Here is a 42,445-nt window from a genome sequence, read left to right as displayed (position 1 = left end):
TCTTCATCATGAATATTAACTTTAAACAATAGATCAGAAAAAACTTCCTTTAAATCTTGCGTGATAAAACTGTCTTTTTGCGGCTCAAGTGTATTGACATCAATCTGTTCAACAATATGAGCCGGTAAATAATACGTCACGAAATCCTTTGTCACATCTTTATGGCGAAACGTTTCTTTAAAGAGTTTATCGTGTGGATTTTGAACGTGAATGTTTGCCACCTACTTTCGCTATCGTTTACTTCTAACTCCTTGTCATTTCTTCTTAATGTCCTTCATACTGTCAACAGCGATAGGGTTGTTGTCTAATTAGATACCTACAGCATATAGCGATTTGATCGTCCCAACAAGTCGTGCACCGCATCATTAAAAATGACGAAATTGCCCTATAGACTATTCTCATCCTATTTTTTAAAAATTTGACGCTGCTTTCTCCCTTTTCCATCCATATTTATCAAGGAGATTTTTTATACATGATGAAGGCGAATGAAAAGAAATCAAACAAAAAACAGGCCAATGGCCTGTTTAAATAAAAGGATTAATCGAGCTCAATTCGGTAGCCCGTATCTTCGGCAAGGTCTTCTTTTGTTTTTGGTACAGTGAGGGTTAGGACACCGTTATTAAAGGTGCCAGTAATCTTTGATTCATCCACGTCCCCAACAAAAAATTGACGTTTAAACGAACCAGTAGAACGTTCTCTGCGGACAAAGTTTTCCTCTTCGACATTCACTTCTTGTTCTCGTGTCGCTTCAATCGTTAGATAATGGTCTTTATACTCTACAACCACATCTTCTTTATTGAAGCCTGGAAGTTCGGCATCAATTTCATAATGATCCTTTTTGTCTTTCACATCAACTTTAGGTGAATCATGTTTACCGAATGAGAAAAGTTCATGATCACGATCAAATAGTCGCGGCATGAAGTCGAAGATATCATCTTTTTTAGGGAATAAGCTGCCCACTGTCATCGCCTCCTTATTAAACTCATCCCTTGCCACTATTATTATTCCACGTGTACATGAGATGAAACATTTGAAAGTTGAACAATTTGTGATATTTTTTGTGACACTTAAAAATATAGAGTTTCTTTAAGATATTTCGCAAAACGAATCAATCACGTTAATTTTTAAGCAACCTATGTTATAATAGCGCTTGCACAAACTAACTATTTTAGGAGATTATTTATGGATCGTTTAACGAATACAGCAATTATTTCACCGAAGAAACAGCTCTTTATGATCACTTGGCCCATTCTTATTGAAAGTTTCCTCCAAGTGATGATGCGCTTTTCTGATACGTTTATGTTAAGTTTTATTTCTGATGATGCTGTGGCAAGTATTGGCGTTGTCAATCAAATTATGATGTTTACTTTTGTCTTATTTAATTTTACCGCGATGGGTTCAGGTGTTGTTGTGTCTCAATTTGTTGGGGCCAATAACCCCGAAGGGGTTAGAAAGACGATTGCGCATGCGATTACCGTCAATCTTACTTTTGGCGTAACGATTAGCGTCCTCGTTATTTTACTTAAAGATTGGTTTTTAACCTTCTTTGATTTAGCACCTGATCTATTTGAATATGCGAATACATATATCACGATTGTTGGTCTCTTTCTCTTTGCGCAAGCGATGATTTTAACGATGTCAGCGATCCTACAGGCAATGGGACATACAAAAGATGTGATGTTTGTCGTCATGGGGATGAACATCCTGAATGTGTTCGGTAACTATGTCTTTATTTTTGGTGCCTTAGGCTTTCCACAACTAGGTGTCCAAGGAGTTGCTCTTGCAACGTCTTCGATGCGCTTTATTGCGATGATTGTTTTATTCTTATTACTTGTTAGACGTATGCCGATTAAATTACCATTTAAAGCATTCCTTAACTTAGAAAAAGACTATATGGCAAAAATCCTTCAAATTGGGGTGCCAGCTGCTGGTGAACAACTGAGCTATAATACGTCACAAATTGTGATTACGATGTTTATTACTTCTCTCGGTGCAACAGCTCTGGCGACCCGGGTCTATGCGCAAAACCTCATGTCCTTTATGGTCCTATTCCCTATGGCGATTTCAAAAGGTATGCAAATCTTTATTGGTCAACTTGTTGGCGCGGGTAAAGATGAAGAAGCCTATCACAATATGTTTATTGGCGTACGATACGGCTTAACCATCGCTGTTACGATTGGGGGTTTTCTCGCTCTCTTCGGTGAACAAATCATGGGGATTTTCACAAATGATGCTGATGTCGTTACCTTGGGTGCCACTATTCTATTTATTGGCTTATTAGTTGAGCCAGGTCGAACATCGAATATCATCATTATTAGTGCCCTTCGTGCATCTGGTGATGCGAAATTTCCAGTGTTCATGGGTATCCTCTTTATGTGGGGTGTGTCTGTTCCAATGTCATACTTCCTCGGTATTCATTTAGGTTTTGGTCTTGTCGGCATTTGGATTGCAATGTTAATGGATGAGTGGATTCGTGCCGGAATCATGTGGTGGCGCTGGCGCAGTAAACGCTGGATGGGACGCGCCGTTGTTGAGCGTGGACCAGACATTATAGAAGAACTAGAAGGATAATGCATTTGATTATATGCTTTACAGCCAAATCATCACTTGTTGATTGCTTATAAAACTATCAAACATTCGGTGCTTCATTAAAAAAAGTGAGTTTTTCCAAAGCCATTATTATTAACAGACGTTTTTGCGTCTGTTTTTTTTATCATTTTAGAGCGAGAAGACACCTTCCTCAAACATTCGTGAGAATGTTAGGTGGGTGGAGTTCAATAAGTATGTTAAAATTAAAAGATAAAACATGGAATGGAGTAATGGAAATGAAGGATAAATATAATCTTACAGCTAAAGAAAATATTTTTTTAGCCAAGAAAACATTAGTTGAAAACATCTATTACACCGCTAAAATTGAAGGTGTAAACGTCACTTTCCCTCAAACTAAAACAATCGTCGAAGGTATGTCTGTCAGTAATGTCGACGTAGATGATATTCAAAAAGTATTGAATCTTAGAAATGCTTGGCGCTATACTTTAAACAATATCGAGAAACCCTTTGATTTATCATTCGCAAAAAAAATAAACGAATTCGTCGCCTATAACGAAAGCATCGAATGGGGCGTATTGCGAAGTGGTAATGTTGGTATTTCAGGAGTGGATTATCAACCATCTATCCCCGTAGAGGCAGATATTTTAACAGACATAAAACAACTATTCAGTATCGCTTGTCCAACTGAAAGAGCGCTAACCTATATGTTGTGGGCTATGCGAAAACAATTATTTTGGGATGGTAATAAGCGAACAAGTATTATCTCGGCAAACAAAATCATGATTGAGCATGGCGTAGGCATCATGACTATTGAAGAAAAACATCTTGAAGAATTTAATGAGAAGCTATCGCAATTTTATGAAACAAATGATCATACACACATGCTTCAGTTCCTTTATGACAAATGTATTTTTGGGATCGACTATGCTTAAGTAACGCGTACGCACTGTCCTTTTATCATTAATAAACAAAAATAGCCCTTTAAACATCAGCTTTATGCTGCTTCATGTTATAAGGGCTATTGTCATTTCTACTTACTTTAATTTCTTAATTTCACGTCTAGACGCGCATGATTTTTTCCTTAATAAACACCACGAATATGTTGATGGATGTTTTGTTGATAGAAATCACGCAAGCGATTCAGTTCCTCATCCGTAAACGGTTTGACTTCAGTTGCACCAAGGTTATCAACCACTTGTTTTGTGTTTTTAAAGCCAGGAATAACAGTAGAAACACCTGGTTGTTGCATCACCCATTTTAATGCTGCTTGCGCCATATCGCCGCGCGCTTCCTTAATCCATGATAAATCATGGGCAAGTTCTACGCCTTTTTCAAATGGTAAACCACCAAAGGTTTCACCTACGTTAAACGCCTCTCCGTCTTTATTAAAGTTGCGATGGTCATCTTGTTCAAATTGGTGATTTTTCGTGAACTTCCCTGTGAGTAATCCACTCGCAAGTGGCACGCGGGCAATGATACCGACATTTTTCTCAGCTGCTTTTGGGAAGAGTTCATCTAACGGTTTTTGACGCATCATATTAAAAATAACTTGGAGCGTGCTGACATTGTCTTGTTCGAGGCAGAATAAGCCTTCTTCCACCGTTTCAACACTGACACCGTAATGTTTAATCTTGCCTTCTTTTTTCAACTCATCTAACACTTGGAAAACAGCACCTTCTTTTAAGATTTCAAACGGTGGGCAGTGAATTTGATAGAGATCCAGTGACTCACGACCGAGACGCGTGAGTGTATCTTCTAGATAACTTCTGACTTGATCCATTTCATACGTTTTAGGATCATGAATATCCCCTTTACGACAGAACTTCGACGCGATTTTAATCTCGTTCTCTTTCCCTTTGGTTGCTGTCTTTAAGAGCTCCTCACTATGACCGTCACCATAAACATCCGCGGTATCAAAGAAGTTAACCCCTTCGTCCATTGCTTTATGTAGAGCGCGCAATGATTCCTCGTCATTGGTCTTTCCCCATGAACCCCCAATGGCCCAGGTGCCAAAACTTAATTCACTTACCTGATAACCGGTTTTACCTAATGTGTTGTATTTCATTGATTGTGCCTCCTTTAATGTGTGCGCTTACACACTATTCTAACTTAATTTGACGACTGACGAAAGGGAAAGAGCTTAAGACATTTCTCTAATAGTTAAAGATTCACCTACAATGAAAAACAACTACCCTATACGAGAGTAGTTGTTTTTCTGCCTTACAGCACTATAATGAATTATTTACATTCACTTAGGTGCTTTGGCGTTTTTATTTTTTGCTACGAGCTTTCGGTTTCTTCGGTCCAAAGTGTACCATACCAAAAATTAAGAAGAAAGCCGTAATAATACTCGAGATAATTAAGAACGTGACCGGTCCAAATTGATAAATGAGTGGCAGTGACGCTGCCGTCACAAGACCGCCACCGACAAATGGTTCGAAGAGAATCTGTTTATAACCGAACGCTTCAAGGGCTGGTGTTTGATGATCTGGATCAGCAATCTTCATAAGAAGAAGACCAGTTGCTGTCATCCCAGTTGCTTGACCAAAGTCACCGAGACCGCGTTCAAACCAGTATTCTGGTATCATCCGTGGTCCAAGCTTTAAAAAGGCAAACACGTTCCATACCATCGCAACAAATGCCAGTAATAAGAATGGCACAATATTTTCACCAATCACATCGAGTGACAACGTCGCAAGCGCTGAAACGAGTAAGACATCTAAAGCAAAGCCTGAAATTTTACTGATTAAATCTTGATCGATATACATATGAATATCACGTTTATCAAAGAAGAGTTGAACAAGCATACCGCCAATCATCGCGAGCGGGAAGAGTGGCACATACGGGAAGAGATAAACATCGGTCCAAGCGCCCCACGTCAGAGCTTCTAGCTGAATGAGAGCTTGTTGGATAATGTAACCTAACACGATGGAGATCGCAATAAGCGATAAGTGGAAAGCAAGTGGTTCAATGGCTTTTACTTGTTTCACTTCTGTGTCTGTATCATAACCGTGACGCTCGGCAATTTGTTCACGCTCTTCATCAGTAAAGTGACTGCGTCCACCCACGTGCTGAGCAATCCCCTTTTTAAAGCCAAGGTTAATAATGAAGATCCCAACAATAACCCCAACTAAAATACCAACGGTCGCAAGACCGAGTGCTAAGTCAGCCCCTTCAGAGAATCCAAGGGTATCAAAGGTATCTTTCAGACCTGCGGCGGTACCGTGTCCCCCAACAAAACTAATCTCAATCAAGGCACCTGCCAGTGGATTCATCCCAAAAAACGGGGTAAGAACGAGTAAGGTGAGTAATAAACCAATCACATATTGTCCCCATGAAACAGCCTGCCCCATAATGACTTGCGGACCAGCCATTCGCCATATCTTTTTCACACTTGGAACAGCTTGTCCTAAAAATAATGTCGCAAAGACGACATTAATAAACATCCCCGGTAACGTCTTCCAGACGTCCAAAATAAAACTAGGAATTAAACCGTTATAAAACATGGAGGACTCCTCTAAGAATAACGGGGTGATACGTCCAACGACATCTGGACCTAAAATCAAGGCGATAAATCCAGCGATAATCGAACTCGGTAAAAACAAATCACGTAAGGCTTTTGTGTGGAGACGGACGACTTTACCGATAATTAAAAAGACGCCAATCATTAAAAAGCTAAAACCAATCATGTTCGCTGACATAAAATTCCTCCTTCAAATAAAAAAATAGACCTGTTTAAAAAACAGTGACGATTTTATTATACGTGTAGGTGTCTTAATTTTGCAAGCTTGTTAGAAAAAGTAAGATTTTTCTGATTTTACGATGGATTTTTCAGTTTTCTCTGTTGCTTTTTAAAAACACCAACGTTTTTCATACCGTTTTTCAATTTTCACTAGGTATTTTTCAATTTTTAAGGTATACTTTAAAAAGTAAGCGCTTCAATATTTTTGAAAAGGAGTGATCCCCTATCCATACTTTACCCCATTATCTCATCTCTCATAAGACCCTCTACTTGGAACAAAGTTTTGACCTACACGCAGAAACCATCATCGAAGAAACCCACGCCACTCACACATGTCACCAATCAATGACAACAATTTTAGAACAGACCTGTCTTCGTTTTGGTTCAACCGTTTCCGGTCGAAAAAAATCGATGCAGAAAATTTTCAACTTGAATCAAACACCGATTTTCCCCATCTCTCCACACCATGAACTCTACTGTTTTCAAACCCATTCTCCACGCGCAGATCACTGTGTCTTTATTATGACGACCCACCTCACCCATTATACCGCCGAAGCTGACGGCATTAGCTTTCACTTCACGAGCGGAAAAACAAAACACGTTCAGATGACAAAAACTCGGGTGGAAAAGATCATGGCACTTTTAAGTCTTTATCACCTTTATTTTAAGAATGCTCACCCAGTCAAGCAGACGCTTCACGTATAACAAGTTTTTTAAGCATAGCTATAATGAAAAGGAATGTCTAAAAAAGTAGGTGTTTTTATGAAAACGATTGTTAAATTGGTCGCACACTATCCTAAACAAATCTTAGTAGCTCTATTGTTTATGTTGACGGAACTAGCAACTGAACTTATCTTACCGCTCTTTATGGGAAAAATTATTGATTCCGGTATTAGACAAGCTGACTTAGACGGTACCATCTTTTGGGGCAGTCTAATGATTGGCATCAGCTTGTTTGCTTTCTTATCCGGTATCATCAACTCATTTTTCTCCGCTTACGTCTCCCAACAAGTGGGGGCTGATTTACGTGAACAGGTTTACAGGAAGATCCAACAATTTTCATTTAGAAATTTAGATCGCTTTCCTACTTCCACTTTGATCACCCGCCTTACTAATGACGTGAATCAGCTGCAGCGGTTTACTTTTATGTTGATGCGCATCGCTACAAGGGCGCCGCTTCTTATCATAGGTAGTGCGATTATGGCTTTAATTGTTGATGTCCGCTTATCTTTAGTGTTAGTCATCACTCTACCTGTGTTCATCATCTTTATCGTGCTCTTCATTCGATACGGTGCCAAGTTATTCCGCCAGATTCAGCGCAAACTTGACCGGGTCAATCAAGTCATGCGTGAAAACCTTGCTGGGATGAGACTGATCAAAGCTTACGGTCGCCAGAACGAGGAAAGGGCGAGATTTCATGCGCGCTCAAATGATTTAAAAAATCATACCATCTTCACAATACGTCTAATGGACTTATCTGGCCCGGTCGTTACCCTCGTCATGAACGGGGCGATTTTGTTGATTCTCTTTCAAGCAAGAGCGTCTGTACTAACGGACCAACTGGCGGTAGGTGACGTCGTTGCGATTCTTAACTATGCCATCCGTATGATGCAAGCGATTGGGGTGTTGAACTGGATCAGTATGGCCTATACCCGCTCAAAGGCATCAGTCAATCGAATCAATGAGGTGCTTGTAGAACCGATTGACTTAACCTCGGGACCTAACACATTAACACCTGAGTCGACACGTGCCCATATTGACTTTCAATCCGTTCATTTCCGTTATCACGCCTCACGTCCCGATGCACTTAAAGCTATTAACCTTACCATTTCGCGCGGCGAACATGTCGCCCTTATTGGCGCAACCGGCTCAGGTAAAACAACCTTAATGGAACTCATACCGCGCGCTTATGACCCGACATCAGGAGAGGTCTCCCTCTTTTCTCAACCCTTGCCTTCGTTAACACTCGAAAGCATCAGGCAACATATCGGTTATGTTCCGCAGTCCACACAACTTTTTAGCGGGACGGTTTTAGAAAATTTGCGTTTCGGCAAACCCGATGCAACGATAGAGGAAGTGATTGAATCTGCAAAAGATGCCGCTATTCACGAGACCATCATGACACTTCCTGCTCAATATGAAACAACACTCGGTCAACGCGGGGTGAATCTCTCTGGCGGTCAAAAACAACGGCTCGCCATTGCTCGTGCATTACTTAGACGCCCTGAACTATTATTACTTGATGATGCGACGAGCGCCCTAGACCTGGCGACCGAAGGAGATATTTTACGAGCGATTAAACAACGACAAACAACACTGATTATGGTGACGCAAAAAGTATCTACGATGAAACAAATGAACCGGATTGTGTTATTAGAGCGAGGGTGTATCAATGCCAATGGCACGCATCGCCAGTTACTAAAGACATCAGTCTTGTACCGCACAATCGCCGTGTCTCAACATGAGGAGGTGACACATTGAGTCCAAGACACTTACCAAAAGAACGGGTAAAAGTTGACAATCTGTGGCCAACATTAAGACGGATGTGGCACTACTTAGGTACCCGCAAATGGACGCTGATCGTCGTTTTGATCCTTGTCATCACGAGTAGTGCGCTCTCACTGATTGGCCCGTACTTACTTGGCACGATGATTGATGATTTTCTTGACGTGACTACTAAGCGGTCATTCATCTACTCACTCTCATTACTCGCGAGTGTTTATCTGATCAGTATCGTCACCGGTTATGTTCAACAGTTTCTAATGATTACACTCTCACAAGAAACGGTTTTTGAGATGCGCAGAGAGTTATTCACGCATTTACACACGTTACCACTTAAATACTTTGATGAGCATCAAGATGGTGACATCATGAGTCGCTTAACGAATGATATTGAGAACGTCTCACAAACACTCAATACGGCGGTGATTCAAGTGTTTTCTAGCGTACTCACTTTAGCCGGAACGTTGATAGTGATGATCACACTTAGTTTACCCCTGACATTTGTGACACTCTTCATCATCCCCGTTTTATACTTTGGGATGAAGTGGCTCACCAAACGGACACGGGTTTACTTTAAACAACAAGCCAAAGACTTAGGTGATCTTTTCGGTTTTATTGAAGAATCGATTTCTGGCTTAGCGGTGATTAAAATCCTTTCTCAAGAAGCTGCTTTTCAAAAACAATTCATCGAAAAAAATGAACAACTACGAGAATCTGGCTATAAAGCTCAAGTCTATTCTGGCTTTATTCCTAAATTTATGAATATGTTAAACAATATGAGCTTTGCGATTCTTACCTTTGTTGGTGCCTTATTAGCAATCACACAAGCTGTGTCGGTCGGCATGATTGTCACGTTTACTCAGTATGCCAGGCAATTTACTCGTCCGCTGAGTGATTTAGCAAATCAGTTTAACGGCTTACTATCCGCTGTTGCCGGGGCTGAGCGGGTATTCGAGATACTCGATGAACAACCAGACTATACGCACGCACATAACGAATCGTTTGATACTGTTAAAGGCGACGTTAGCTTCCAACACGTATCGTTTAAGTATCACAATGAATGGATCTTAAAAGATGTCTCGCTCCATGCTAAGCCAGGTGAAACCATTGCACTCGTCGGTCCAACGGGCGCGGGTAAAACGACGATTCTGAACTTACTGATGCGCTTTTACTTGCCGGACCAAGGCGACATCTTGTTAGATGGACAAAATATTTTAACGTTATCTGAAGACCAATTAAGACGTCCGCTTGCTTTTGTCTTACAAGACCCGTATCTGTTTGAAGCGTCGATTAAAGATAACTTACTCTTTGGTAAGCCAGAGGCAACAGAAGCTGAATGGCTTGAAGCTGCCAAACTTGCGAATGCGGATAGCTTTATCAGACACTTACCCAATGGTTACGACACCCTCTTACGTGAAGACGGTAAAGGGATCAGTCAAGGCGAGCGACAACTGTTGTCGATTGCCCGAGCTATTCTTCGTGATCCGGCCGTTCTTATTCTTGATGAAGCAACGAGTAGCATTGACACGGTAACAGAAGTCAAGATTCAACAGGCTCTCGCACGGTTAATGGCCGGTCGTACAAGTATTGTCATTGCCCACCGACTCAATACGATTGAGTCAGCTGATTGTATTTATGTCTTAAATAACGGTGAGGTGATTGAGTTTGGTCGTCATCATGACTTACTCAAACGACAAGGCTTCTATTATCAACTCTATCGACATGGCTTTAACGACGCATAACAAGTAACAAACAAGAAGAATAGAAACCGCTGTGACAACAAACCGTTGATCCTTTTATACCGATGAAACAAGCCGTGCTTAAACGAACAGCACGGCTTGTTTCTATTCTTCTAGACACCACTGAATCGCAGGTTCAATCATCTTATTCCAAAAGCGAAAATCATGCCCACCTGCTTCTTCGTAATACGTGACGGAAACGTGGCTATCCTTTAACTCATCGATGAACCGGCGGGTATGATTGATTAACCAGTCTTCCGTTCCACATGCGACAAACAGTGACGGGATGTGTGCGTTGTTTGTTTGAGGCTGTTTTAACAAATGTAAGGGATGATGCTTTGATGCTTTCACCTCACTCAGTTCACCAAAGACTAACCGATAATAGTCACCGTTCGCCATCTGGTGATCGTGTTCATCAAACGTCGCTACCTCATCGGTAATAAGCGCGGCAGAAAAAAGAAACACCTTTTCATACGTACCAGGATCAGTGAGTCCTGTGAGTAATGCGCCAAACCCTCCCATTGAAAAACCACCGATGAACGTATCTTCTTTTCGTTTCGATAAGTGAAAGGTATCTCTCGCGTAGTTTAGTAATTCACTGATATACGTTTGATACTGGCGCCCTGAGGCGGTACCTTCGGTGTAAAAACTATTTTCACCACTCGGAAGGATCACACACACGTTATAGCGACTCGAAAGTTCAACGATGTCACTTTTATATAACCATTCGGTTGATGACCCGAAATACCCATGCAACAACACCAACGTTTTCATCGGTCTGTTAAAATGCGGGTTTTCTTCCCTGTAATAATCCATCACATCATTCGGTAACACCATATGACACATCACCGTTCGCTCGAGGGCACGGGAAAAATAATCAATCTGACACACAGCCATTCTCATTCTCCTCCTATTTTTGATTCGTCCTTTTACTAAGAGATATTGAAAATGTTTTATCTCTTTTAAAATTACTTGCATTATAAAATAATTCCACCACATAAAACACCATTTTCGGCAAGGTCTTTAATTTTTACATCTTTGTCTTTAACCTTTCGGTATGTTTTAATCAAGCCCTTTGGTATGATGCGAGTGATGACGCTTACTAAATTGGTGTATTAACTTAATGGGCGTGACATAAAACAATCCATGACATCAAGGAGGATTTAAATTGATTTCACACACTACCGCAAGACGAGAAGCTAAAGCCATTGTCAGTCAGATGACACTTGAAGAAAAGATCGACCAAATTAATTTCCGCGCACCAGCAATTGAACGGCTAAATATTCCGGACTATAACTATTGGAATGAGGCGCTGCATGGTGTCGCCCGGGCTGGGGTGGCGACTGTGTTTCCTCAAGCGATCGGCTTAGCAGCGATGTTTGATGAAGAGTTGATGACAGAGATTGCTGACACCATCGCGACCGAAGGTCGGGCCAAATATAACCAATATCACGCACAAGGTGATCATGATATTTATAAAGGACTGACTTACTGGTCACCAAATATTAATATCTTCCGTGACCCGCGCTGGGGACGCGGCCAGGAAACATACGGAGAAGATCCGTATCTTACTGCTCGCTTAGGGGCTGCTTTCATTAAAGGCTTACAGGGGGATGGACCTTATTTAAAATTAGCGGCTTGTGCCAAACACTTTGCGGTTCATAGTGGACCAGAAGCCGATCGTCATTCATTTGACGCACTTGTCAGTCAAAAAGACTTGTATGAAACGTACTTACCCGCCTTTGAAACAGCCGTGAAAGAAGCGGATGTTGAAAGTTTTATGGGCGCATACAATGCCGTTAACGGGACCCCTGCCGTTGTCAGTGAGACATTAATCCAAGAGATTCTTCGAAAAGATTGGCAGTTTAAAGGGCATGTGGTGTCCGATTATGCGGCGTTAGAAGATGTGCATCTAAACCATCACTTTACAGAGACCGCCGCTGAAACGATGGCACTCGCGATGAAAGTCGGGTGTAACTTGTGTGCCGGTAACATCTCACATCACTTACATGAGGCCATTAACCAAGGACTGGTGACAGAAGAAGAAATCACGGACGCCGTTGTTGAACTCTACACCACCCGGGTTAGACTCGGCATGTTTGCAAGTGATAACCCGTATGATCAGATTCCTTTTGAAGCAAATGACCGTGATGAACACCACACACTCTCACTCGTTGCAGCACGAAAATCGATCGTCTTACTAAAAAATGATCAGCTTTTACCACTAAACAAACAAGCGTTAAGCTCGGTAGCGGTTGTTGGTCCTAACGCCGATAGCTTAGAAGCGCTAAGAGGAAATTATTTCGGGACCGCGTCACGTTATACGACCTTTTTACGTGGGATTCAAGAAGCGTTTTCACCGACGGGACGCGTCCACTATGCTTTCGGTTGTCACCTGTATAACGATTACGCTGAATCAACCTTGTCTAAGAAACATGAACGCGAATCAGAAGCACTCATTGCCGCTAATCATTCAGATGTCATTATCGCTTGTTTTGGTCTTGATCCAACGATTGAAGGCGAACAAGGTGATGCGGGTAATGTGTATGGTTCAGGGGATAAAGAAACCTTGTTCTTACCGAAGGTCCAAGAACGGTTACTGACAAAACTCTTAAACATAGGCAAGCCCGTGATTGCCGTTATTTCAGCTGGTTCAGCGATCAGTCTAAATGGTTTAGACAAACATCCGAACTTACAAGCGATTCTTCATACATGGTATCCCGGAAGTTTTGGTGGTAAGGCACTGGCTGAAATACTTTTCGGTGACGTGAGTCCGAGTGGCAAACTACCGGTCACTTTTTATCACGATACGACAAACTTACCTGACTTTAGCGACTATTCGATGAAAAAACGGACCTATCGATACTTAGAAGAAGAAGCCCTCTATCCCTTTGGCTTTGGACTTACGTACGGTAACGTCACACTCGACGATTTAACGGTAACGAAAAAACAACTTGATTCGATTGACGTCACGGTCACCGTCACTAATCTCAGTGATACCGCGATTGAAGAAGTGATTCAAGTGTATGCTAAAACGGATTCCGTCTTTGAAGTGCCAGGGACGAAATTAATTGGTTTTAAACGGATGGTGTTAAAAGTTGCCGCAACCGAGCGCCTAATTCTTAATATCCCGATGAAACATTTAACCGTTGTGAATGACGATGGCGAAAGGTTACTCGACGGGACAAAAGCAACGATTTATGTCAACGTTGCCTCACCTTCAGCGCGCTCTGAAGTACTCACCGGTTGCAAGACACTAACCGACACGATTGATATAAATGACAACAACTAACACGAACAAAAAGACAATCACGACACTATGAATGAATTAAAGGAGCGACTATTTATGCCAACATTTAAAAACCCTGTCATCAAAGGCTTTGCGCCGGATCCATCGGTGTGTGCGGTCGGTGATGATTATTACTTAGCCACGTCTACTTTTGCTTATTTTCCAGGCGTCCCGATTTATCATAGTAAAGATTTAGTCAACTGGAAACAAATCGGGAATATCTTAGACCGAGAAGAACAATTACCACTTTCAGGGGCCGAACATTCCGGCGGCATTTTTGCGCCATGTCTGCGTTATCACGACGGGACGTTTTATATGATTACAACAAATGTCACCGAAGGTGGTAACTTTATCGTAACCGCCAAAGACCCAGCCGGTCCATGGTCAAACCCTTACTATATTGATCATGCCCCAGGGATTGACCCGAGTCTTTTCTTTGATGATGACGGTAAGTGTTACTATATTGGCACAAGACCCAACCCTGAAGGTGTCAAGTATAACGGTGACTGGGAAGTCTGGTTACAAGAGCTTGACCTTACTACGATGCAGCTTAGCGGCGTGAGTACGAAGTTGTGGAAAGGAGCGCTACACACAGCTATATGGCCAGAAGCCCCGCATATTTATAAAATCGATGGCTATTATTATTTACTGATTGCTGAAGGTGGCACCGGCTATAATCACGCCTGTACGGTCGCACGCAGCGAGCGTGTGGACGGGCCTTATATCGGTAATAAAAACAACCCGATTCTTACCCACCGTCATCTCGGGAAAGACTTCCCAGTTCATAATGTTGGTCATGGTGATTTTGTTCAAACGCCAGACGGTCAGTGGTACATGACGATGCTTGCGAGTCGATTATTTGATGGCTATAGTAACCTTGGCCGTGAAACGTTCTTAGCTGAAGTCGTATTTGAAGACGGCTGGCCAGTCGTAAACCCTGGCGTCGGTCGCTTGTTAGAAGAACAAACACACAAATTACCGCTTGTACCTGTCGAAGAAACGACCCACTTTACGTTTGAATCATTACGGCCTGAGTTTATGTTTTTACGCAACCCCGTGATGACACACTATGCGTTTAATGTAGGCGACGGGCGGTTACGGTTATATCCAACGACAGAAACAATCAAGGACCTTGCCTCACCCACTTACATCAGTGTGAAGCAACAAGCAATGGATTATCACCTCACAACACGATTAAACCTTGCCTTAACTTCTGGGTCTGAAGCGGGTCTTGCCATCTTACAAAATGAACGCTACTCAATTAGGTTAGTTGTTGTTGTTGAAGACAGTCAGACAACGGTTCAAATGCTGAGCTTGATTGACGGTGAAGAAACAATCTTAAATTCAGTCCCAATTAATGGCGATGACGTCACGCTTGAAATACAAGGCGCGGGTCAACGCGTCAAAGGCCTTTGCCGAATCAATGAGGAGACAATCGTTGTGGCAGAAGATGTAGACAGTCATTACTTAAGCACCGAGGTAGCCGGTGGGTTTGTTGGATGTACGTTAGGTATTTATACGACCTCAACGAATGCACAACCAGGCCATGTTGATGCCCATTACTTATCGATGACCAAGCAGTAATCATTAAACAATGACACACATTTAAAATAGCGTCACATCAAGTAGGTATATTACTTGATGTGACGCTATTCAGCTTAAAAAATTATTAAATTAATCTCTTTAGCTGTTCATAAAAGTTTTCTCTTGTACCAGCTAATATAACAACTATTTTGGATTGGGGGTGTTCAATAATAAGGTAAGCAATTTCATAATTAACACCCTGATATCTCATATCAAAACTATAAACTTTCGACAAATCCCCTCGTTTTTGTTGACCACTATATGGGTTGAATTGAATTTTTTCTAAAGTCAGTTTATACATTTTCTTTAGTGGCTTCTCTTTTAGTTTCTTAAAGTACTTTTCTGAATGTCTAGTGAAAGTTATATCGTACATTAATCATCATCCATTGAAAAAATGTCGTTAAAACTAGCTCCCTGCTTATCACCTCTTCCAATAGCTTCCGCCTCATCAATTAATGTTTCAACCGCCTGATTTATTTGGTTACTTTTGCTTTTAAATGCATAAATAAGATCCGTTCCTTCATAACCTTCTGCAACGAGTTCCTTTAATATTTCTACTGAGTAATTAAATGTTTGATCTTGAACTGGCTTTAAAACTATTTGATTGTCCTCTAATACACATTCAATCTCTTGACCTAGCTGGAGTTTTTCAAAATATTTAAGCGGGATCGTAATCTGTCTTTTGTTGGACACACGAATGATCTTCCGATCTATTTGTTTTTGATTATCTTTTAATTGCCCCATATTACTCACTCCTATCTTTATTTCTTTGTTTCATTATATCAAAGAAACAAAGAAATAGGAAATAATTAAATGGGGCTGTATTCTCTCCAAGGATTAAAGGTACTGAAGTTACTTCTACAGACTTAAATAAGATCCGTTCATTCATCAAACTGATTTTTCCTTTCTGAAGAATGAGAAAAGGACCATTATTACCCTATATTAAACGACGTAAGAGGCGATTATCCAGACTGAAATAGTTGGCTTCTTTTTAGAAGCGGGCGAACATGTGGGATGAAAAATGAGCTCTAACTGAACAATTGCCATTACACAGCGTTAACGTTTGTACTTTCCCACTTATTCATGAGAAAATATATCCTTAACTTTTACGTTTGTTACTTCTTTTCACCGGTTTTTATCACTGTTCTGTTAGGTTTTTTAAACGACAGGGATATGCTAAAGTTTAATACGTAAGCGTTTTCAGGTGATGACTACCCCCTTTAGACTCCCCCTTCACTTTGACTCATCACCTGAAAAAATCTCTTCTTAAGGAGGTGTCGACAGCTTAACGTTATTTACTTGATGTATGATCAATCATACGATTTTTTTGTTTTATATTTTATTGTTTTTTTCTTCTCTTACTACTTTTCAATCATGCACGTAAAAACGAATAGGAGTGTTTACATGAAGAAACGTTTCGTCGGCTTTTTATTCATGCTTTTTTTCAGTTTATTCATTACAACAAACGTCTCAGCAGAAACAACTATTGAACAATACGCCAAAGATATGCAGCCGGGGTGGAACTTAGGGAATACGTATGATGCGGTCGTTGGTGAGGTGACAGATGAAACCGCTTGGGGCAACCCGCGCGTGACAGAACAACTCATTCAAGCTATTTCAGAAGATGGCTACAACAGTATTCGTATTCCGATTACCTTTGATGGTCGAATGAAGGATGGGGTAATTGATAAAGATTATTTAAATCGGATCAAACAAACCGTCGATTGGTCACTTGAATCTGACTTAAAAGTCATGATTAACATTCATCATGATTCTTGGCTTTGGCTGAGTGACGGCATGATGAACAATCATGATGAGACCGTCACACGCTTCCAGTTAATCTGGGAACAGTTAAGTGACACCTTTAAAGATTATCCACAAGACGTGAGCTTTGAGAGTTTAAATGAACCACAGTTCACGGTGGATTATAGTCAATCTGATGCCGATCAAAAACAACAAGCCCAAAACTACTTAGATGAACTGAATACATTATTTATGGAGATTGTTAGAGGAAGTGGTGGCAATAATACAACCCGACCTGTCGTCATCCCCACGATGCACACAAGTTCAGAAGAACCACACGTCTCACGTTTAAAATCATGGATAGAAGAAATGAATGATCCAAATATTATTGCCACTGTTCACTATTATAGCTATTGGCCTTTTAGTGTCAATATTGCCGGAGCAACAACCTTCAATGAAGAAGCGAAACAACATATCCATACCGAACTCGGCCGTGTCTATGATACCTTTACAAAGAGCGGCATTCCTGTCGTTGTCGGTGAATTTGGGTTACTCGGCTTTGATCAACATACTGGTACGATTCAACAAGGTGAAAAACTGAAATTCTTTGAATATGTCATCCACTACATGAGTGAACATGATCTCGCTCATATGTTGTGGGACAATGGTCAACATATCAATCGCCATGATTACACATGGTATGACAATGAATTTGAAGCCATCAATAAAGCCAGCTTTTACACACGTTCAGCTACAGCTGAAGCGGATTACTTGTACTTTAAACAAGACGAAACCGTCACTAAGCGCTCGCTCGGTTTACAGCTAAATGGACGGACGCTCTCTCGTATTCACTATAACGATACCATCGTATCAAATATGGATTATCATCTGACAGATGAAACGATTACATTTACTGACGACTTTTTACAGTCAGTCGTTGACGCGTCCGCTATTGGGACAAAGGGTGTCATTACCCTTAGCTTTGATGACGGGGCTGATTGGACGATTGATTTACGCGTCTATGATACACCAACAGTTGGGACGAATAGTGATGACTACCAGACGTTCACTTTACCTGTTGATTATAACGGGGATCAACTCATGACCCTTGAAACGGTCTATCCTGACGGGTCAGGTGCCGGTCCACAAAACTGGACGACATTTAAAGAATTTAGCTATGTCTTTTCACCAGACTATGACAACAATCAATTGGTCTTTACTTATAATGAGTGGGACGGTCATTCACGGTTATTTGATGACATCGATGACAACCGTCCAGTCACATTGAAGCTTCATTTCTTAAGTGGTGAAGTCATTGAACAAACCATCATTAAAAAAGGTGACACTGTCTCAACCTACACGATTGATGACTATGCGAACACGATGCAACCTGGATGGAACTTAGGAAACACCTATGACGCGGTTGCGGGGGAGGTAACCGATGAAACCGCTTGGGGTAATCCACGTGTCACAGAAGAGCTAATTCAATTTGTCAGTGAAGCTGGCTACAAGAGTATTCGGATTCCCATTACCTTTGACGGTCGTTTAACTGATGACGATATGATTGACCCTGATTATCTCGCTCGGATTACTCAAACCGTAGATTGGGCTTTGATGCGTGATATGAAGGTGATGATGAATATCCATCACGATTCTTGGGTATGGATTGAAAATGAGATGCCACAAGACCCTGAAGCCACGCTCAAACGCTTTGAAACCATTTGGCAACAACTCGCTGAGCATTTTAAAGATTATCCGGTTGATCTTAGCTTTGAGAGCATTAATGAACCGCGCTTTAATCCTGAAGATGACTTAGCCCAAGGCTATCTCAATCAATTAAACGATGCCTTTATGCAGATTGTTAGAGGTAGTGGTGGGAATAACGCTCTTCGTCCGGTCATCATTCCAACGATGCATACCGCGATGGATGCGCACTACTTAAACGCAACCGCTGAATGGATTGACGCGCAACATGATGACTTCATCATGGCAACCGTCCATTACTATGGCTTCTGGCCATTTAGTGTTAATATTGCCGGTTATACTACCTTCGAACAAGACTCGAAACAACATGTCGAAGATTATCTTGGGAAGACACATGACATTTTCAGTGCCATTGATACGCCCGTCGTTGTAGGTGAATTTGGTTTACTAGGATTTGACCAACATACCGGCACCATTCAACAAGGCGAGAAACTGAAGTTCTTTGAATATGTGATCAACTATATGAATGCACATAATTTGGTTCATATGTTGTGGGATAACGGTCAACATATCGACCGAAACAACTACCAATGGTTTGATACTGAATTAAGAGACATGCTAAAAGCAAGTATCGCTGGTCGTTCGGCAACGGCTAATCAAGACTATCTTTATTTTGATTTAAATAAAGACGTGACTGCGCGGACACTAGCATTAGAACTAAATGGGCGAACCCTTCAACGTGTTGTCTACAACGACACGACACTAAATGATGGAGACGCGTTTACGCTTGTGGATTCAACGTTGACCTTTACTCAATCCTTCCTTGACTCGATCGTTGATCGATCAACCATTGGCCATCAAGGCACGTTGACGCTTCAATTTGATGAAGGGGCTGATTGGACGGTGGACCTTTTCGTATCAGGAAAAGTCACCTTGAAAAATCATACTGCTCCTATTAAAGACTTTGCCATTCCAGTCAACTATCAAGGGAATCAATTAATTACCTTAGAAGCTTTCTATAGCGATGGTTCTGGACCAGCTGGTCCACAAAACTGGACAACATTTAAAGAGTTCGGTTATGTCTTTTCACCAGACTATGAAGATGATGTACTCACGCTCATTTATGATGAGTGGAACAACATCAGTCGGCTTTTTAACGAGGTTGAAGCAAATAAAGAAGTGACCCTTCGTCTTCATTTCTTAAACGGCGAGACCATTGATTACTTCGTCACACATGACGGCACAACGGTCACCGGTGAAACAAAAGAAGCATCACCACCGGTCACTGATCCTGATGATCCATCAACTAACCCGGAAGAAGATGAAGAAGACACGAACGATGATCAAACAAATACAGATGATGACTCAGCTACAGTGTTAGATAAACAGATCGAAGCACTTAAATCTAATGGGACATTAACCGTAACTCTGACCGATACTTCATCACTCGTGTTATCCAAAGAACACGTCCAAAAGCTACAAGAAAAAAATGCCGTGATCAAAGTCGTCACAAAAGATGTGACAGTATCGATTCACTCAAAAGACTTATCTGGTGAGAGTGTGATTGCTATCTCAAAAACGACCGCATTTACACCTGTCTATAGCGATCAAGCTGTGAGTCCCATCTATACGTTTAGTGTGACGTCAAGCGGTAAGGAAGTTACGGCATTTGATCACCCTGTGACATTAGCCTTTAATATCGATGAGACAGAGACGGATGCTTTATCGATTTATTATTTTAATGAAGAGACCCAAACCTGGGAAGATGTTGGTGGATCATACCGTGATGGCTACGTTATAACAACCGTTAACCACTTTAGTACATTTGCGGTGTACAATGATGCTACGTTTACGACAGGTGAGGATACATCAGCAGATGACGATGACAAGACGTCAACACACCCTAACGATACAAACGACACGCCAAGTGCAGAAAATGGAGACGCACTGCCACATACGGCCTCTCACATCTTTAACTTATTAGTCATTGGCGGATTACTCATCGTCATGAGTATCGGGTACATGCTTTATAAAAAACGTCAGACTTACCATTGTTAACGCCATAGCTTTAAACCTTTATTCATTTAAAAAAGCGTACGGATCTGTATAAAAACAGATCCGTACGCTTTTATTATTTCCATGCCTCATAGATGAAACATCTTTTTATTTAGAAGGAGATACTTTTACTAATCGATAGGGCTGCTTGCTTTTTTTAGTATTTCTTGTTGCAATGTTTTCGAGAGCGGATTATCACTTGAGCGGTCACGATAAATCACATGTAAAAATTTCACCACATCATCTTCTTGTTCCTTATTAATGGCAGGCTTTAATTTAGCCTATTGAACAATTCTACGCATAGACTGTTTGTTTAAAAAACAAAAACGTCTGGAGTCTCTTTCACAATAGCATAAGCTAATTCAGCTGTTTTTATCCGATACAATGTGCCGAATTTCCTTATGCTTTTATACTCGCGGTGAAGTTCTTTTAAACATTCAGCTTTAGATATTTTTTGACTTGTTTTTGTAACATGCCTGCCTCTTAGTCATATGATAACCTTAACAACGCCAAACGATGTCGTTTCAAAAATTTGATGTCAGGCAGTTTAAGTTTTTAACTTAAATTGTTTCACTTCACAATCTAGCCCATATGCATGCGTTAAGACGATCAAACACATACACACGAAAAAAGAGCACGTTGACTGTTGCTGCACAGTTCCGCGCTCTTTATTTATCGATACATATTTCTTAACATCCACATTGTTGCGTGGCGGTTTAATTAACTCAGTCTCCAACTATCATGATATTACACTTACGATCACGTACTCTATTTTGGTCCCAGTCGATAAAATATATATACCCGACAGAACCGATAAGCAATGTTTTATCTTTTAAGACAAAGTTTTCACTAGAGCCAAATAGCGTCGCTCGAAGATGCGCATCCGCATTTAATATTGTCGCTTCATCCGTCGGATAATCAGGATCATCCAAACCGTGAAGAAAATCAACATGGGCTTGTCCTGGATAGAGATAATCTGACTCTGTTAGTTGTCGCGGAATCAGTTTATTTAATATTCGGTTAAGATCGACTTGAATGTACTCATCACCATTAAAGTCGGTATCATGAACGTATTCTTCAAAAACAACGGAACATGTTGTATGTGGTGAAGAAACCACACAAATACCATGAGTGATTTGACTTTTTTCGACTATTTTTCGAATTTGATTTGTAATGTTGTGATATGTGACACGTGTACCATTTGATGTGAGTATCAGTTGGTCGTAATAAGTTGCCATAGTTTCCCTACTTTCTATCCGTTTTCGTTGCGTCTGTGACGGCTTGTAACATATCTCTTACCATCACACTTGGATTATCAGCTAACACGATACCACTCGTGCATCCCGTACCATCTGCACCTTTTGCGATTGTATGATAGACGTCTTCTGGTGTGGTAATCCCTGCCGCTTGCATAACAAGAATATCTGAAGAAATCGCCCGAATTTCTTCATTCGTTTTCTCGATGTAGCTAGCATCACTGGTTTGTCCGGTTCCAATTAATTCTGTTGGTTCACATAAAATGATATCGGGTGCTAACATGGCGATGGCTTTCGCTTCTTTAACAGAGTCAGCACATACAATCGTTGTTATGCCAACTGCTTTTGCTTTATCGATGGAAGCAACAAGTTGAGAAAGGGTTAACGGATGTTCAGCATGGTTTAGCATCACCGCCGATACCCCTGCTTCTTTTAAACTATCCCCCGTTACAAATCCCATCCCTCGTCCTAAATGAATCCCATCCATATGTTGGGCTGTGATGATAAGATTGTTTGTTTGATCAGCTAAGGCTTTTAAATCAACATACTGCGCAGTAAAATACACATCAAAATCAGCTGCTTCTGCATACCGGTCGGCAGCAATAGCTAATTCATATGCATGTTTGCCGGTTAAATACGACTTTGGGTTGATCATAAAAAATGGTCGACTCTTCGTTGAATGTTTCATAGTATCATCCCTTCAGTTCTATTGGTTGTGTTTCAAATACATGATAATAGTGGGTTAATACCTCTTTAAACCCTCGTTCGAGATTATCTCTTAACGCCATATAATGTGGTGTTTGTGTTTGTGCTTCTTTATGCGCCGCCACTATTAAATCTGTAAAAATATTTATTTTACGCATTCCTTCTCTTGCGCAGCGCTTTAAATTCTCATCCCCTGTCGAACTACCGCCGTGTAACACAAGGGGCACCGACAGTTCCTTATCGATTTCATTTAATCGTTCAAAGTTAATCTCAGGTTTACCTGTATACTCACCGTGGGCCGTTCCAATGGAGATGGCTAATGAGTCGATGCCCGTAGATTGGCTAAAGGCTTTTGCTTCACTTAACGTCGTATACTGTGATTGATCATTATCTTCCCCTTCATATGAAACGGTATTAGAGCCGACATGACCAATTTCCCCTTCGACAACAACCCCGTGTGAATGAGCATATTCAACAATCGACTTCGTTACCTGAACATTGTCTTCAAAAGATAACGATGAGCCATCAATCATAACCGATGTAAAACCTAAGCGAATCGCTTCTTTTATAAAGGTGGGATCCGAGCCGTGATCTAAATGTAAAACGATAGGCACGCTTACTTTTTCTGCATAGTGTTTACCAATCCAGGCCGCTTCTTCTAAACTAAGGTAATCTTGATGCGACTCAGCATACGCTAAAATTAATGGTAAACCTAACGATTCGGCTGTTTCTGTATAAACTTTAGCCGTTAGTGCATCAATAAAGTTTGTCGCTGGAATCGCAAAGTTCTTCTTATCTGCGATATGAAATAATTCTGTTGAACTGACTAGCATACTACTTCCCTCCAATAGTTAAGAAGAACCGACACAAGATGTGTCGATTCAACTGTAAAATTAGCTCAATTGACGTTTAATCTCATCATAAACTTGATCAGCACCAATGCCTGTCAGAAGCGGGACGCCGTTTATTACTTTACTTTTAATTTTGTCTGGAACAACCGTTGTGGTGACAATCGCATCGTAATCATCAATTTTATTCATCTCATCTGCCACTTTTGATTGATACAACGTGACCTCTTTGTCTAACCCATGATCTTTTAACCAATCTTTAATTTTACCTGTCACGACCGTTGACGTTGCGACACCTGTCCCGCACATTATTAGTAATTTTTTCATCATGACGCCTCCTCTTTCACCTGTGAACGATTGGGTCTTACCTTATTGACATAAAACAGTCCAAAAACAGTGATGATACCGATGATGCCAATACCAATCCAACCTAAATGGTCGGATGCGAGCACATACATTAACGTTGTCCATAGACCGCCTTCTGCCATCGCCGTAATACTTGAGTTACCTGCCATATCAAAGTTTGAAGCGATTGCCGCATCTGTAACTAATGGCGCAACCCATGACGTAATATAAAGGATGGATGCCATATAAAACGTGCCACCGACAACAGTACGAATAATATTTCCACCAAAGACCGCTGCCATTAACGCTACCACAAATGGAATCGTCGCCAAATCACCAAATGGGAGCGTACTGTTACCTGGCAAGATGATCGCTAACGCAATCGTAATCGGGACAAGTAAGAGGGAAGAAGATAAGACAGCTGGGTGCCCTACTGATAAAGCTGAGTCCATCCCGATATAAAGCTCTCTTCCTGGGAATCTTTTTCTAACAAATTCTGTTGCGGATTCAGAGATTGGTGTTAACCCTTCCATTAACAGTGACACCATTCTTGGCATCAAAATCATAACAGCGGCTGTTGAAACGCCTAATTCACCCACACCACCAACATCATAACCAGCTAAGACACCGATGACTAAACCGATGATTAAACCCATCACCGTCGTATCACCAAAAATACCAAATTTCTTTTGAATGGATTCTGGGTCTGCTTCTAATTTATTAAAACCAGGAATACGGTCAAACAACCAGTTCATCGGCACCGCAAAGAGAAACCCTGGCGCCGATGTCCCGTGAGGAAACGTAATGTTTGGGAAGCCATAAAACTTATTAATAATCGGACCAATTACATCGCCTAGTAAAATGATCATCATGAAGTAGACCGCGGTTGTAAAGAGACCTAAGGCAAAGTTATCGGTAATGACATACACAAGTGAAGCAACAAAAGCCGCATGCCAGAAATTCCAAATGTCTACGTTTAACGTTTTTGTTAGACCAAACACTAATAGAACAATATTAATGATAATACCAACAGGAATAGATAAACTTCCTAGAATCGTCCCGTAAGAGATCGCTGCAGCTGCTGGCCACCCAACATCAATGGTCGTTAAACTTAGGCCAAAGCGTTCGACCATTGTTTGAGCTGCTGGTCCAAGTGAATTACCTAGCAAGCCAATAACAAGGTTTAGACCGACAAAACCAATCCCTACTTTTAAACCTGATATAAACGCTTTTCCAGGTCTGGCTCCTAGAATCAGACCAAAAGCAAAAATAAGAATAGGTAAGACGACAGTTGCCCCTAAATCAACAAACCACTGTAGTGCATTTAACATAAAAATTCCTCCCTCACTAAATTAGGTTTTCCGTTCGAATAATGGTTAAATAGTCTTCTTTATTCGTGCAAGAAAGTAACGCTTCTAAGACGGTTTGTTTCTGAATCAAATCCATTAATTTTCTTAATATATCCAACTGTTCATGCGCTTCTTTTAGACCGAGCATAAACACAAGACGCACCGGGACGCTCTTCTCGGAACCATCCATCGCTTGAAATGCCACGGGTTCTTTTAGCGACATAAAGCCGATTTGTGATTGTTTTACTTTGTCACTATCGGTATGCGGAATGGCAATACCAATATTATTGACAATCAAACCCGTTGGAAAATCTTGTTCACGATTAATCACACCATCAATAAACTGATCGGTTACTAAGTCTTCGTCTTTAAAACATTGCGCTAAAGCTTTTAAGACCGCTTCTTTTGAAGACATATTTTCTTGTTGTAGGATGATAATTTCCTTATCAAATAACATGTTATTACTCCAATCTATACAGGCGTATTTTCATTTATAAACATCAGCAAGTCACTAGTATCCGTCATCGACACTATGTGTTCGACATAGGATTTTTTCTCAATTAATTGGTACAGCTCAGCAAACACATCTTTAATCTCATTAATATCTTTTTCAGCTACGCCAATAAAAATAATGAGCTGTACTTTGTTTGATCCCCACTGAATCTTATGTGTCAATGAGACAATGGAGATAAACGATTGTCTCATTGTATGACTTGATGCGTGCGGTATCGCGACGCCAGTGTACAAGCTTGTTTCCCCCATTGCTTCTCGTTCGTAAAGCGATTGTCTAAATTCGCCAGTGACTAATCCTCGTTGATACGCTTCTTCTGAGAAAAAGTCGAGGACTTGGTCTTTTGTCTTAAACGCTTTATGAAGAAAAATATTATCTTTTATTAAATACTTTTCAAGCTTTGTTTCTGATTTAGTTTGCTTCGGTTTAAGAATCAACTTACTTTGACTCATCTCATCATATTGTTTTTTAATACACATCATCTCCGACTCTGTGACTAACGGTGAGACATAAATTACTGGTTGCTTTTCATAGGTCAGTGGTACAGACGAAATGATTAAATCTACTTCATCTAGATTATTTTGATAAAAATCTGAGAGTGAGATTGTTTCTATCATATTTGTCGCAGGTAACGCGTGTTTAATTCTGTTGTAAATTAACTCTGAGGTGGCTAAAGCTTTCTCGCACACAATCAAGATTTTGTTCATTGGAATCTTTTTTTCTATGGATACTTGAAAATGAATAGTAAGAAAAGAAATATCATGATCGTTTAATTGAATATCATAAGTTTCTTCTATATCATTCATTAAGTACCACACAATATTAAATAACACACTGTATTGACGCTTAATACTTTCAAGTAACGGATTTGTTAAGGTTATGCCTAATTTTAAGCGGTAAATCATCGTTGTCATATGGGCAATCAACACATGAAACAAATGCGAATCATGTTGTAAGTCTACTTCCAACATATGACTCATTTTTTTAATCAACTGTTTAACAATCTGCACATTTTCTGGATGGGCTTGTTGCATTTCGAGTACGGGTTTAATGTCATGAGCAAATAATAAACTTGATAAATACTCAATATCATGCTTTTCTAACACTAAACCAAGCGTATGATGCATCCATTCCGAAAGTTCTACCGCAATCAAATACGACTCCATATACGTCACATTCTCAATAAAAACTTGTTTTTTCTTTGTCGTGTGACAGCCAATATAAAGGCGTTGAACATAAATCAATAAACTAATATAGAGCGAGTCTTTGTAATAATCACTTAAAGGTCTACCCGCTTTGGCGATCAGATTGCCATAGACTTGATGAACAAATTGAATGACCGTTGGATTAAAAAACTGCTCAGCCAAATCCTCTAAAATAGACATACGTTTCACTACATCTACTAATGGTGCATCATCCAATAGTGAAAAAATATAACGTTTTAAAACATGTTGAATATCTTTCTCTTCTCCTCTATGGCGTGTGCCAAAATGGTCTGAAATTAATTGAACATCTTTGCCAGTCAAAAACGTTTGAATCTCTTCCATATCTTTTCTTAGTGAACTAGCACTGACGACATAGTCTGCTGATAATTGTTCGTAGGTCATCTGTTCATTTTGTAAAAACAATCGTTTGACAATCTCACGCTGTCTTTCTTCAGGTGAAAAAGATAAATGACGGGGGGATAATTGTTCAATGAGCTTCTTCTCAAAAATTTCTTTTGCTTGAGCTGAACCTTTTAAGAGCAAGCCCTTTCTAGGCATCTTTTCGATACAAGTTGTCCCATCCATTGCACCATTTAAAAACGCAACATCATCGTAAATCGTTTTTGTAGAAACGGATAATTGGTTACTAAAAAAATTAGCCGGCCGGTAATCTAATTCTTCTGCTAACAACTTATAAAGATGAAATCTTCGCGCATCTGTTTTATTCATATCCATGTCCCCTTTACCTTTTACACTTTCATTATAGTAAACGCTTTCTTTTTCAACCATGACATCTTTCTTCCACATTAATGTGGAACAGCTTAACTTCTATCTATTTAATCGGCTTATGGAAAAGTTACATCACATTTATACTATTGATACTCGTCATATAACTCAACACACTGTTGATATTATACCGCTATGCAGATAAAGCGGGTACATATTTTTCATTTCTGTATTTTCCCAATAAAAAAACCATAAGAAGTGATGATTCACCTCTTACAGTTAGATTTCTTGAGTATTTAATTGATTAATGTTAGTGATATTTGTATATTTTCAAAGTGCTTATAAGCATATATTTTAGTTCTTTACTACTCACTTTCTATACATTACGGCTTAATATAACTTGCCCCGTGATGTTGTTGATCACTTAAATAGACAACACCTGATGGTACAGTATCAATGCCTTCCACAAGATCGGTTTGACTGATGCCTTTATTCGTTAATGACACCAGACACGCTTTCACTTTCACTTCTTTATTTAACACATGTTTTAGTCGATCGCTCACTTCACTCGTTTTGACTAACCCACTAATAGCCGGTCCATTCACTAACACAATCACTTCTTCATTGGCATAGTCAACCATATTGTTGACATTATTAAGCGCCAATTGCCACTTCTCAGGTTCATCGATATGAAAAATAACCCGTCGCATCGTTCATTCCTCCCTAAATAACACAGGTTGTCTTATTTCTGTGTCTGAGCTTCTTTACTTTCATTGTAACGTGACGATCCATAAAATGCGACTGATACCATTCGTTCTTCTAAAGAAGGTTGTTCATTTGATTATCTATCAGCTATAATTTTAAGAAAGCACTTCCATTTTAAAAGATACGACGTTGATACATGTCAGACAAATAATGTGAAGGAGTTATCACGTGAAGACACGCACACAACCTATCTTACAATTTAAAGAAAAAACAAAGCACGGAAACGAAGCTTTTCCGCTACAATTGTATCAAAATGTTACCCATTACGAAAAAGGACTTATCTTTCATAATCATTGGCATAATGAAGCGGAGTTGTTTTATGTAAAAGAAGGAGACATTGATTTAGTCATAAATGAAGTCTCGTTCGTCGCAAAAGAACAGACGATCGTTTTAATTCCACCCAACATCATTCATGGCGCCTACCTTTCGAGTAATAAAAAATGCCAGTTCTCATCTATTGTGTTTCATCCAGATTTTATCGCAAGTAAGCGCGATGATAAAATTCAAACAACTCAATTAGAACCATTTTTAAATCAGACGTTTATTCCTTCGTATGTCATCAAAAAAGACGATCCCAACAACCAGACTCTCACCCATTTATTACATGCTTTTGAAAGAAGCTATCAAAACAGACGGAACTATGCTGAAACACAAATGAAAGGTTATCTTTTCTTGATGTTATGTCAGATCCTCGAAGGCAGACCATTAGGTGACATAGGAATCGTACCTAATGATGTAAATGAAGAAAGAAAAAAGAATATTCTCACCTTCATTAGTGAGCATTATCAAGATGACATTAGCTTAGAGACAATGGCAAAGGTCTTATCCTTAAGCAAGGAACAATTTTGCCGATTTTTCAAACAATCGTTTCATTCCACACCGATGCAATATGTCACACAATTCCGTTTAAAACGGGCAATGGAACAGCTTAAATACACTGATTCTCCTATTATTGATATTGCTTTAGACGTCGGTTTTGACAGCAGTAATTACTTTTCGATTGTCTTTAAAAAAGTGACCGGCATGACGCCAACACACTATCGTAAAATGACACGATAGTCATACTATTTGACATGATAATAAAGGATATAACACCGTCTACTCTCTATAATTGACGTTAATAACAATAAGAGGAGGCGTCCTATGTCAGTTTTCAAAAAAGGACCAGAATATTTAGAATACCATCATGCCGGTGAAACGTTACGTATTATGAGCTGGGGAGAAAATAGTTTCAGAGTCGCGTCCGTTCCAAATGGCCCGTTAGATTTAAAAAGCAGCGCCCTACTTCCACAAGCATCAACCGCCACCATTGAGATCCAAGAGGATGTCGCTACCATAACTAATGGTAATATTTCTGCGACGATTGACACGAGAGGTTGGAACAGTGCTGCTGTTGTTACTTTCTATAATGATAAGAAAGAGCCAATTTTAAGAGAAATAAACGGTGGAGGCGCGCTTGTTCGTAAAGCCCGTTTCTTTAAAGCGCATATTGGTGGTGATTTCCGCTTAAAAGCCACATTTGAAGCTAATCCAAATGAAAAAATATACGGGATGGGACAGTATCAACAAGACCTACTAGATTTAAAAGGGTGTAATATCGAATTAGCCCACCGCAACTCTCAAGCTTCTATCCCTTTTTATGTCTCTAATCTTGGTTACGGCTTCTTTTGGCATAACCCAGCGATTGGCAGCGTGTCGTTTGGTAACAATACAACGGAATGGCGTGCTGACAGTACAAAGCAATTAGATTATTGGCTGACCGTTGGAGATACCCCAGCAAAGATCGAAGAACAATATAGCGCTGTTACAGGGCGCGCGCCGATGATGCCTGAATATGGATTAGGATTCTGGCAATGTAAATTGCGGTATCATAATCAAGCGCAAGTCCTCGAGATCGCTAGAGAATACCACCGTCGTAACATTCCTGTCGATGTTTTTGTCATCGATTATTACCACTGGCCACGTTGTGGAGATTTCTGCTTCGATGAAGCATCCTTTCCAGATCCTAAAGCGATGGTAGATGAATTACGTTCATACGGGATGGAAGTCATGGTCTCTATTTGGCCACAAATAGATTGGCGTAGTGAAAACTTCCAAGATATGCACCAAAAAGGACTCTTAGTCCAAACAGACCGTGGCCTTAACGTTCAAATGAGTTTTCATGGCAACAATGTGTTTTATGATGCGACGAATCCAGAAGCAAGAAAATATGTGTGGGAAAAATGTCAAGAGCATTACGGCAGACATGGGATTAAATTGTTTTGGTTAGATGAAGCCGAACCTGAATTTTCTACCTATGATTTTGATAATTATCGGTATTATGAAGGAAGCGTGCTGCAACAAGGAAATATCTATCCTAGAGAATACGCCAGAGGTTTTTATGAAGGACAACAAAGTAATGGGCAATCCGACATCGTGAACTTGGTGCGATGTGCATGGGCTGGTAGTCAACAATACGGTACGTTAGTTTGGTCCGGTGATATTCACTCAACCTACCAAGACTTCCGCAACCAAATTGTCGCAGGACTCCATATGGGCTTGTCGGGTATTCCGTGGTGGACGACCGACATTGGTGGTTTCCACGGTGGCAATATTTACGACAAGGATTTTCAAAACTTGCTTATTCGCTGGTTCCAATTCGGGACATTTTGTCCGGTCATGCGGTTACATGGCAGTCGCATGCCACATGAAGAGCTATTTAAAGCCGACGGTGAACCGACAGAATGGACAGGCGCACCGAATGAAGTTTGGAGTTACGGCGAAGAAAATTATCAGATTATGAAAAAATTCATTGCTATACGCGAGGACATGCGTGATTATACAAGACAACTCATGAAAGAAGCCCATAAAGTAGGTGCACCCGTGATACGTCCCATGTTTTATGAGTTTCCTGATGAGAAAGAAGCATGGGATTTAGACACGCAATATATGTACGGTCCGGACATTTTAGTCGCCCCAATAGTAGAAGCGTATGCGACTGAGCGTCACGTATTCTTACCAAAGGGAGCTGTATGGACAGACGCACAAACGGGTCAAGTATTTGAAGGTGGTCAGTGGCAAAAGGTAATCGCAAGTATAGACACGATCCCTATCTTCTTACGAGACGGTAAACAACCTTATCTTATCGGTAAAATTTAATGTGACGACTGTTTAAGCTTTTGCTAATAACTAAGCCAATCACTTAGTCGTCAGCTCAATTTAATATAACCGACTAGAAGAACCTTGCTTGTTCATTTGGCAAGGTTCTTTTCGTTAGTCTTTCTTAATGACGAAATGGACAAGTGAAAGTCCACGACTGTTCACCGAACGGTTTTTAAAGAAGCATGTCATCAAAAATAAGGCTCGGGGCACCGTTTCTCCCATGCCCCGAGCCTTATTAAACGTATCACTTTCCTTTTAGTACACCGATGACTTTTCCGTTAATCTTCACATCCTCACTGTCCATTAAAATGGGTTCATACGCATGATTCTCTGATTGGAGAATCACTTGCGAGCCCATTGGGTTATAACGTTTCATAGTTGCCTCATCATCAATCACCGCAATCACAATGTCACCTGTTTCAGCTGTTTGTTAACGATGAACAATGGCCGTATCGTCTGGGTCAACTTTTTCATTTGATGACAGAGGGAAAAGCATACTGTGTCAAGATACAAGTATGCGTATGATACAATGATGATTAAACAGAAACGATTAGGCGACGTTTACAGCCAGCACTCTATCAGGCTGAAGCGACAATTTAAAACGTCACCGATTAAATACATAGGGGGAAGAAACGATGCATTATGATGTGATTGTGATTGGCGCCGGATCCGTTGGTATGGCGGCAGGATACTATTTAGCTAAAAGTGGAAAGAATGTCTTATTAATCGATGCGTTTGATCCACCGCACCAATCTGGTAGTCATCACGGTGAGACAAGAATTATACGCTATGCTTATGGTGAGGGGGCTGAATATGTGCCCTTAGTGCTTGAAGCAAAGCAACTTTGGGAGGATTTAGCAGAAGCGTCTGATAAGAAGATCTTTATGCAGACAGGGGTATTAAATGTAGGAAAGCCTGATTCTGACTTTATTCGATCGACGATTTCAAGTGCCAATGATTATGCGTTACCACTAGAAGTGATGGAGGCTGAGGCGATTCAACAGCGCTGGCCAGGTCTTACGATTCCCGAGTATTTTACCGGTTGTTTTGAACCAACATCTGGGGTGTTAGCCTGTGAAGAAGCTATTAAAGCTTACCGAGAACTGGCAGAACGACACGGAGCGACTCTTCTTCCGAATAGTAAGGTCAGTGATATAGAAGTAAAAGAACATGAAGTCACGGTTAAAACCGCTGAAGTCACCTGTCAGGCAAATGCCTTAATTGTTTCAGCTGGTGCTTGGTCGAATGAGGTCCTTGAAAGGCTAGATTTAGAGCTTCCTTTGACACCGGTAAGAAAGACGTTTGCCTGGTTTGATGCGGATGAAGAACAATACAACCACCAGCTGTTTCCTGCCTTTTCATTCGATACTGACGCTGGCATGTATTATGGGTTCCCAAGTATCAACCAAGCAGGGTTAAAGTTAGGTAGACATGACGGAGGCGAATCAATAGATCCGAACCAATCAATACAGCCCTTTGGCGAGAAACTAGAAGATCAAACCGACTTAACACAATTTTTACATCAGTATTTCCCAAATGTTCATGAACTCAACTACGGGAAAACGTGTATGTACACGCAAACACCTGATGAAAAATTCATTATTGATCTCCACCCTAGCTATAGCCATGTTGCTATTGCGGCCGGATTCTCTGGACATGGATTTAAATTTAGTAGTGCGGTTGGTAAAGCTTTAAGCGATCTATTAATCTCTGGTAAAGCAAACGTCGATCTGTCCCCGTTTGCGATTAACCGGTTTAACTAATCTTTCACTAAGGATCATGGCCGTTTTAATCGACGTCGCGAAAGAAAGAACAGGCACTTTCTCTCTCAGCGCACTTAAACTCATTCCTGAATGCATTGTCTTTAAATTTAGCAGAGCAATTGAAAATGCACCCACGGCTAACGCTTCTTGTGAAACAAATGGTTCGCGTAAAATACATTCTGTTTTTAGTGTTTTAAATGCTGCTTCTGCGACGACATTACGATGAGGTGTGCTTTTTGCTGAGAGAGAACGTTTGATCTAATGCTTAATCCATTCCCCCTATTTTTATAATAGATTTCTCTATCGGCGACGAATCCACTTATCAAAGGCTGATGACACTACCTCAAACGCTTTAATAATCTCGTTTCTAGTTTTTCCGGCTAAGAATCGTTTGACGACTTGTTCTTCAAATGCTTTCGAGAACGATTGGCGTGCTCTTGTTCCATGGGTAGCCTCTCCCTCGAGTGATGAGCCTCATAGGTTTAATTAACCTCAGCGAAACTGTCTAGTATAGCGTCGTCTATCCACTGCTTAGTTCATTAATATATTTCCCAAAAAATCATCAGTTACTTTATATTCCTTTGGTCTTTGTTTAACTACTTTAACATATCGCTCGTTTTCTAAATGGCTCATTATTAACGCATTTAGTGACTCAATAATTTTAACTTCAGTACTAACACCAATGTGCGTTGTTTTTGTTCCGTCATTTACCTCTACATACTCTTTTGGTCTGTTGTAAAATGACAGGCATGATCTTATGAAATATAAAAAAAGCCATATAAATCCGCTATACTTATGAGTGACTAAACCAATAAGTTAGAGCAATCTACATGACTCAAGATCATTTTACCAGAGGCAAACGCACATTTAAACACATACTAACGTTATAACGCCTGCTATATCAACGACATTTTTATACTTTCCTATGTTATAAGAAAAGCACCCTTTAGCAAAGCTATGCGGCTTTACTAAAGGGTGCTCATGTATTAATCGTCTTTTGAGTGACGCTCACCGACTTGGAATTGTTCTGCATGAGTAAACATATGCTCGACTGTCATCGGCTTATCACCTGTCAGCTGTTTAAAGTCATCTGTATACACATCCATTTTCCCTAATCTAATCGCTTGGGCGAAAGTGACCATGCCTTCAGATGAGAAAGGAGCTTCTGAATCCTTTTTAAATTTACCTTCTGTTGTTCTAGGAACACCCATCGCATCAAAAATCGCATAATTTTCTTCATCGGTAATGGCTTCATATGAGACGTTTTCACCTGTGACGCGATTACCGATCGCCACAAATTCTGTCATGGTCATTAACTCAGCCCCATTAATGTCTAGTGTAGCCTCGTGGTAATCAGTCGATTGTAACGCATACGCGACCGCCTTCGCACAGTCTTTACGTGAGATATAAGCCATTTGTCCGTCGCCTTGGCTGTTTTTTAATACGCCATCACCTTTCACAAAGGTAAAGTAATTCGTAATCATCGCTTCTGCATACTGCGAATTGCGCAAGAAAATATAATCTAGTCCGACACTTTTGATATAGTCTTCTGTGTAAATATGATCGATTTTTTCCACGCTAGGATTTGTTTCATCGCCTGCATTCACTAAAGATGTATAAATGATTTGTTTAACGCCCGCTTCTTTTGCCGCATCCACCACATGTCGATGCGCTTGTTGACGTTTTTCTCCTACGAAAGGCATTGAAATTAACGCTAACTTATCTGCCCCACGAAAAGCATCGACAAGCCCGTCCTTTTTGTTGAAATTCGTCACATGTGTTTCAATCCCTTGTTCGGCATAACTTTTCAAAGCTTCAGGGTTATACCCACAAAAAATAAGCTGATCATTGTCTACCAAATCGACTAAGTATGCCGCTGCTTGTGCGCCTAAATTTCCGTCAACACCTGTTAATAATAATTTCCCCATAACACTCTCTCCTTTTTAAAATGATTGATAACTCCATACTACGTGAAGCATTGAACATAATCTAATATAAAAATCCCATAGCCTATTGGGAAAACCAATCCGGCATACCGTTCATAAATGAGGTTAGTGCTGGGTTATCATTGCCTTTTAAATAACCGATTACTATCTTAAATGTATGCTTTGAATCTTTGAGAGGAATCAGCCTCAGTTCGTCGTTTGAGTGATTGAGTTGATAGTTATCAGGGAAAAATCCAATGACCTGATCCGTAAGGATATGGAAAAGTTCTGTTTCAACATCTTCGACTGTTCGAACAATATTCGGCTCATAGCCATCTTCAATCGCATGCTCAATCATCAAATGATACGTATTCCCAATCGTATTCGAATGCAACATAATTAAAGGATGCTTATAGAGCTCCTCCTTAGAGATGGTCTCATGGTTAAACAGTGGATGCTTTCGATTGACAACCGCACAATACCTTCCACTGTAGAGTGTCTGGGTAACAATCTGATCATTGCCTACAAAGGCTGAATCAACGGCGATCGCTAGATCATAGAGACCTTTTTCTAGATATGCCGTCATATCTTTTAACGTCACTTTTGTTAAATCTAATCTCATATTAGGATGTTTCTCGTTTACCTTTGGCATATGAGGTAATAGGCTCTGAATATCCGTCATCGTCGTATACGCCACGCTTAGTAATTGTGGCTGATTCCGTTTAAAATCTAACATTGTCTTCTGCATACGGTTATATTGTTTCCAAATGACGAGCGCCTCTCGATAGAACGTCCACCCAGCTGAGGTCGGTTCTATCGGCATATGTTTCCTATCAATAAGCTTAAGATCAAACGCTTTTTCAATCGAGGCTATTTGTTGACTAATGGTCGTTTGAGAGACAAAATTCTTTTTCGCTGTTTCAGTGAAATTTTTACATTCTACGAGATCAATGAAGTATTTAATTTTTTCAATATTCATCTCTATCGCCTCCATTCTTTTTTAAATTATATCATGAATGATGCCGACTATATGGCCCATACTTTATAAGCATGGCCGTTAAAGCTATCCCTCTAGCTCAATCTAGCACCAAGTGATTTTCAAGTATACACCAGCGATTTGCCGCACAATCTTTTCATTTATCCGAAGATTAACAATTCACATAATACTTTTACTATTCTAACGATTAGATAAATCATTAATTAACTCATTCCATTATGATATACTAGTGAACAGACAAAAATAGAAAGAAGGGAAGTTTATGAAAAAACTACTCGCATTACTTGCATTCACCCTACTGATTGTTGGATGCCAAGCTAATACAGACGATTCATCAGCGTCAAAAGATACAGAGGACATGACGGCTGCTGAAGCAAAACAACAGGAGATCAACACGATTATTGAAGACGGTCGCTACTTTGAAATCAATGGCGCGATTCAAGCGTTAACTGAGGCAGACCTAACAGAAGAAGAGGTCGCTGCCATTAAAGAAACGACGACTGAAAAGTTAATCGCGGAAGTGGATACACTCTCTGAAAGCTTCATTAGTGGAGACTTAGATGTGAACACTTACGGCAATACACTAAGAGACTTCGAAACAATCGAACTAGACGGTGTCCCAGCTAAAGCGGAAGAAGCCCGTACTGAACACAGTGCACTCATCATCTCTCGTCAAGCGTATAAAGACGGTGAAAAATTCTTAGAAATCGAGTATATCGATATGGCTAAGACAGAATTTGAAAAAGTCATCGAATCTGACGTCTTGTATGAAGATGCCCAAGCGCATTTAGACGACATCAACAATATGTAAACAAAAAAAGAAACAAGCCCTTAAACACTAGGTGCTTGTTTCTTTTTTAAATCCTCTTAATGAAGCGTTGGTTTCAATGATTTCTTAACCGCTTTTCTAATCGGACTAACTGTCGGCGTTCTCGTCTTGTCAAATATACCGCGAGCTTCTCCATACCACTTCGGCCATAATCTTTTAGTATGTTGCGTACATACAAGCGATCGGTCACCGATAAATCATCCCAAGCATCATTCACTTGTTTGATAGCTAAATACACCACCGGCATCAGTTGTTTATTTGTAAACAAACGTTCATACTCATTCCACTGATTTTTATCTAATAATGATAGAAACAACAAGGGGTCTTGCGTCTCGATCATGAGTGACAGCTGACGGTGACTATGTCTTTTCCTAACCATCATCGTTTTGACTTGACTAAGTACATAAAAGAATTGTTCTAACAGCGGCTTAGGTAAGGTGTATTGCTTCTGTTCTTTATCGATCACCAAATCATCGTCCGCTATTTTGCCGTGATATATGACGGGCTGTCTATCTAATAAGTAGTGTTGTAAGGACGTCTTTGACGCTTGATCATCTATGACAGTGATCGGCGTTGTTAAGATGGTTTGATACGTTTGATTGATTGTATTGATGATAACGATATATTTATAATCTGTCAGTTGGCGTAGCTTTCTTAACATAAGTATCATCAACAAAAAGAAAATAAAAAAGACGACGAGATAAAAAACAGGAACTTCTTCTATCATGAGATCAATAAACGCCATTCACACCCTCACCACCTTTATCATTATTTTCCTAACTTCATACTACCATTTAACGAAACAAGTGCCTAGTCTTTGCCTAAAAGTTTCTTTCGTGAAGATATGTCACTTTTAGTGCAGAAACATCGTCTACTCTTATAATCCGCTCATTTTTTCTCAATATATTAACGAAAAAGAAGGAACTATAGTATAATGACAAGTAAGTCTTAAACATTCATTGGAGGGTGTGTGCATGGTATTTTTTCAAACCCACGGGTTAACGGGCCCCACAACATTTTTATATCATCACGTCAACGACCTTCAGTTTCCCTTACACTTTCATGTTGCGTACGAATGTATACTTGTCCATGAAGGAATGATTAGCGTTGATATGAATGATACAACCTATAATGTGTCGAAAGAACAACTTATTTTCATTCACAGTCATCAAGTTCATCGTATTACATCAGAGCACCATTCGAAAGTTACCATTGTCTTATTCTCAACCGATTTCATCAGTGATTTTGATCAACAATATAAAGAGCGGTTAGCGACCTCACCTGTCATTTCCTACTCTGCCTTACCAAAGATAGAGAAACTCCAGACGGTGTACCATCAAAAAGCGTTTTTGTATGATGTGCTTTCGCGTTTAATCAGTCAAACGAACTTTATCGAAAAAAAAGCAACAATGAATACCACATTACTGCATGATTTATTACTCTATGTTGACAACCATTACGATAAGGATTGTTCATTAAAAAGAGCGGCGACGATCCTTGACTATGACTATACTTACGTCTCACAAGCATTTAAACAAATGACGTCACTTTCTTTTACTGATTATTTAAATCAATACCGCGTTTCTCAAGCGATTAATAAGTTAACCCATAGTGAGTTAACCATTTCTGAAATTTCTCGTCAGTGTGGCTATGAGACGTTACGGACGTTTAACCGTAATTTCCTTAAATACACGAATATGACGGCGTCAGACTACCGGAAGCAATATACTGCCTCCTAACAATAGATGAAAGTTAGATGAGAAATAGCCAATAACACTTGTAGATTCCGCGAAATTTGTTATAATCTTACTACTTAGAATAAAAATATAATACAGAAAGAAGTTTTGATATGGAAAATAGCCGTTTAAACAAAAAGAAAAATAAAAAGAAATGGTGGATTTTAACCCCCGTCATTATCTTACTCGTCTTATTATTATCGATCGTTGGTTATGGTGTGCATTTATATAACGAGGTTAAAAGCAATGTCAATGACAATATGCATGAAAAAGTTTCTGGTAACGTGATTGATACGGAAAAAACAAAAGAAAAAATCGAGAACAAAGATAATCTTAATATCCTCTTACTCGGTATTGATTCAGAGTCATCTGTCAGTGGTCGTTCGGATGCGATCATTGTCATGACTTTAAAGCCAAATGAAGACAAAATTCAACTCGTCAGTATTCCGCGTGATACTCGGACGACGATTGCTGGTCGCGGAACAGAAGATAAGATCAATCATGCGCATGCATTCGGTGGCCCAGACATGGCGATTGAAACAGTTGAAAATTTCTTAGATATTGATATTGATTATTTTGCGCGGGTGAATATGGATGGTATGGCTGAACTCGTTGATTTAGTCGGTCCAATCACTGTAAATAATGAACTGAATTTTTCTCAAGGTGGCAACACCTTCCCAACCGGCAACATTACCTTAACCGGGGATGAGACGATGAATTTTGTCCGGATGAGAAAAGAAGACCCAAGAGGTGACTTTGGCCGGACCGAACGTCAGCGTAAAGTCATTGAAGGTATTGTAAGAGAAGGTGCGAAAATCGAAAACATCACCCGTATTTCGGATTTACTTGATGTGCTAGGTAACAACGTGAGTACCAATATGACCTTTAGTGATATGACATCACTATTCCAAGGTTACCGTCAAACTGCCTCGAATTTTGAAGACTATCAAATGCAGGGGTCTGGTTCGATGATCAATAACATTTATTATCACATTGTCACTGAAGAGGAAATCAATAAAGTTCATGATTTAATTGAATCTTAATCTAAAAAGCCGCGCATCGACTTATATAAGGTCGACGCGCGGCTTTATTTTTGTCATGCTATCACGCGCTAGGGTCCATTAAGCGGCGTGACGCATCGGTTTTTTAACAAGTGATGGGCGTTTACTAAAGAGAAACGCCACCGCAATGATATTAATAATCGCCGACGGGATAATATACGACGCATTGTAAACAAAAGAATAGAGCCAAATATTCATGCCGTCAATGAGTGAATCAAAGAACACCACGCCTGCTAGATAATGACTAACAAAGCGAAGGGTGCTGCCGAGCCCAACACCGACAATGACCCACTTCACAAAGCTCCCTTTAGAACCACTCTGTAATGCATTCGCTGCTTGGTCTTTAAAGAGTCCCGCAAAACCTAACACAGTAAAGGCAATTGGATAGTCAAGCAAACCTTGAACCGGATGAGCGATCCAGGCAGTACCTGAAACAATTTGTAAGACACCTAACAGTAATCCTGATAATAAGCCACCCTTTAGTCCCCAGCGATAACTGATAATAAACACCGGAATCATCGCAAAAGAAATCGATCCTCCTTGGGCCCATACTTTAAATGATAAGAATGGGACGAGGTCTAAAATAAGCGCAAGCGCTGAAAAAATCGCGACCTCAATTAAAAATAATGTACGTTTTGATTGCATCAAACATGCCTCCTCATAAAATTTGTGCAACAAAAAAAGCAATGCCAAGGGATGCTTCCTGATGGAGGACCCTAACATTACTTAAAACGCCATCAAAAAAGCCACCATCCCTACGCTAGTATTAACTAACAGGTTCAGAGGGTCTAAGTATCGATACTTACTCTCAGCTGACGATTATCAGCTCCCCTTGAAGGCTTGATTCAATTACTTTTCTTGTTAGTTGTATTATATCAGTCTATTCTGAAAATGCAAGGGATGATGTTTAAATTGTTTCATCGTTATCATCTGCCTATCTGTTTTTCTATATACATCATTTCATCACTATGTTATGCAGAAAGAAATGAAGATAGAGAGAGCTTCTAATGATTCATTCATGTTCTACTGACCCTTTCGTTTGAATAACGGCCATACAATTATTTCTTAACGGTTAACGTGAGAATCTGTTGAAACCTTTCGAGTGCCTCCTTTAATAATCTCGGGCCTTCTGCCATAGCTAAGTCAAGTGTCATCGGCTCGTTCACAATCGGTAGCGTGACATGAATATTCTCTTCCTTTAACTCGGTTAATCCCTGTTCGACCTTACCAGCAAAGACCACCGTCGGTACGCCCACCTCTTTAGCTAGTCGACTCATTCCGATTGGCACTTTACCTGCGAGTGACTGCCTGTCAAACTTCCCTTCACCCGTGATCACTAAATCAACGTCACGTAACTTTTCTTTTAGTTTCCCGCGTTCACTTAAAAGATCTAAACCACTTTGAAACGTTGCCCCAAAAAAGCTATAACAACTAAAACCAATCCCCCCAGCTGCTCCAGCGCCGGGCATCTCAGTACAGGACACGTGTAACGTTTCTTCCACTGCTCGACTAAATTGCATCATCGCTTGTTCTCGTTCAGCTAGTTCTTCTTTTAGAAACCCTTTTTGCGGACCAAACACATACGTGGCTCCGTTACTTCCTAGTAAAGGATTCGTCACATCACTTGCAATCAACCACTTAACATGCTTCACTCTGGAATCTAATCCACTCATGTCTACCTTCTTTACTCTGCTTAAATCAGCTGGAAGTGCGTGCAGTAATTGATTACATTCATCAAGGAACTTAACGCCGAGCGCCATCATCATGCCCATACCGCCATCGACCGTGGCACTGCCACCAAGCCCTAAAATAATCGTTGTTGCGCCGTAATCAAGCGCTTGACTGATTTGTTCTCCCACTCCAAAACTCGTATGGTGGCGGGGGTGAAAGGTATCTTTATCTGCCTGAATAATACCCGCTGCTTCTGCCACTTCAATAACCGCCGTGTGACTCTCTTTCATCCATCCCCACGTCGCTAACATTTTTTTACCGTTCACATTAGTGATTGTACGCTGAATATATTCTCCGTCTTCTGCTTCTAAAAATGCTTGTACCGTCCCTTCGCCACCATCAGCGACAGTGAAACTTATGACGTCATGCTCCGTTAATGTATCCTTGACGATTCTGTTGGCTTCTAAACTTGTCATCGAACCTTTAAACGAATCAATTGCTGTTAAGATGCGCATCACTTTCATTCCTTTCTAAAAACAAAAGAGTATGACTATAGTGTGCCATACTCTTCTTTGTCTTTCACGTATTAGTTTAATTCTGGCCAGTAATCTTTATTTGCTTCAATCAAGGCATCGAGTACAACCCGAGCTTTTTTCGCATCCACAACGGTACGATTAAGTGTCAAGGCTTGGAGCGCTTTTGTA

General features: G+C 40.3%; 35 protein-coding genes, 1 pseudogene and 1 riboswitch (1 of these 37 running past the window's edge). Of the genes and pseudogenes, 14 read left to right on the top strand and 22 right to left on the bottom strand.

Going from position 1 to position 42,445, the window contains the following annotated elements; all coding sequences use genetic code 11:
- Together BM390_RS08230 and BM390_RS08225 are read right to left on the bottom strand one after the other, a co-directional pair.
- Positions 1-221, bottom strand: a 221-nt coding sequence (locus BM390_RS08230; protein ID WP_143103156.1) for an Rpn family recombination-promoting nuclease/putative transposase, incomplete at its 3' end; no start/stop codon positions are given.
- A 316-nt stretch (positions 222-537) separates the two neighbouring features.
- Entirely contained in the window at positions 538-960 is a 423-nt protein-coding gene (locus BM390_RS08225; protein ID WP_177220687.1) for an Hsp20/alpha crystallin family protein, read from the bottom strand.
- Between the two features lie 222 nt (positions 961-1,182).
- Between BM390_RS08225 and BM390_RS08220 the strand changes: the two genes are divergently transcribed.
- Both BM390_RS08220 and BM390_RS08215 read left to right on the top strand, forming a co-directional pair.
- Positions 1,183-2,571, top strand: coding sequence for an MATE family efflux transporter (locus BM390_RS08220; RefSeq protein WP_089854254.1), 1,389 nt, complete (start codon positions 1,183-1,185; stop codon positions 2,569-2,571).
- A gap of 212 nt (positions 2,572-2,783) precedes the next feature.
- On the top strand, positions 2,784-3,482 hold the full coding sequence (locus BM390_RS08215; RefSeq protein WP_246806757.1) for a Fic family protein: 699 nt from the start codon (positions 2,784-2,786) through the stop codon (positions 3,480-3,482).
- Between the two features lie 149 nt (positions 3,483-3,631).
- Here the strand turns inward: BM390_RS08215 and BM390_RS08210 are convergent, their stop codons facing one another.
- A complete protein-coding gene (locus tag BM390_RS08210) occupies positions 3,632-4,615 on the bottom strand; it encodes an aldo/keto reductase (RefSeq protein WP_089854251.1) in 984 nt (327 codons plus the stop codon).
- A 205-nt stretch (positions 4,616-4,820) separates the two neighbouring features.
- Positions 4,821-6,251 carry a sodium/glutamate symporter gene (locus BM390_RS08205; protein WP_089854248.1) on the bottom strand — a complete coding sequence of 477 codons (1,431 nt, stop codon included), beginning with the start codon at positions 6,249-6,251 and terminating at the stop codon, positions 4,821-4,823.
- A gap of 266 nt (positions 6,252-6,517) precedes the next feature.
- On the opposite strand from BM390_RS08205, the gene BM390_RS08200 reads away from it, so the two are divergent.
- The 3 genes from BM390_RS08200 to BM390_RS08190 are packed head-to-tail and all read left to right on the top strand — an operon-like array spanning position 6,518 to position 10,536.
- Positions 6,518-6,997: a competence protein ComK gene (locus BM390_RS08200; RefSeq protein WP_089854244.1), complete on the top strand. Its 480-nt coding sequence runs from the start codon at positions 6,518-6,520 to the stop codon at positions 6,995-6,997.
- 57 nt (positions 6,998-7,054) lie between these two features.
- Positions 7,055-8,773, top strand: coding sequence for an ABC transporter ATP-binding protein (locus tag BM390_RS08195; protein ID WP_089854241.1), 1,719 nt, complete (start codon positions 7,055-7,057; stop codon positions 8,771-8,773).
- Complete coding sequence (locus BM390_RS08190) at positions 8,770-10,536, top strand: ABC transporter ATP-binding protein (RefSeq protein ID WP_246806756.1); 1,767 nt, start codon at positions 8,770-8,772, stop codon at positions 10,534-10,536. Before BM390_RS08195 ends, BM390_RS08190 begins: the two co-directional genes overlap by 4 nt.
- A 102-nt stretch (positions 10,537-10,638) precedes the next feature.
- Here BM390_RS08190 and BM390_RS08185 read toward each other — a convergent pair whose 3' ends face one another.
- Entirely contained in the window at positions 10,639-11,430 is a 792-nt protein-coding gene (locus tag BM390_RS08185) for an alpha/beta hydrolase (protein ID WP_177220685.1), read from the bottom strand.
- 271 nt (positions 11,431-11,701) lie between these two features.
- On the opposite strand from BM390_RS08185, the gene BM390_RS08180 reads away from it, so the two are divergent.
- Both BM390_RS08180 and BM390_RS08175 read left to right on the top strand, forming a co-directional pair.
- Complete coding sequence (locus tag BM390_RS08180; RefSeq protein WP_246806755.1) at positions 11,702-13,825, top strand: glycoside hydrolase family 3 C-terminal domain-containing protein; 2,124 nt, start codon at positions 11,702-11,704, stop codon at positions 13,823-13,825.
- A gap of 54 nt (positions 13,826-13,879) precedes the next feature.
- Positions 13,880-15,406 (top strand): glycoside hydrolase family 43 protein, encoded by a 1,527-nt coding sequence (locus BM390_RS08175; RefSeq protein ID WP_089854235.1) that lies wholly within the window; start codon positions 13,880-13,882, stop codon positions 15,404-15,406.
- An 85-nt stretch (positions 15,407-15,491) separates the two neighbouring features.
- On the opposite strand, the gene BM390_RS08170 is transcribed toward BM390_RS08175, so the two are convergent.
- The gene (locus BM390_RS08170) at positions 15,492-15,779 is read right to left on the bottom strand and encodes a type II toxin-antitoxin system RelE/ParE family toxin (RefSeq protein WP_089854231.1); all 288 of its coding nucleotides are present in this window, start codon (positions 15,777-15,779) and stop codon (positions 15,492-15,494) included.
- On the bottom strand, positions 15,779-16,150 hold the full coding sequence (locus tag BM390_RS08165; RefSeq protein ID WP_089854228.1) for an AbrB/MazE/SpoVT family DNA-binding domain-containing protein: 372 nt from the start codon (positions 16,148-16,150) through the stop codon (positions 15,779-15,781). The genes BM390_RS08170 and BM390_RS08165 overlap by 1 nt, the downstream gene beginning before the upstream one ends.
- A gap of 660 nt (positions 16,151-16,810) precedes the next feature.
- Here BM390_RS08165 and BM390_RS08160 point away from each other — a divergent pair.
- Positions 16,811-20,911: a cellulase family glycosylhydrolase gene (locus BM390_RS08160; protein WP_177220684.1), complete on the top strand. Its 4,101-nt coding sequence runs from the start codon at positions 16,811-16,813 to the stop codon at positions 20,909-20,911.
- A gap of 722 nt (positions 20,912-21,633) precedes the next feature.
- Here BM390_RS08160 and BM390_RS08155 read toward each other — a convergent pair.
- From BM390_RS08155 to BM390_RS08120, 8 genes are all read right to left on the bottom strand, one after another.
- Positions 21,634-22,146, bottom strand: coding sequence for a YjbQ family protein (locus BM390_RS08155; RefSeq protein WP_062322855.1), 513 nt, complete (start codon positions 22,144-22,146; stop codon positions 21,634-21,636).
- A 7-nt stretch (positions 22,147-22,153) separates the two neighbouring features.
- On the bottom strand, positions 22,154-22,852 hold the full coding sequence (locus tag BM390_RS08150; protein WP_082394550.1) for a triose-phosphate isomerase: 699 nt from the start codon (positions 22,850-22,852) through the stop codon (positions 22,154-22,156).
- A gap of 4 nt (positions 22,853-22,856) precedes the next feature.
- The gene (locus BM390_RS08145) at positions 22,857-23,702 is read right to left on the bottom strand and encodes a class II fructose-bisphosphate aldolase (RefSeq protein ID WP_089854222.1); all 846 of its coding nucleotides are present in this window, start codon (positions 23,700-23,702) and stop codon (positions 22,857-22,859) included.
- Between the two features lie 60 nt (positions 23,703-23,762).
- Positions 23,763-24,044, bottom strand: a complete 282-nt coding sequence (locus tag BM390_RS08140) for a PTS sugar transporter subunit IIB (protein ID WP_062322857.1) — start codon at positions 24,042-24,044, stop codon at positions 23,763-23,765.
- Complete coding sequence (locus tag BM390_RS08135) at positions 24,044-25,393, bottom strand: PTS galactitol transporter subunit IIC (RefSeq protein WP_089854218.1); 1,350 nt, start codon at positions 25,391-25,393, stop codon at positions 24,044-24,046. The genes BM390_RS08140 and BM390_RS08135 overlap by 1 nt, the downstream gene beginning before the upstream one ends.
- Positions 25,394-25,409: 16 nt before the next feature.
- Entirely contained in the window at positions 25,410-25,868 is a 459-nt protein-coding gene (locus BM390_RS08130; protein ID WP_089854215.1) for a PTS sugar transporter subunit IIA, read from the bottom strand.
- Positions 25,869-25,882: 14 nt separating this feature from the next.
- The gene (locus tag BM390_RS08125; RefSeq protein WP_177220682.1) at positions 25,883-27,856 is read right to left on the bottom strand and encodes a BglG family transcription antiterminator; all 1,974 of its coding nucleotides are present in this window, start codon (positions 27,854-27,856) and stop codon (positions 25,883-25,885) included.
- A 380-nt stretch (positions 27,857-28,236) separates the two neighbouring features.
- Positions 28,237-28,563, bottom strand: a complete 327-nt coding sequence (locus BM390_RS08120; protein ID WP_089854209.1) for a DsrE family protein — start codon at positions 28,561-28,563, stop codon at positions 28,237-28,239.
- Between the two features lie 223 nt (positions 28,564-28,786).
- Here BM390_RS08120 and BM390_RS08115 point away from each other — a divergent pair, with 223 nt between their 5' ends.
- Complete coding sequence (locus tag BM390_RS08115) at positions 28,787-29,677, top strand: AraC family transcriptional regulator (RefSeq protein WP_089854206.1); 891 nt, start codon at positions 28,787-28,789, stop codon at positions 29,675-29,677.
- Positions 29,678-29,761: 84 nt separating this feature from the next.
- Positions 29,762-31,756: a glycoside hydrolase family 31 protein gene (locus tag BM390_RS08110; protein ID WP_089854202.1), complete on the top strand. Its 1,995-nt coding sequence runs from the start codon at positions 29,762-29,764 to the stop codon at positions 31,754-31,756.
- 247 nt (positions 31,757-32,003) lie between these two features.
- Here BM390_RS08110 and BM390_RS08105 read toward each other — a convergent pair.
- Positions 32,004-32,174: pseudogene (locus BM390_RS08105) on the bottom strand (LexA family protein); the annotation flags it as partial.
- A gap of 220 nt (positions 32,175-32,394) precedes the next feature.
- Between BM390_RS08105 and solA the strand changes: the two are divergent.
- On the top strand, positions 32,395-33,522 hold the full coding sequence (solA, locus tag BM390_RS08100) for an N-methyl-L-tryptophan oxidase (RefSeq protein ID WP_089854200.1): 1,128 nt from the start codon (positions 32,395-32,397) through the stop codon (positions 33,520-33,522).
- 986 nt (positions 33,523-34,508) lie between these two features.
- On the opposite strand, the gene BM390_RS08095 is transcribed toward solA, so the two are convergent.
- Together BM390_RS08095 and BM390_RS08090 are read right to left on the bottom strand one after the other, a co-directional pair.
- Positions 34,509-35,450: an NmrA family NAD(P)-binding protein gene (locus BM390_RS08095; RefSeq protein ID WP_089854197.1), complete on the bottom strand. Its 942-nt coding sequence runs from the start codon at positions 35,448-35,450 to the stop codon at positions 34,509-34,511.
- Positions 35,451-35,532: 82 nt separating this feature from the next.
- Positions 35,533-36,426 carry a LysR family transcriptional regulator gene (locus tag BM390_RS08090; RefSeq protein ID WP_089854194.1) on the bottom strand — a complete coding sequence of 298 codons (894 nt, stop codon included), beginning with the start codon at positions 36,424-36,426 and terminating at the stop codon, positions 35,533-35,535.
- 280 nt (positions 36,427-36,706) lie between these two features.
- On the opposite strand from BM390_RS08090, the gene BM390_RS08085 reads away from it, so the two are divergent.
- A complete protein-coding gene (locus tag BM390_RS08085; protein ID WP_089854191.1) occupies positions 36,707-37,255 on the top strand; it encodes a hypothetical protein in 549 nt (182 codons plus the stop codon).
- A 73-nt stretch (positions 37,256-37,328) separates the two neighbouring features.
- Here the strand turns inward: BM390_RS08085 and BM390_RS08080 are convergent, their stop codons facing one another.
- Positions 37,329-38,018: a hypothetical protein gene (locus BM390_RS08080; RefSeq protein ID WP_089854188.1), complete on the bottom strand. Its 690-nt coding sequence runs from the start codon at positions 38,016-38,018 to the stop codon at positions 37,329-37,331.
- Between the two features lie 229 nt (positions 38,019-38,247).
- On the opposite strand from BM390_RS08080, the gene BM390_RS08075 reads away from it, so the two are divergent.
- On the top strand, positions 38,248-39,012 hold the full coding sequence (locus tag BM390_RS08075; protein WP_089854185.1) for a helix-turn-helix domain-containing protein: 765 nt from the start codon (positions 38,248-38,250) through the stop codon (positions 39,010-39,012).
- Between the two features lie 110 nt (positions 39,013-39,122).
- The gene (locus BM390_RS08070; RefSeq protein WP_062320504.1) at positions 39,123-40,052 is read left to right on the top strand and encodes an LCP family glycopolymer transferase; all 930 of its coding nucleotides are present in this window, start codon (positions 39,123-39,125) and stop codon (positions 40,050-40,052) included.
- 78 nt (positions 40,053-40,130) lie between these two features.
- On the opposite strand, the gene thiT is transcribed toward BM390_RS08070, so the two are convergent.
- The 3 genes from thiT to BM390_RS08055 form a co-directional block, all read right to left on the bottom strand.
- Positions 40,131-40,715, bottom strand: coding sequence for an energy-coupled thiamine transporter ThiT (gene thiT, locus BM390_RS08065; RefSeq protein WP_089854182.1), 585 nt, complete (start codon positions 40,713-40,715; stop codon positions 40,131-40,133).
- Positions 40,716-40,805: 90 nt separating this feature from the next.
- Positions 40,806-40,913: riboswitch (TPP riboswitch) on the bottom strand.
- 215 nt (positions 40,914-41,128) lie between these two features.
- Complete coding sequence (locus BM390_RS08060; RefSeq protein ID WP_177220681.1) at positions 41,129-42,256, bottom strand: glycerate kinase family protein; 1,128 nt, start codon at positions 42,254-42,256, stop codon at positions 41,129-41,131.
- Positions 42,257-42,327: 71 nt separating this feature from the next.
- On the bottom strand, positions 42,328-42,445 hold the final stretch of the coding sequence (locus tag BM390_RS08055; RefSeq protein ID WP_089854259.1) for a 6-phospho-alpha-glucosidase. Its footprint extends 1,205 nt past the window's final position; 118 of the gene's 1,323 nt are visible here — the last part of the coding sequence; the start codon falls outside the window, past its right edge; it ends in the stop codon at positions 42,328-42,330.

The organism is Halolactibacillus miurensis (genome assembly GCF_900116255.1).
Lineage (GTDB): Bacteria > Bacillota > Bacilli > Bacillales > Amphibacillaceae > Halolactibacillus > Halolactibacillus miurensis.
This window is presented reverse-complemented; position numbering and strand designations above follow the sequence as displayed.

What these genes read in the sequence shown, in the direction of transcription:
- BM390_RS08220 (WP_089854254.1), top strand. Translation starts at nt 1,183, where the DNA reads ATGGATCGTTTAACGAATACAGCAATTATTTCACCGAAGAAACAGCTC.
- BM390_RS08215 (WP_246806757.1), top strand. Translation starts at nt 2,784, where the DNA reads ATGTTAAAATTAAAAGATAAAACATGGAATGGAGTAATGGAAATGAAG.
- BM390_RS08210 (WP_089854251.1), bottom strand. Translation starts at nt 4,615, where the DNA reads ATGAAATACAACACATTAGGTAAAACCGGTTATCAGGTAAGTGAATTA.
- BM390_RS08205 (WP_089854248.1), bottom strand. Translation starts at nt 6,251, where the DNA reads ATGTCAGCGAACATGATTGGTTTTAGCTTTTTAATGATTGGCGTCTTT.
- BM390_RS08195 (WP_089854241.1), top strand. Translation starts at nt 7,055, where the DNA reads ATGAAAACGATTGTTAAATTGGTCGCACACTATCCTAAACAAATCTTA.
- BM390_RS08185 (WP_177220685.1), bottom strand. Translation starts at nt 11,430, where the DNA reads ATGGCTGTGTGTCAGATTGATTATTTTTCCCGTGCCCTCGAGCGAACG.
- BM390_RS08175 (WP_089854235.1), top strand. Translation starts at nt 13,880, where the DNA reads ATGCCAACATTTAAAAACCCTGTCATCAAAGGCTTTGCGCCGGATCCA.
- BM390_RS08170 (WP_089854231.1), bottom strand. Translation starts at nt 15,779, where the DNA reads ATGTACGATATAACTTTCACTAGACATTCAGAAAAGTACTTTAAGAAA.
- BM390_RS08165 (WP_089854228.1), bottom strand. Translation starts at nt 16,150, where the DNA reads ATGGGGCAATTAAAAGATAATCAAAAACAAATAGATCGGAAGATCATT.
- BM390_RS08160 (WP_177220684.1), top strand. Translation starts at nt 16,811, where the DNA reads ATGAAGAAACGTTTCGTCGGCTTTTTATTCATGCTTTTTTTCAGTTTA.
- BM390_RS08155 (WP_062322855.1), bottom strand. Translation starts at nt 22,146, where the DNA reads ATGGCAACTTATTACGACCAACTGATACTCACATCAAATGGTACACGT.
- BM390_RS08150 (WP_082394550.1), bottom strand. Translation starts at nt 22,852, where the DNA reads ATGAAACATTCAACGAAGAGTCGACCATTTTTTATGATCAACCCAAAG.
- BM390_RS08145 (WP_089854222.1), bottom strand. Translation starts at nt 23,702, where the DNA reads ATGCTAGTCAGTTCAACAGAATTATTTCATATCGCAGATAAGAAGAAC.
- BM390_RS08140 (WP_062322857.1), bottom strand. Translation starts at nt 24,044, where the DNA reads ATGAAAAAATTACTAATAATGTGCGGGACAGGTGTCGCAACGTCAACG.
- BM390_RS08135 (WP_089854218.1), bottom strand. Translation starts at nt 25,393, where the DNA reads ATGTTAAATGCACTACAGTGGTTTGTTGATTTAGGGGCAACTGTCGTC.
- BM390_RS08130 (WP_089854215.1), bottom strand. Translation starts at nt 25,868, where the DNA reads ATGTTATTTGATAAGGAAATTATCATCCTACAACAAGAAAATATGTCT.
- BM390_RS08125 (WP_177220682.1), bottom strand. Translation starts at nt 27,856, where the DNA reads ATGAATAAAACAGATGCGCGAAGATTTCATCTTTATAAGTTGTTAGCA.
- BM390_RS08120 (WP_089854209.1), bottom strand. Translation starts at nt 28,563, where the DNA reads ATGCGACGGGTTATTTTTCATATCGATGAACCTGAGAAGTGGCAATTG.
- BM390_RS08110 (WP_089854202.1), top strand. Translation starts at nt 29,762, where the DNA reads ATGTCAGTTTTCAAAAAAGGACCAGAATATTTAGAATACCATCATGCC.
- solA (WP_089854200.1), top strand. Translation starts at nt 32,395, where the DNA reads ATGCATTATGATGTGATTGTGATTGGCGCCGGATCCGTTGGTATGGCG.
- BM390_RS08095 (WP_089854197.1), bottom strand. Translation starts at nt 35,450, where the DNA reads ATGGGGAAATTATTATTAACAGGTGTTGACGGAAATTTAGGCGCACAA.
- BM390_RS08090 (WP_089854194.1), bottom strand. Translation starts at nt 36,426, where the DNA reads ATGAATATTGAAAAAATTAAATACTTCATTGATCTCGTAGAATGTAAA.
- BM390_RS08085 (WP_089854191.1), top strand. Translation starts at nt 36,707, where the DNA reads ATGAAAAAACTACTCGCATTACTTGCATTCACCCTACTGATTGTTGGA.
- BM390_RS08080 (WP_089854188.1), bottom strand. Translation starts at nt 38,018, where the DNA reads ATGGCGTTTATTGATCTCATGATAGAAGAAGTTCCTGTTTTTTATCTC.
- BM390_RS08075 (WP_089854185.1), top strand. Translation starts at nt 38,248, where the DNA reads ATGGTATTTTTTCAAACCCACGGGTTAACGGGCCCCACAACATTTTTA.
- BM390_RS08070 (WP_062320504.1), top strand. Translation starts at nt 39,123, where the DNA reads ATGGAAAATAGCCGTTTAAACAAAAAGAAAAATAAAAAGAAATGGTGG.
- thiT (WP_089854182.1), bottom strand. Translation starts at nt 40,715, where the DNA reads ATGCAATCAAAACGTACATTATTTTTAATTGAGGTCGCGATTTTTTCA.
- BM390_RS08060 (WP_177220681.1), bottom strand. Translation starts at nt 42,256, where the DNA reads ATGCGCATCTTAACAGCAATTGATTCGTTTAAAGGTTCGATGACAAGT.